This is a genomic window from Pseudorhodoferax sp. Leaf274, assembly GCF_001422445.1.
Taxonomy (GTDB): domain Bacteria; phylum Pseudomonadota; class Gammaproteobacteria; order Burkholderiales; family Burkholderiaceae_C; genus Pseudorhodoferax.
Window position 1 is genome coordinate 51,290 of record NZ_LMNA01000029.1, and the last position, 56,819, is coordinate 108,108.

44 protein-coding genes (2 of these 44 running past the window's edge) are annotated in these 56,819 nt (G+C 71.9%); 18 read left to right on the top strand and 26 right to left on the bottom strand.

Going from position 1 to position 56,819, the window contains the following annotated elements; genetic code table 11:
* The 5 genes in view from ASF44_RS25695 to ASF44_RS25715 are tightly spaced (at most 28 nt apart) and all read right to left on the bottom strand, a layout consistent with a single transcriptional unit that may run on beyond the window.
* Positions 1-859: the 5' portion of a tannase/feruloyl esterase family alpha/beta hydrolase gene (locus ASF44_RS25695; protein ID WP_056902120.1), read on the bottom strand. The gene continues 848 nt to the left of window position 1, outside the view; 859 of the gene's 1,707 nt are visible here — the first part of the coding sequence; it begins with the start codon at positions 857-859; its stop codon lies beyond the left edge, outside the window.
* Positions 860-887: 28 nt separating this feature from the next.
* A complete protein-coding gene (locus tag ASF44_RS25700; RefSeq protein WP_056902121.1) occupies positions 888-1,877 on the bottom strand; it encodes a tripartite tricarboxylate transporter substrate-binding protein in 990 nt (329 codons plus the stop codon).
* Positions 1,878-1,899: 22 nt separating this feature from the next.
* Positions 1,900-2,664 carry an SDR family NAD(P)-dependent oxidoreductase gene (locus ASF44_RS25705; RefSeq protein WP_056902122.1) on the bottom strand — a complete coding sequence of 255 codons (765 nt, stop codon included), beginning with the start codon at positions 2,662-2,664 and terminating at the stop codon, positions 1,900-1,902.
* Between the two features lie 10 nt (positions 2,665-2,674).
* Entirely contained in the window at positions 2,675-4,564 is a 1,890-nt protein-coding gene (locus tag ASF44_RS25710; RefSeq protein WP_056902123.1) for a feruloyl-CoA synthase, read from the bottom strand.
* Positions 4,565-4,590: 26 nt separating this feature from the next.
* Positions 4,591-5,364: a crotonase/enoyl-CoA hydratase family protein gene (locus ASF44_RS25715; RefSeq protein WP_056902124.1), complete on the bottom strand. Its 774-nt coding sequence runs from the start codon at positions 5,362-5,364 to the stop codon at positions 4,591-4,593.
* Positions 5,365-5,468: 104 nt separating this feature from the next.
* Here ASF44_RS25715 and ASF44_RS25720 point away from each other — a divergent pair, with 104 nt between their 5' ends.
* The 6 genes from ASF44_RS25720 (at position 5,469) to ASF44_RS25745 (ending at position 11,787) form a co-directional block, all read left to right on the top strand.
* Positions 5,469-6,332 carry an amidohydrolase family protein gene (locus tag ASF44_RS25720; protein WP_056902125.1) on the top strand — a complete coding sequence of 288 codons (864 nt, stop codon included), beginning with the start codon at positions 5,469-5,471 and terminating at the stop codon, positions 6,330-6,332.
* A 60-nt stretch (positions 6,333-6,392) separates the two neighbouring features.
* On the top strand, positions 6,393-7,166 hold the full coding sequence (yaaA, locus tag ASF44_RS25725; protein WP_056902126.1) for a peroxide stress protein YaaA: 774 nt from the start codon (positions 6,393-6,395) through the stop codon (positions 7,164-7,166).
* A 25-nt stretch (positions 7,167-7,191) separates the two neighbouring features.
* On the top strand, positions 7,192-8,055 hold the full coding sequence (locus ASF44_RS25730) for a 2OG-Fe(II) oxygenase (protein ID WP_056902127.1): 864 nt from the start codon (positions 7,192-7,194) through the stop codon (positions 8,053-8,055).
* Positions 8,042-8,896 carry an NADPH-dependent 7-cyano-7-deazaguanine reductase QueF gene (queF, locus tag ASF44_RS25735; RefSeq protein WP_056902128.1) on the top strand — a complete coding sequence of 285 codons (855 nt, stop codon included), beginning with the start codon at positions 8,042-8,044 and terminating at the stop codon, positions 8,894-8,896. Before ASF44_RS25730 ends, queF begins: the two co-directional genes overlap by 14 nt.
* A gap of 184 nt (positions 8,897-9,080) precedes the next feature.
* Positions 9,081-9,668 carry a biliverdin-producing heme oxygenase gene (locus ASF44_RS25740; protein WP_156374705.1) on the top strand — a complete coding sequence of 196 codons (588 nt, stop codon included), beginning with the start codon at positions 9,081-9,083 and terminating at the stop codon, positions 9,666-9,668.
* Positions 9,658-11,787, top strand: a complete 2,130-nt coding sequence (locus tag ASF44_RS25745) for a GAF domain-containing protein (protein ID WP_056902130.1) — start codon at positions 9,658-9,660, stop codon at positions 11,785-11,787. Before ASF44_RS25740 ends, ASF44_RS25745 begins: the two co-directional genes overlap by 11 nt.
* Before the next feature lie 22 nt (positions 11,788-11,809).
* Here the strand turns inward: ASF44_RS25745 and ASF44_RS25750 are convergent, their stop codons facing one another.
* Positions 11,810-13,693 (bottom strand): bifunctional UDP-sugar hydrolase/5'-nucleotidase, encoded by a 1,884-nt coding sequence (locus ASF44_RS25750; protein WP_056902131.1) that lies wholly within the window; start codon positions 13,691-13,693, stop codon positions 11,810-11,812.
* 91 nt (positions 13,694-13,784) lie between these two features.
* Between ASF44_RS25750 and ASF44_RS25755 the strand changes: the two genes are divergently transcribed.
* Complete coding sequence (locus tag ASF44_RS25755) at positions 13,785-14,636, top strand: alpha/beta fold hydrolase (protein WP_056902132.1); 852 nt, start codon at positions 13,785-13,787, stop codon at positions 14,634-14,636.
* Positions 14,637-14,666: 30 nt separating this feature from the next.
* On the opposite strand, the gene ASF44_RS25760 is transcribed toward ASF44_RS25755, so the two are convergent.
* Together ASF44_RS25760 and ASF44_RS25765 are read right to left on the bottom strand one after the other, a co-directional pair.
* Positions 14,667-14,960 carry a type II toxin-antitoxin system RelE/ParE family toxin gene (locus ASF44_RS25760; protein WP_056902133.1) on the bottom strand — a complete coding sequence of 98 codons (294 nt, stop codon included), beginning with the start codon at positions 14,958-14,960 and terminating at the stop codon, positions 14,667-14,669.
* Positions 14,957-15,181, bottom strand: a complete 225-nt coding sequence (locus ASF44_RS25765; protein ID WP_056902134.1) for an addiction module protein — start codon at positions 15,179-15,181, stop codon at positions 14,957-14,959. The genes ASF44_RS25760 and ASF44_RS25765 overlap by 4 nt, the downstream gene beginning before the upstream one ends.
* A gap of 122 nt (positions 15,182-15,303) precedes the next feature.
* Between ASF44_RS25765 and ASF44_RS25770 the strand changes: the two genes are divergently transcribed.
* The gene (locus ASF44_RS25770; protein WP_056902135.1) at positions 15,304-15,624 is read left to right on the top strand and encodes a DUF2845 domain-containing protein; all 321 of its coding nucleotides are present in this window, start codon (positions 15,304-15,306) and stop codon (positions 15,622-15,624) included.
* A 4-nt stretch (positions 15,625-15,628) separates the two neighbouring features.
* Here the strand turns inward: ASF44_RS25770 and ASF44_RS25775 are convergent, their stop codons facing one another.
* Genes ASF44_RS25775 through ASF44_RS25820 form a run of 10 tightly spaced genes read right to left on the bottom strand, consistent with a single transcriptional unit; the run spans position 15,629 to position 28,757 of the window.
* Complete coding sequence (locus ASF44_RS25775) at positions 15,629-16,168, bottom strand: hypothetical protein (protein WP_056902136.1); 540 nt, start codon at positions 16,166-16,168, stop codon at positions 15,629-15,631.
* A 2-nt stretch (positions 16,169-16,170) separates the two neighbouring features.
* Positions 16,171-16,818 carry an isochorismatase family protein gene (locus ASF44_RS25780; protein WP_056902137.1) on the bottom strand — a complete coding sequence of 216 codons (648 nt, stop codon included), beginning with the start codon at positions 16,816-16,818 and terminating at the stop codon, positions 16,171-16,173.
* A complete protein-coding gene (locus ASF44_RS25785; protein ID WP_082525045.1) occupies positions 16,815-18,017 on the bottom strand; it encodes an isochorismate synthase MenF in 1,203 nt (400 codons plus the stop codon). The genes ASF44_RS25780 and ASF44_RS25785 overlap by 4 nt, the downstream gene beginning before the upstream one ends.
* On the bottom strand, positions 18,017-21,967 hold the full coding sequence (locus tag ASF44_RS25790; RefSeq protein WP_056902139.1) for a non-ribosomal peptide synthetase: 3,951 nt from the start codon (positions 21,965-21,967) through the stop codon (positions 18,017-18,019). The genes ASF44_RS25785 and ASF44_RS25790 overlap by 1 nt, the downstream gene beginning before the upstream one ends.
* Positions 21,964-22,197 (bottom strand): phosphopantetheine-binding protein, encoded by a 234-nt coding sequence (locus ASF44_RS25795; RefSeq protein ID WP_056902140.1) that lies wholly within the window; start codon positions 22,195-22,197, stop codon positions 21,964-21,966. The genes ASF44_RS25790 and ASF44_RS25795 overlap by 4 nt, the downstream gene beginning before the upstream one ends.
* Positions 22,198-22,209: 12 nt before the next feature.
* Positions 22,210-23,556 carry a metallopeptidase TldD-related protein gene (locus ASF44_RS25800; RefSeq protein ID WP_056902141.1) on the bottom strand — a complete coding sequence of 449 codons (1,347 nt, stop codon included), beginning with the start codon at positions 23,554-23,556 and terminating at the stop codon, positions 22,210-22,212.
* Entirely contained in the window at positions 23,553-24,965 is a 1,413-nt protein-coding gene (locus ASF44_RS25805; protein ID WP_056902326.1) for a TldD/PmbA family protein, read from the bottom strand. The genes ASF44_RS25800 and ASF44_RS25805 overlap by 4 nt, the downstream gene beginning before the upstream one ends.
* A 26-nt stretch (positions 24,966-24,991) precedes the next feature.
* Positions 24,992-26,635: a (2,3-dihydroxybenzoyl)adenylate synthase gene (locus tag ASF44_RS25810; protein ID WP_056902142.1), complete on the bottom strand. Its 1,644-nt coding sequence runs from the start codon at positions 26,633-26,635 to the stop codon at positions 24,992-24,994.
* A complete protein-coding gene (locus tag ASF44_RS25815; protein ID WP_056902143.1) occupies positions 26,632-27,852 on the bottom strand; it encodes an MFS transporter in 1,221 nt (406 codons plus the stop codon). The genes ASF44_RS25810 and ASF44_RS25815 overlap by 4 nt, the downstream gene beginning before the upstream one ends.
* Before the next feature lie 2 nt (positions 27,853-27,854).
* Complete coding sequence (locus ASF44_RS25820; protein ID WP_162243872.1) at positions 27,855-28,757, bottom strand: alpha/beta hydrolase; 903 nt, start codon at positions 28,755-28,757, stop codon at positions 27,855-27,857.
* A gap of 250 nt (positions 28,758-29,007) precedes the next feature.
* Here ASF44_RS25820 and ASF44_RS25825 point away from each other — a divergent pair, with 250 nt between their 5' ends.
* The 4 genes from ASF44_RS25825 to ASF44_RS25840 all read left to right on the top strand — a co-directional run bounded on the left by ASF44_RS25825 (position 29,008) and on the right by ASF44_RS25840 (position 32,968).
* Positions 29,008-30,120 (top strand): ABC transporter substrate-binding protein, encoded by a 1,113-nt coding sequence (locus ASF44_RS25825; protein ID WP_200930658.1) that lies wholly within the window; start codon positions 29,008-29,010, stop codon positions 30,118-30,120.
* Positions 30,117-31,178 carry an iron ABC transporter permease gene (locus ASF44_RS25830; protein WP_056902146.1) on the top strand — a complete coding sequence of 354 codons (1,062 nt, stop codon included), beginning with the start codon at positions 30,117-30,119 and terminating at the stop codon, positions 31,176-31,178. Before ASF44_RS25825 ends, ASF44_RS25830 begins: the two co-directional genes overlap by 4 nt.
* Complete coding sequence (locus ASF44_RS25835) at positions 31,175-31,969, top strand: ABC transporter ATP-binding protein (RefSeq protein ID WP_056902147.1); 795 nt, start codon at positions 31,175-31,177, stop codon at positions 31,967-31,969. The genes ASF44_RS25830 and ASF44_RS25835 overlap by 4 nt, the downstream gene beginning before the upstream one ends.
* A gap of 150 nt (positions 31,970-32,119) precedes the next feature.
* Positions 32,120-32,968 carry an alpha/beta hydrolase gene (locus tag ASF44_RS25840; protein WP_056902148.1) on the top strand — a complete coding sequence of 283 codons (849 nt, stop codon included), beginning with the start codon at positions 32,120-32,122 and terminating at the stop codon, positions 32,966-32,968.
* A 51-nt stretch (positions 32,969-33,019) separates the two neighbouring features.
* On the opposite strand, the gene ASF44_RS25845 is transcribed toward ASF44_RS25840, so the two are convergent.
* Positions 33,020-34,471 (bottom strand): YncE family protein, encoded by a 1,452-nt coding sequence (locus ASF44_RS25845; protein ID WP_056902149.1) that lies wholly within the window; start codon positions 34,469-34,471, stop codon positions 33,020-33,022.
* Between the two features lie 236 nt (positions 34,472-34,707).
* Positions 34,708-35,907: a DNA polymerase IV gene (locus ASF44_RS25850; protein ID WP_056902150.1), complete on the bottom strand. Its 1,200-nt coding sequence runs from the start codon at positions 35,905-35,907 to the stop codon at positions 34,708-34,710.
* Between the two features lie 132 nt (positions 35,908-36,039).
* Here ASF44_RS25850 and ASF44_RS25855 point away from each other — a divergent pair, with 132 nt between their 5' ends.
* The 3 genes from ASF44_RS25855 to ASF44_RS25865 all read left to right on the top strand — a co-directional run bounded on the left by ASF44_RS25855 (position 36,040) and on the right by ASF44_RS25865 (position 41,007).
* On the top strand, positions 36,040-37,710 hold the full coding sequence (locus ASF44_RS25855) for an acyl-CoA dehydrogenase family protein (protein ID WP_056902151.1): 1,671 nt from the start codon (positions 36,040-36,042) through the stop codon (positions 37,708-37,710).
* Between the two features lie 50 nt (positions 37,711-37,760).
* The gene (locus tag ASF44_RS25860; RefSeq protein ID WP_056902152.1) at positions 37,761-39,998 is read left to right on the top strand and encodes an NADP-dependent isocitrate dehydrogenase; all 2,238 of its coding nucleotides are present in this window, start codon (positions 37,761-37,763) and stop codon (positions 39,996-39,998) included.
* Positions 39,999-40,068: 70 nt separating this feature from the next.
* Positions 40,069-41,007, top strand: a complete 939-nt coding sequence (locus ASF44_RS25865) for an MYG1 family protein (RefSeq protein ID WP_056902153.1) — start codon at positions 40,069-40,071, stop codon at positions 41,005-41,007.
* 18 nt (positions 41,008-41,025) lie between these two features.
* On the opposite strand, the gene ASF44_RS25870 is transcribed toward ASF44_RS25865, so the two are convergent.
* A complete protein-coding gene (locus ASF44_RS25870) occupies positions 41,026-41,958 on the bottom strand; it encodes a hypothetical protein (protein WP_056902154.1) in 933 nt (310 codons plus the stop codon).
* Between the two features lie 131 nt (positions 41,959-42,089).
* A complete protein-coding gene (locus tag ASF44_RS25875) occupies positions 42,090-42,557 on the bottom strand; it encodes a MarR family winged helix-turn-helix transcriptional regulator (protein WP_056902155.1) in 468 nt (155 codons plus the stop codon).
* 88 nt (positions 42,558-42,645) lie between these two features.
* Between ASF44_RS25875 and ASF44_RS25880 the strand changes: the two genes are divergently transcribed.
* Positions 42,646-44,565: an FAD-binding monooxygenase gene (locus tag ASF44_RS25880; RefSeq protein ID WP_056902156.1), complete on the top strand. Its 1,920-nt coding sequence runs from the start codon at positions 42,646-42,648 to the stop codon at positions 44,563-44,565.
* Here ASF44_RS25880 and ASF44_RS25885 read toward each other — a convergent pair.
* Both ASF44_RS25885 and pbpC read right to left on the bottom strand, forming a co-directional pair.
* Entirely contained in the window at positions 44,562-46,196 is a 1,635-nt protein-coding gene (locus ASF44_RS25885) for an ATP-binding protein (protein ID WP_056902157.1), read from the bottom strand. The two genes, ASF44_RS25880 and ASF44_RS25885, sit on opposite strands and share 4 nt — an antisense overlap.
* Before the next feature lie 190 nt (positions 46,197-46,386).
* Entirely contained in the window at positions 46,387-48,555 is a 2,169-nt protein-coding gene (gene pbpC / locus ASF44_RS25890) for a penicillin-binding protein 1C (RefSeq protein ID WP_056902158.1), read from the bottom strand.
* A 39-nt stretch (positions 48,556-48,594) separates the two neighbouring features.
* On the opposite strand from pbpC, the gene ASF44_RS25895 reads away from it, so the two are divergent.
* Positions 48,595-48,846 (top strand): antitoxin, encoded by a 252-nt coding sequence (locus ASF44_RS25895; RefSeq protein WP_056902159.1) that lies wholly within the window; start codon positions 48,595-48,597, stop codon positions 48,844-48,846.
* The gene (locus ASF44_RS25900) at positions 48,843-49,259 is read left to right on the top strand and encodes a type II toxin-antitoxin system VapC family toxin (RefSeq protein ID WP_056902160.1); all 417 of its coding nucleotides are present in this window, start codon (positions 48,843-48,845) and stop codon (positions 49,257-49,259) included. Before ASF44_RS25895 ends, ASF44_RS25900 begins: the two co-directional genes overlap by 4 nt.
* A 696-nt stretch (positions 49,260-49,955) precedes the next feature.
* Here the strand turns inward: ASF44_RS25900 and ASF44_RS25905 are convergent.
* The gene (locus ASF44_RS25905) at positions 49,956-55,805 is read right to left on the bottom strand and encodes an alpha-2-macroglobulin (protein WP_156374706.1); all 5,850 of its coding nucleotides are present in this window, start codon (positions 55,803-55,805) and stop codon (positions 49,956-49,958) included.
* A gap of 34 nt (positions 55,806-55,839) precedes the next feature.
* Positions 55,840-56,819, bottom strand: partial view of a DnaJ C-terminal domain-containing protein gene (locus ASF44_RS25910; RefSeq protein WP_056902161.1) — the 3' portion only. It continues 73 nt past the right edge of the window; the window shows 980 of its 1,053 coding nt (coding positions 74-1,053); its start codon lies beyond the right edge, outside the window; the stop codon is at positions 55,840-55,842.

Genomic DNA, 56,819 nt, shown 5'->3' on the forward strand with positions numbered 1-56,819 from the left:
CGAGCGCATCGCACTTGGCCAGCACGGCCTGGCTCACCAGTGCGCGCTCGGCCTGCGTGAAGCCGGTGCCCAGGTTGCCTGCGGTCGTCGCCAGGGCCGCATAGGTCTTGGCGCCCGCGATGTTGGCGATGGCCGCGCGTGGCAGCCGCGTGCCGGGGTTGCCCGCGATGATGCCGTCGTACTGGTCGGCATAGCGCGAGGCGGCCACCATGGCATGGCGGCCGCCATTGGAGCAGCCGCCCAGGTAGGAGCGGTCGGGCGCCTTGCCGTAGGCGGTCTGGATGGCGCTGCGGGCCATGGGCGTGAGCTTGCCCACGGCCTGGTAGCCGTAGTCGAGCCGGGCCTGCGGGTCCAGGCCGAAGAAGGGGCCCAGCGAGCCGGCATGGCCCGCATCCGAACTGAGCACGGCGAAGCCCTTGTTGAGCGCCGTGTCCAGCGGGCCGCCGCCGCCGATGCCGCCGCTGGCCGTGCCCACGCTGCCGTCCAGGCCGCCGTTGGCCTGGTAGAAGAAGCGGCCGTTCCAGCTCCTGGGCATGCGCATCTCGAAGCCGATGGCGTAGCTCTGGCCGTCCACGGCGCTCACGCGGTCGTACATGCGCCCGGTCACGCGGCAGTGCTCGGGAACGTCCTTGCCGGCGATCTTGAGCGTGCCGGCCGCGATGGTTTCCGACGCCGTGATGGTGGTGTTGGCAAAGGCGATCTTGCCCGCCAGGTCGGCACAGGACAGCAGCTGGGCCGACGTCGCCGCGGCCAGTTGCGGCAGGTCGTCGTCGCCCGAGCCGCAGGCGCCCAGCAGCAGGGCCGGGGCCAGCGCGGCGCCCATGGCGCGCCATGGCCATGCAATCGTGCTTTTCTTCATGTGTCTCCTCCAGTGGTGGTGGGTGGGGTCAGGACTCGGCCGTGAAGCCGATCTGCTTGACGAGCGGACCCCAGCGCTCGAACTCTGCCTTCTGGTCGGCCGCCATCTCCTGCGGCGTGCTGCCGTGCGCCACCAGGCCCACGATGGCCAGCGCGTCGATGACGGTCTTGTCGTGCAGCGCCGTGTTGATGGCGGCATTGGCGGCGGCGATGGTGGCGGCCGGTGTCCTGGCGGGCGCGTAGAAGCCGAACCATTCCTCGGACGTCACGTCGGGGTAGCCCAGCTCGGTGAAGGTCGGCACGTCGGGCAGGTAGGGCGAGCGCTTCTTGCCCGAGGTGGCCAGCACACGCACGCGGCCGGTCTTCATGTACTGCAGGTAGTCGCCGCTGGGGTTCATGGCCGCGGCGATCTGGCCGCCGACCAGGTCGGTGATGCTGGGCACGGTGCCGCGGTAGGGCACGTGCTTGAGGTCCACGCCCGCGCGGATGCCCAGCAGCGCGCCCAGCAGGTGCGGCATGGAGCCTGCGCCCGGCGAGCCGTAGCTGGCCTTGTCGGGATTGGCCTTGGCCCATGCCAGGAAGTCCTTCAGCGTCTTCACCTCGGCCGGCACGGCCGGTCCCACGGCCAGGCCGTGGAACATGATGGCGCCGATGGAGACCTGCGTGACCTCCTCGGGCTTGTAGCTGAGCTTGGGGTAGATGTGCGGGTACACGGCCAGCGCCGAGACTGGCGCCAGCGTCAGCACCGAGCCGTCGGCCACGGCCGCCTTCAGCGATTCCACGGCAATGCGGCCGCCGGCGCCGGGCTTGTTCTCCACGTAGCCCGGGTTCTTGCTGTAGGGCGTGCCGCCCAGCTTCTCGGCCACGCGGCGGGCCACGCTGTCGCCCGCGCTGCCGGGAGGAAAGCCATACATGATCTTGACCTGGTCCAGCGCCTGGGCCAGCGCGGACAGCGGCGAGAGCGCGCCGATGGCGGCGATGCCGGACAGGGTGTGCAGGAAGTGGCGGCGGTGTTGCATGCGGTTGTCTCCTCGGGGTGGATCAGCGGGGGGCCATGCGCAGCGCGCCATCCAGACGGATGACTTCGCCGTTCAAGTGGCCGTTGGTGACGATGTGGCAGGCCAGCTCGGCGAACTCCGAGGGCTTGCCCAGGCGCGGGGGGAACGGGATGGCGGCGGCCAGCGACTGCTGCACCGGCTCGGGCAGCTCCAGCAGCAGCGGCGTGGCGAAGATGCCGGGCGCCACGGTGCACACGCGGATGCCGTGCTGCGCGAGGTCGCGCGCCATCGGCAGCGTCATGCCGACCAGCCCGCCCTTGGACGCGCTGTAGGCCTGCTGGCCGACCTGGCCGTCGAAGGCCGCGACCGAGGCCGTGAACACCATCACGCCGCGTTCGCCGCCGTCCAGCGGAGCCAGGCTGGCGCAGCGCGCCGCGAACAAGCGGCTGATGTTGTAGGTGCCGATCAGGTTGACGCCGATCACCTTGGCGAAATCGGCCAACGGCGCGGCCTTGCCGTCCTTGCCCACGATGCGCTTGGCCGAACCGATGCCGGCCACGTTCATGAGGATGCGGGCCGGGCCATGCGCGGCGGCGGCGGCATCGAGCGCGGCCTCCACGCTTTCGGTGTCGGCGATGTCGCAGGCGTGCGCGGTGCCGCCGATCTCGGCCGCGACCTGCTGCGCGCGTTCGAGGTTGCGGTCCAGCACCGCCACCCTGGCGCCCAGGCGGGCCAGTTCGCGGGCCGTGGCCTCGCCCAGGCCCGATGCGCCGCCCGTGACGAGTGCGGCCTCAGCTTCGATCTTCATGCGGTTCTCCTCAACGCGGGGTGATGGTGTGGGGCAGGGTGCCACCGTGCAGCGCCTGCACGGCGGCGTCGCGGTGCTTGAGCACGGCGCGCTGGTTGATCGAGCCCTTGTCGGTGACCTCGCCCTTGTCGATGGACGGCGGCTCGGCCACGAGCACGGCACGCGCGATGCGGTTGGCGCTGCCGGTGGCGTCGGCGGCGAGCTTGTCCAGCACATGCTGGAAATGCGCCTGCACGGCGTGGTGCGCGACCACCTCGGCCATGGGCGCGTCGGCCGGCAGCCGGGCCAGCTCGCGCACGGCCTGCGTCGGGAAGACCAGCGCGCCGACCTCCTTGAGGTTGATGCCGGTCAGCACCGCGTCCTGCACATAGGGCGCGCCGTAGGCCGTGATCTTCGCGCGCAGCGGGCCCACGCTCACGAAGGTGCCGGTGGCCAGCTTGAAGTCCTCGGCGATGCGGCCGTCGAAACGCAGGCCCAGGTGCGGGTTCTGCGGGTCGATCCACTCCACGGCGTCGCCGGTGCTGAAGAAGCCCTCCTCGTCGAAGGACTCGTGCGTGGCGTCCGGCATGCGCCAGTAGCCCGGCGTCACGTTGGGGCCGCGGTAGCGGATCTCGGTCTTGCCGTCGGTCGGCACGAGCTTGAGCTCCATGCCGGCGGCCGGCAGGCCCAGGTCGCCCGTGGCCACTTCGGGCCGCGTGATGTACAGCGCGAACGGGCCGGATTCGGTCATCCCGAGGCCGGTGCCCATCACCAGGCGTTCGCCGATCTCGGCCTCCTGGATGCGGTGCAGCTTGTCCCACACGGCCTGCGGCAGCGCCGCGCCGGCATAGAAGAACATGCGGGCGCGCGACAGCAGGCTGCGGCGCAATGCGGCATCCGTCTCCATCGCGTCGGCGATCGCCTCGAAGCCCGTGGGCACGTTGAAGTAGACCGTGGGCGCGATCTCGCGCAGGTTGCGCAGCGTCTCGGCGATGCCGCCGGGCGTGGGCTTGCCCTCGTCCACGTACAGCGTGCCGCCGTTGTCCAGCGCGATGCCCACGTTGTGGTTGCCGCCGAAGGTGTGGTTCCAGGGCAGCCAGTCCACCAGCACGGGCGGCTCGTCGCCCAGGGCGGGGATGGACTGGCGCATCTGCTGCTGGTTGGCACACCACATGCGGTGCGTGTTGATGACGGCCTTGGGGTTCTTGGTCGAGCCCGAGGTGAACAGGAACTTGGTGATGGTGCCGGGGTGGATGTGGGCCATGGCCTCGTCGACGGCGGGCGTGGGCACGGTGGCCAGCAGCGCGGCCAGCGGCGTCGTGGCGCGGTCTTCCAACTGGCCTTCGCCCAGCACCACTTCCACGTCGGCCGGCACGGTGGCGGCGATGGCGGCGCCGTAGCGCGCGTCGCTGGCGAACACCAGGCCCGGCGTCAGCGTGCCCATCACGTGGCGCAGCTTCTCGAAGTCCTTGCTGACCAGCGCATAGGGCGGCGACACGGGGCAATGCGGCACGCCCACCAGCAGGCAGCCGAAGGCCACGAGCGCGTGGTCGATGCCGTTCTCCGCCAGGATGGCCACGGGCCGTTCGGCCGAGACGCCGCGCGCCAGCAGCGCCTGGCCGATGGCGCGGGCCTTGGCCAGCATCTCGCGGTAGGAGACATGCACCCAGTCGCCGCGCCGGCCATCCGGCAGCCGGGCACGCTGGGCGATGAAGGTCCGCTCGGGCGTGGCTTCGGCCCAGTGCAGCAGCCGGTCCGTCATGCGGTGCGCATAGGGCTGCAGGGGCGCTTCGGCCTGCACGTAGCGCACGCCTTCGGCGGTCACGCGCACGCTGGCGCGGGTCACGCCGAAGGCCAGGGCGCGGTATTTGGGCAAGGCTGCGCCCTGGCTGCCGGCGGCAGCCTCGTTCGTTCTCGTCATGTCTTCCTCCGAAAAAGTGAGGGGAGTCAGTCCTTGGAGACCTTGGCGGCGCGGCCTTCCAGGAAGGCGCGCACGCGTTCCTTGGCAGCGGGTGCGTCCTGGGCGATGCCGGCCATCAGCGCTTCGGTGAACAGGCCGTGGTCGGCAGGCTGCTCGGCGATGCGGGGCAGGGCGTGCATCAACGCGTAGTTGGTCAGCGGGGCGTTGGTGGCGATGCGCCTGGCCAGCTCGATGGCCTTGGTCAGCGCCTGGCCCTGCGGCACCAGGTACTGGGCGAAGCCGGCGCGTTCGCCTTCCTCGGCCTTGTAGACGCGGCCGGTCATCATCATGTCGGTCATGCGCGCCACGCCGATCAGCTTGGGGATGCGCACCGAGCCGCCACCGCCGACAAAGATGCCGCGCGTGCCTTCGGGCAGCGCATAGAAGGTGCTCTCGTCGGCCACGCGGATGTGGCAGGCGCTGGCCAGCTCCAGCCCGCCGCCGACCACCGCGCCGTGCAGCGCCGCGATCACCGGCACGGGGCCGGACTGCACGCAGTCCAGCGCCTGGTGCCACATGCGCGAATGCAGCACGCCCTGGCCGGCATTGCGCTCCTTGAGTTCGGACAGGTCCAGCCCGGCGCAGAAGTGCTCGCCGGCACCATCGATGACCACCGCGCCCACGCCCTCGGGCAGGTTCTGGAAGGTGTCGCGCAGCGCGAGGATCAGCCCGTCGTTGAGCGCGTTGCGCTTGGCGGCGCGGTTCAGCCGCACGATGGCGATGTCGTCCTGGCGTTCGAAGGAGAGGTCGGGGTGGGTCATGATTGCGTCCTGGGAGTGGATCGATTATGGTTATGAAAAATAACCAAATCAAGGCAAAATCGACCGCCGGATTGCTGGTACTTACCCTTAGAACGGAGACCTTCGTGGACTGCACCAACCTCATCGCCATCGACACCCACACGCACGCCGAGATCAGCTGCTGGAACCCTTTCGACAACTACGGCGAGGAGTACGACCGCGCCGCCGACAAGTACTTCCGTTCCAGCCGCCGGCCGACCATCCAGGAGAGCATCGACTTCTACCGCGAGCGCAAGATCGGCTTCGTGATGTTCGGCGTCGATGCCGAGTCGCAGCTGGGCCGCCGGCGCATCCCGAACGAGGAGATCGCCGAGGCCGCGCAGAAGAACAGCGACATCATGATCGCGTTCGCCAGCATCGACCCGCACAAGGGCAAGATGGGCGCGCGCGAGGCGCGCCGGCTCGTGGAGGAGCATGGCGTGAAGGGCTTCAAGTTCCACCCCACCGTGCAGGGCTTCCACCCCTACGACAAGATGGCCTGGCCGATCTACGAGGTCATCGCCGAGCACAAGCTGCCGGCGATCTTCCACACCGGCCACAGCGGCATCGGCTCGGGCATGCGCTGCGGCGGCGGCCTGCGGCTCGAATACAGCAACCCGATGCACCTGGACGACGTGGCGATCGACTTCCCCGACATGCAGATCGTCATGGCACACCCGAGCTTCCCGTGGCAGGACGAGGCGCTGTCGGTGGCCACGCACAAGCCCAACGTCTGGATCGACCTGTCGGGCTGGAGCCCCAAGTATTTCCCGAAGCAGCTGATCCAGTACGCCAACACCATGCTCAAGGACCGCGTGCTGTTCGCCAGCGACTGGCCGCTGATCTCGCCGGACCGCTGGCTCAAGGACTCGGAGGAGGCGGGGTTCAAGCCCGAGGTGATGCCGGGGATCCTGAAGGGCAATGCGATGCGGCTGCTGGGGTTGAAGTAGCGCCTGGTGGGGGCTTCGGTGCGTGCCGGATAATTTCGGGTTGCACCTCCAACGCCACGCATGCTGTTCCTGCTGTCTCCTGCCAAGTCGCTCGACTACGAAAGCCCGGCCACGCCGGTCTCGCACACCCAGCCGTTGTTCGCCGAGCAGACGGCCGAGCTCATCGCCGTGCTGCGCGAGAAGTCGCCGCGGCAGATCGCCGACCTGATGGACCTGTCCGACCAGCTGGCTGCGCTCAACGTGGCGCGCTACCAGGCGCACAGCCCGCGCTCCACGGTCCGCAATTCGCGCCAGGCCGTGCTGGCCTTCGACGGCGATGTCTACGGCGGCCTGGACGCGCGCAACATGCCCGCGGAAGACCTGCGCTGGGCGCAGAAGCATGTGCGCATCCTGTCCGGCCTGTACGGCGTGCTGCGCCCGCTGGACCGCATGCAGCCCTACCGGCTGGAGATGGGCACGGCGCTGGCCACCGAACGCGGCAGCAACCTCTACCAGTTCTGGGGCCCGCGCCTGGCCGAGTTCCTGGACGGCGAGCTGGCCGGCAGCAAGCACCCCGTGGTCGTGAACCTGGCCTCGCAGGAGTACTTCAAGGCGGTGGACCGCAAGACCCTGCAGGCCCGGGTGGTGGAGTGCGTGTTCGAGGAATACAAGGCCGGCCACTACAAGGTCGTCAGCTTCTTCGCCAAGCGCGCGCGCGGCCTCATGGCGCGCTACGCCATCACCCACCGTATCGCCACGCCGGCCAAGCTGCGCCAGTTCGACCTGGAAGGCTATGCCTACGACGCCGATGTGTCGGAGCCGAACCGCCTGGTGTTCCGGCGCCGCGCCGGCTGAACCCTGCAAGCGAAAAAGGAGTCGCATGTCCGCCAACGCACCGACCCAGGCCATCACGCCGCAGCTGCGCCAGTGGATCGTCGAGCAGGCCCAGTCCGGCCACGCACCCGAGGCGGTGCTCAAGGCCATGCGCGATGCCGGCTGGGACGAGGGCGTGGCCGCAGAGGCCATGGAGAGCACGCTGCGCGACCACCTGGAACAGAGCGCCCAGGCGGCGGGCCTGCCGCCTGCCGCCACCGTGCCCGAGCCCGCGCTGGACGACACCCCGCTGTACCTGCAGGCCGGCGACCGCCGTGTGCATGTGCTGAGCGCCCAGCTGCAGCCGCGCATCGTGGTGTTCGGCAACCTGTTGTCCGACGAGGAATGCGAGGCGCTGATCGACCTGGCGCGCCCGCGCATGGCGCGCTCGCGTACCGTGGCCACCAAGACCGGTGGCGAGGAGATCAACGTCGACCGCACCAGCGACGGCATGTTCTTCCAGCGCGGCGAGACCGATCTCATCACGCGCATCGAGGAACGCATCGCCGTGCTGCTGCGCTGGCCGCTCGAGAACGGCGAAGGCCTGCAGATCCTGCGCTACGGCCCGGGCGCGGAGTACAAGCCGCACTACGACTACTTCGACCCCGCCGAGCCCGGCACGCCCAGCATCCTGCAGCGCGGCGGCCAGCGCGTGGGCACGCTCGTGATGTACCTGGGCGAGCCCGAGCGCGGCGGCGGCACCGTGTTCCCCGACGTGCACCTGGAGGTCGCGCCCAAGCGCGGCAACGCCGTCTTCTTCAGTTACGACCGTCCGCACCCGAGCACCCGCACCCTGCATGGCGGCTCGCCGGTGCTGGCCGGTGAAAAATGGATCGCCACCAAGTGGCTCAGAGAACGTGAATTCGCCTGACCAATCCCCGCTCGGCAAGGCCTCGCCCTATGCCGACCAGTACGACGCATCGCTGCTGTTCCCGATCGCGCGTGCCGAGAAGCGCGCCGAGATCGGTGTCGACGGCACCGGTGCAAGACCGCCCTTCTTCGGCGCCGACCTGTGGACGGCCTACGAGCTGAGCTGGCTCAACCCGCGCGGCAAGCCGCAGGTGGCGCTGGTGCAGTTCACCATCCCCTGCGAGACGCCCCACATCGTCGAGAGCAAGTCCTTCAAGCTCTACCTCGGCAGCTTCACCAACACCCGGTTCGACAGCGTGGACGCCGTGCGCGCACGCCTGCGCACCGACATCTCCGAGGCCGTCTGGCGCGGCAGCGCCACGCCTTCCACGGTGGGCGTGCGCGTGCTGCTGCCCGAGCAGTTCGACCAGCAGGCCATCCACGAGCTCGACGGCCTGAGCCTGGACCGGCTCGACCTGGAGTGCACGCAGTACCAACCCGACCCCACGCTGCTGACGGCCGCCTTCGACGAGGTGCCCGTCACCGAGGTGCTGACCTCCGGACTGCTCAAGAGCAACTGCCTGGTCACGGGCCAGCCCGACTGGGGCAGCGTGCAGATCAGCTACTCGGGGCCGCAGATCGACCAGGCGGGCCTGCTGCAGTACATCGTGAGCTTTCGCAACCACAACGAGTTCCACGAGCAGTGCGTCGAGCGCTTCTTCATGGACATCTGGCGCCGCTGCCGGCCCGTGAAGCTGACCGTGTATGCGCGCTACACCCGGCGTGGCGGGCTCGACATCAACCCCTGGCGCACCAGCCACCCGGGCGCGGCGCCGGCCAACGTGCGCACCGCGCGCCAATAGCCAGCAGGCGGTAGGCAGCAGGCAGCAGGCAGTAGCCAATGGGCCGAGCGCCGGCCCCGTCCCGGGTACGCAGCATGGCTGTGGCGCGGCAGGGGGCGCCCATCAAATGATGTAGGCCCGTGCAGGAGGCCGCATTAACATCGCCCCCGTTACGATTTCCCATCGCCTGGAGGCGATTTCTTCCTTGCCAAACGACGCCATTGGAGCGATTGCATCGGGCGATCCGGTGCTGGCGCTCCGCAGCGCCACACAGGCGCTGCATGCCCAACTCGACAGCCAGCTGCCGCTGGCCCAGCCGGCCGATGCCACCCAGTCCCTGCACCACTACCACGCACACCTGAGCGTGCTGCACGGCTGGCTGTCGGACCTGATGCCGGCGCTGCAGCGTGCCGGTTGGGGCCAGGACCTGCTGGAGCCCCTGCGCGCCGACCTGGCCGACGCCGGCCTGGCCGGCGAGCCCGCGGGCCAGGCCCGGCCGCCGGTGCAGACCGAGGCCGCCGCATGGGGCCTGGCGTACGTGGTCGAAGGCTCGCAGTTGGGCGGGCGCGTGCTGCACCAGCGCCTGCGCAGCGCCGGCGTGCGGGTGCCGCTGCGCTACCTCGAGGGCCGCGGCGCCGGCACGGCGGCGCACTGGAAGGGCTTCCTGCAGTCGCTGCGCGCCGCGCTCGTGGAGCCGGCCGACGTGGCCGCCGCCAGCGCCGCGGCGTGCTGGGCCTTCGAAGACCTGTTGGCGCGCTTTCGGCGCAGTGGGTGGATCCAGGATGCGCGTTGACGGCGCCCCGCTGGGCCTTTCCAACTGCGACCGGGAGCCCATCCACATCCCGGGCCGCATCCAGTCGCACGGCGTGCTGCTGGCGTTCGGTGCCGATGGCCACCTGTCGCACCGCAGTGCCAATGCCGCGCAGATGCTGGGCGCCGCGGCGCCCGCGCTGGGCCAGCCGCTGGCGCAGACCTGTTTCGCTGCCGACGCCGCCATGCACGGCCTGGTGCAGGAATGCCTGGCGGCCGAGCCCGCGGAATCGCAGCCGGTGGCGATCGAGGTGGAACTGGCCGGCCGGCCGTTCGAGCTGATCGGCCACCGCCTGGGCGGGCTATTGCTGCTGGAGCTGGAGCTGCTGGCCGACGAGGCCGCGCTGTTGCTGGCCGACGATGCCTTCAAGGGCCACCGCGCGCTGGTGCGCCTGAAGCGCCAGCGCACGGTGGACGACTTGCTCGCGGTGGCCGCCGAAGAGGTGCGCGCGCTGACCGGCTTCGACCGCGTGATGGCCTACCGCTTCCGCCACGACGACAGCGGCGACGTCGTCACCGAGGCACGCGACCCGGCGCTCGAACCCTTCGCAGGCCGCCGCTACCCGGCCAGCGACATCCCGGCGCAGGCACGCCGCCTGTACCTGCTCAACACGCTGCGCACCATCGTCGACGTGGGCAGCACGGCCGTGCCCATCGAAGCGCTGGACGCGGACGCGGCGCCGCTGGATCTTTCGCACAGCGTGCTGCGCAGCGTCTCGCCCGTGCACATCGAGTACCTGTCGAACATGGGCGTGGCCGCGTCCATGAGCATCTCCATCGTCGTGCAGGGCAGGCTCTGGGGCATGCTGGCCTGCCACCACATGCAGCCGCGCCACGTGCCCTACCGCGTGCGCAGCGCCTGCGACGTGCTGGCCCATGTGCTGGCGGCCGACGTGCAGACCGCGCTGGCGCGCGCCAGTGCCGCCCGTCTGGCCGCTGCCGCGGGTGCCCGCGCGCGCGCCATCGAGACGCTGCTGCACGCCGAGGACGGCGTGCAGGCCCTGGTACGCGAAGCCGACGCGCTGACCGGCATGTTCGAGGCCCACGGCCTGGTGCTGGCCGAGCGCGGCCGCGTGCTGGCGGCTACCGGTGTCTCCGTGGAGGCGGCGCGCGAGCTGTTGCCTTTCCTGGCCGCGCAGTTGCCGCTGCAGGGCGGGATGTGGCTGTGCGACAGCCTGGACGGCATGCCGCCCGCGCTGCGCGAGGCCCTGGGCAGCTGGTGCGGCCTCCTGGCGCTGCGCTTTTCCGATGCCGCCGACGGCTGGCTCGTGCTGCTGCGCAAGGAGCAGGTCGAGACCATCGCCTGGGGCGGCCGGCCCGACAAGGAATACAGCCATGGCCCGCTGGGGCCGCGGCTCACGCCGCGGGGCAGCTTCGACGTCTGGAAGGAAACCGTGCGCGGCCGCTGCGTGCCCTGGAGCGAGACCGATCTGGAGATCGCGCGGCCGCTGCTGAGCGAACTGGCGCGCGCCAGCGCGGCGCGTGGCGCCGACCTGGACCGCGCGCGCAGCCACCTGCTGGCGCTGCTGAGCGCGGGCGTCGATGGCGACGTGCCCCAGCCCGTGGACCCCGACCCGGCCGGCGGCCGCATGCAGCGCCTGGTGGCCCAGGTGCTCGATGCAGCGCGCGTGCGCGGCGGCACCGGCCTGGATCTGCCGCTGGCGCCCGTGGACCTCGCGCAGCTGCTGCATGCCGTGGTCGACGAGACGCAGGCCGCGCAGCCGGCGCAGCGCTTCATCCGCGAGGTGCCGCGCAGCCTGCTGCTGAACGGACATGCCGCGCGCCTGCGCCAGCTGCTGGCCTGCCTGGTCGGCAATGCCGCGCGCCATGGCACGCCGGACGAAGCGGTGGTGGTGCAGTTGCGCCACGAGGGCGGCGCCGTCGTGCTGGACGTCAGCAACGTGGGGCCCGAGATCGCGGCCCCCGTGCTGGCCGCGCTGTTCGACCCCTTCCATCCGGGCGCTGCCGGCCTGGGGTCCAGCGCGGACGGCCTGCGGCTGGGCCTGTACATCGCGCGCCAGATCGCGCGTGCGCACGGCGGCGAACTCGAACACGCCTACGCCGAGCCCTACGTGGTCTTCACGCTCAGGCTGCCGGCATAGGCTGGCGGCGGTCGGCGCGGGCTCAGTTCGGGCCGGTGAACGACTTGGTGCTGTACAGGCCGTGCGGCAGGCGAGCCAGCACCGGCAGGCCGGTCGCCGTGTCCTTGGGCAGGCCTTCGATGTAGCTGAAGAACACATCGGCGTCGAGCACGCCGATGTCCAGGCGGCGCGCGGCCGGCACGGCGGCCAACGTCTTGTAGCCGTCGCCGCCTGTCGCGTTGAAGCTCAGCACGAACAGCCGGTAGCTCTTGCCCACGTCCAGCGCCACCCAGTTGCCGGTGGCCTGGTCGCGCACCTCGATGCCGGTCACGCGGTTGCCGAATGCCGCGGTGGCGTTCACGTCGAAGCGCATGCCGCCCGTGTAGGGGTAGGGGCCGGTCGATCCACCCGTGCCGTAGACCGCCTCCAGGCCGTCTTCGAGCATGCCCTTGACCTCCTGGCCCGTCACGTCGAGGCGGAACAGCATGTTGCCGAACGGCAGCACCTGGATCGCCTGCGCCGCCGTCACCGTGTCCAGCAGCGGGACGCGCACGCCGCCGCCGCTTTGCAGCGTGATGTCGGCGCCGCCATAGTTCCTGTTCGCGACCTCCAGGTAGGCCTGGGCCACCAGCTGTTGGATGTCGCCGCCGCGCACGCCCACGCTGCCCTCGGCGGTGCAGGCCGCGCTGGAGCGGCTGTAGTCGGGCGAGCCCGGGCCGCCCGGCACGCGGCGCGAGCACAGTTCCTGCGGCGCCACCGCCACCCGGGTCTGGTTGAACACTGCCACCTTGTCCTTGAACGGCTGCAGCACGGCCGTGGCCGCGGCCTGGGGCGCCGTCACGCGCAGGAAGCCGGTGGCCGCCACGCTGGCGGCGATCGCCGTGCGCTGGGCCGCGGTGGCATCGGCGCTGCCCAGCTTGTAGTTGTCGCCGATCAGCACGTGCGGTGTGCCGTTGCAGGCGGTGACCTCGCCCTTGGCGTCGAAGCTGACCTTGAGCTCGCCGACCACCTGCGCGTACTCCCAGGCCTGGACCAGGCAGACGTTCTTGCCGTCCTTGTCGGCCAGCCGCGTGGGGTAGGCGCCGCCCGGCGTGCCCACGCCGGTGGTGCCCAGCGGGTCCGGGCCCAGCAGCGTGTGCGAATCGCCGCCCACCACCACGTCCACGCCCGACAGCTTGGCGATGACCTGCTGGTCGTACTGGTAGCCGATGTGGCTCATCACGATGATCTTGTCGATGCCTTGCGCGCGCAGCCTGTCGATCTCGCGCTGCGCGGCCACGGCCTCGTCCTCGAAAGTCGTGTCCGCGTCGGGGCTGGACGATGCCTTGGTCTTGCCGGCGATCGTCAGGCCGACGATGCCGATCTTCTGGCCGCCGCGCTCGACCACCGTGGACGCGTTGACCAGGCCCGGCGCGCGGCTCGCGTTCAGTGCCGAGTTGGCGCCGAACCGCACGTTGGCGCTCAGCACCGGCGTCTTGCAACTGCCCGCGTGCAGGCGGTCGATGAAGCCCTTGAGCCCGCTGTCGCCTTTGTCGAACTCGTGGTTGCCCAGCGTGAAGGCATCGAAGCACACCGTGTTCATCATGGCGGCGTCGGCCTCGCCGTCGGCGCCTGCGCGGTTGAAGTAGAGCGTGCCCGTCAGGGCATCGCCGGCGTGCAGCTTGAGCACGTTGGGCGACTGCGCCGCCAGTTCCGCGATGGCGGCCGTCACGCGCGGAAAGCCACCGGCGTCCACGGTCACGGCCTGCGGTGCGGCACCGCCGGCCGAGAGCTGCAGCGTCTTGCTCTTGCTCTCCAGCGTGGAATGGTGGTCGTTGATGTGCAGGATGGTCAGGTCCATCGGCTTGCCGTCGTCATCGGACCCGCCGCAGCCTGCCAACACGCCCGCCACTGCCGAGGCCACCATCGCTTTTCGCCACATCGTCATCGCCACTCCAGATCGTTCGGAAAGAGGAAAGCCGTCATGTTCGTGAGCGCCGGTGACATGGGCGTGAAAGGCCCGGCGGTATAAACCGGCGATGTCCGTTCTTCCCGATCCGATCCCGCGGCTTCAGGCCGCCGCCCAAGCCCTGCAGACGCCGTGCGGCGATGGCCACATCCAGTGGCACCGCTGGGGCCCTGCCGATGCCGGTGCCGCCGGTCCCGTGGTGCTGCTGCACGGAGGCAGCGGCAGCTGGATGCACTGGGTGCGCAACATCGACGCGCTGGTCGCCTCGGGCCGCCAGGTGCTGGTGCCCGACCTGCCGGGCTTCGGCGACTCCGCGCGCCCGCCGGGCGGCGGCGATGCCGACGACGTGGCACCTGCTCTGGAGCAGGGCCTGGCCGAACTGTTGGGCGCCCAGCGCTGCGACCTGGTCGGCTTCTCGTTCGGCGGCCTCACGGCCGGCCTGCTCGCGGCGGCGCATCCGGCGCGCGCGGCGCGGCTGGTGCTGGTCGGCGCGCCCGCCATGGGCGTGTCCGATGCCGGCGCCATCGTGCTGCGCGGCTGGCGCCACCTGGACGATGACGCCGCACGCGCGGCCGTGCACCGCCACAACCTCGCGGTGCTGATGCTGTACCGGCCCGAGGCCATCGACGCGCTCGCGCTGGCCCTGCACACCGCCAACGTGGTGCGCGACCGCATGCAGCGGCGCCGGCTGGCGCGCACCGAGGCGCTCAAGGACGCGCTGCAACAGGTGCGCTGCCCGGTCTGGGCGATCTACGGTCGCGAGGACGTGCTCTACAGCGGCCGCATGGACCGGCTGGCCGAGGCGTTTGCGCGGGGCCCGCGGTTCCAGGGGCTGACGCTGGTCGACGATGCGGGGCACTGGGTGCAGTACGAGCGGCCCGCGGCGTTCGATGCCGCGTTGGCGCAGGTGCTGCGGGCTTGAGGCGGCGCGTGGCGCACCGCTGGCCTTCGCTCAGCGGCGTGTGCTGCCGTAGGCCGGATCGCGGTGCTGGTGTCTGATGACCAGAATCCGCACGCCCGCGTCGGCCTCGCGGTAGATCAGGGAATAGGGAAACCCATGCATCGGAAACCAGCGTCGTTCTTCGCTGGTGGGCGTTCCCAGGCCCGGCTCGCGGGCCAGAAGCAGGGCCACCCTGTCGAATTCGGCCAGGAAGCGCAGTGCAACGCCGCGTCCAGCCTCATGCCGGTAGAAGCGGGCGGCCTCGGCCAAGTCCTGCCCCGCTGCGCGATGCAGCGTGAAGCTCACTTCAATTCTTCGCGCAGCTGCGCCGTGAACGCGAGCCCATCGACTTCGGCGGCTGTTCCGTCGGAGATCTCGGCGTCGCGGCTGGCGGCAATGGCATCCCAGGCGCGATCGCGGTCGGCGTCCGCATCCAGGCTGGCAACCACCCGGTCGAGCAGGCGTGCGCGTTCGGCGGTCGGCAAACGCAGGAGTTCTGTCTCCAGGGATTCGAGCGGAATGGACATGGCGTGATGAGGCGCGGTGGCGGGTGGGTCAAGCTTGCCACAGATGGCATGTGCACGGTGCAGGGCAGGGCAAGCGCAAGGGCGGCTTACCATCGGTTGCAAGAGAAGGAAGGAACGCTGCCATGCTGAAACCCTTGATCCTGGCATGTGTGCTGTTGTCCTGGGGAGCCCAGGCCAGCGCCCAATCCCTGCGCTGCGGCCGCGACTTCGCCCAGATCGGCGAGACCAAGTTCGTGATCGAGTCCAAGTGCGGCGCCCCGGCCGCCAAGGACAGCTTCTGCAAGCCGATCGGCATCGCGCCCAGCACCATCGGCCGGCCACCGCACGTGGCCTGCGACATGGTCGAGGAGTGGACCTACAAGCCCGGCATCGGCCAGTTCATCACCATCCTGCAGTTCCGCGAAGGGGAACTGCGCGAGATGAAGTACGGGCCGCGGCAGTAGGCCATCAGCCCGGCGCCGCGCTCCGGATGTACTCGATGTAGCCGGCGCGGTAGGGCGCGCAGGCGGCCTGCAGCTTGCCGTCCACCTCGGCGCCGACGCGCTCGCCGGTCCACAGGTGCGGCGCGACGGAGCCGTCGCTGGCGATCTGCAGCATGCCGATGTTGGTGTGCGTCATCTGGCCATCCTCGGCCACCACACCCTGCTGCAGGCACACGCCGATGGGCACGCCGGGCTTGCTGCTGGGCGGCACGATGGCCACGGCCGACAGCTGGCCGGCGATGGGCCGCTCGGGCACCACGACGGTGCGGATGCCTTCGCGCGGCTGGGCCAGGGTCTTTTGCAGCGCGGCGACCAGCGCCTTGGCGCGTTCCTGCGCCGCGGTGCCGCCGGCGATGCGCTGCATCTCCTTGGCCAGTTCCTGCGGGTAGCGCTGCGCGGCAGGCGGCGACAGCAGCGGATGGGGGCTCTGGGCTTGCGCCAGCGGTGCGTGCAGCGCGAAGACCGCTGCGCAAGCCAGCAGGGCCGTGCGGTGGCGTGCGTGCATGGTCAGTCCGCCGCCAGCAGTTGCGCGGTGGTCAGCACCTGCCCGCAGGTGGCCGCCACCCACTGCAGCGCCATGTCGTGCTTCTCGCGCGAGAAATCGGCCAGCGCGTCTGCCACGAAGAACGGCTCGATGTCGCGCTGGAAGGCTTCGCCGGCCGTGCACAGGCAGCCGATGTGGGCGTAGACGCCCGTGATGACGAGCTGGTCGCGGCCGCGCACGCGCATCAGCGTCTCCAGGTTGCTGCGCTGGAAGGCGCTGTAGCGGTGCTTGGTCAGCACGTGGTCGCCGGCCTGCGGCGCCAGCGCTGCCACGATCCGTTCGTGCTCCGGCAGGGCGCGCATGCCGGGGCCCCACAGCTCGGCCTGCAGTCCGCGGTCACGCCGGTCCTGGTTGCCGTGCTGGGCCGTGTAGAACACCGGCACGCCGGCCTGGCGGGCCCAGGCCAGCAGCTGCGCAAGATGGGCCACGGCAGTCTGCAGCGGCTCGGCCGCGGGCGGGAAGGCGGCGAGGAAGTAGTCCTGCATGTCGTGCACGAGCAGCGCGGCGCGCGAGGCGTCCAGGCGCCAGGGCGCGCGCGACGGCGGCAGTTCATCGGCGCGCGGCAGCGCGTAGGCAGGGATGCTGGGCAGGCGGCGTGGGGTGTCGGTCATAGGTCCGGTGACAGGAGCGCGGGGTCGATGCCGAGCGCGTTGAGCATGGCATTGAATTTTGCGCGCGTCTCGGCGGCCTCCAGCGCGGGTGCGGAGTCGGCGACGATGCCGGCGCCGGCGAACAGGCGGGCCTCGTGGCCCTGCACGTGCGCGCAGCGCAGCGCCACATGCCACGCGCCGTCGCCGGCCGCATCGCACCAGCCGACGGCGCCGGCGTAGAAGCCGCGCGGCACGGGTTCCAGCTGGGCGATGAGCGCGGCGGCCGCGGCGCGCGGCGTGCCGCAGACGGCCGGCGTGGGGTGCAGCAGCGCAGCCAGTGCGGCGCTGGAAGACTGCGGCAGGCCGCCGGGCGAGGCGTCCTTGAGCTCGCCCTCGATGCGCGTGCCCAGGTGCCACATGCTGGCCGTGGCGTGCAGCGCGGGCGTGGCCGGCACGCGCAGCTGGCGGCACAGCGGCGCGAGCAGGTCGGCGATGGCCTGCACCACGTAGCGGTGCTCGCCCAGGTCCTTGGCCGAGCGGCGCAAGGCCTCGGCGCGGGCTTCGCTGGCGGCCAGGTCCGGGCCGCGCGCAGCGGAGCCGGCCAGCGGCTCGCTCGCGATGGCCGCGCCGCGGCGCGACAGCAGCAGCTCGGGCGTGGCGCCGACCAGCCAGGCCGGCGCGGCATCGGCGGTCTGCAGGGGCAGCACGTAGCGCAGCACGCCCGGGTCGCCGGCCAGGCGCCGCGCCAGCCACCAGGGGTCGATGGGCGTAGCGCTGCGCGCGCGCAGCGTGCGGGCCAGCACCACCTTGTGCAGGCCCGTGCCGCCAGGGGCCGCGCCCTGCAGGCGTTGCACGGCCCTGGCCACGGCGTCCGCGTAGCCGGCGCGCCCGGGCTCGGCCTGCAGCGACCAGCCTTGCGGCGCCTGGGCCTGGCCGGCCATGCAGTGCAGCCAGGCGGCGGCGGTGCCGGCGTCGCGCACGCGGCGCGGCGCCAGCAGGTGCGCGGGCGCGCTGCGGTCGAATGGCAGGGCGCCGACCAGCCTGGCATCGGCTGCGGCGCCCGCGAAGTGCTGTGCGACCGCGCTGCCCAGCTGCGCCGCCGGCACGGCCAGCTGCGCCTGCAGGCCTTCGCTGAGCAGGCCGCCTTCGCGCGACAGCAGCAGCATGCGCGTGCCGCCATCGGCGGCCTGCTGCGCAGGCCGGGCAAGGTCCTCGCGCATCATGCCTGCATGTCCGCCTGCGCCATCCTGGCGGCCAGCAGCGGTGCGATCGATGCGGTGGCCTCGGCGCCCGTCATCTGCGCGTGCAGCAGCGGCACTTCCAGGGTGTCCACGCGCCCGGCGTAAGCGCTCCAGCGCGCGGCCTGCAGCTGGGGCTTGCCGGCATGGTCGCGCGCGGCGCGCACATGGGTCAGCGTGCCGGCCATGCGCTGGTGGCGGTGCTGGCGGATCAGGCGGTTGGTATCGGTCACCACGCGCACCACGCCTTCGAGCGCGGCCGCGGGCAGGTTGCCCAGCGCGGTGTCGCCCGCGCGCAGGAAGTCCACCACCTTGTCGCGCGTGTCCAGGTCGGGGTGGCCTTCGGGGTCGTGGCCGGCGATGGCCAGCAGCGCCCGCAGGGCCTGCAGCGGCGTGGGCTCGGGCTCGTCGCGCCAGCAGTCGGCCGGGTAGGCGTCCAGCAGTGCGACCAGGCCGACCTGGCGCCCCATCTGCTGCAGGGCCACGGCCATGGCCTGCGCGATGATGCCGCCCACCGACCAGCCGGCCAGGTGGATGGGTCCCAGCGGCTGCAGCGCGGCCACGCGCGCGGCGTAGTCCTGGGCCAGCGCTTCGATGCCGCCCGGCAGCGGATGCTCGGGCGCCAAGGCCGGCGATTGCAGGCCCCAGACGCTGCGCGAGGGGGCCATCCGGCTCACCGCGCGCGCCAGCAGCCGGTAGCCCCAGGCGATGCCGCCGGCCGGGTGCACGACGAACAGCGGGGCCTGTCCCGCATCGCCGGCGGCCAACCGGATCAGCGGTTTGAGCCCGTTGTCGAAGCGCACCGCCTCGCCGTCGATGGCGGCGGCCAGCGCGGCCACGGTGGGTGTCTCGAACAGCGAGCCCAGGCCCGGGTTGCGGTGCCAGCGCTCCTCGATCTGCAGCAGCAGCTGCACGGCCGAGAGCGAGTCGCCGCCCAGGCTGAAGAAATCGGCGTCGGCGCCCACCGCGGTGCCGGCCGGCAGGCGCAGCAACTCGGCGAACAGTGCGGCGACGGCCACCTCGGTGGCGGTCTGCGGCGCCCGGCCGGCCGCGGCGCCGTCGGCGAAGCGCGGCGCCGGCAGGGCCTGGCGGTCCAGCTTGCCGTTGGATGTGACGGGCCAGTCGGACAGCGGCACGATGGCCGCGGGCAGCATGTAGTCGGGCACGCGCGCGGCCAGGCGCTCGCGCAGTTCCCCGGCCGAAGCCGCGGCACCGTCGCTGCTCAGCTGAACGTAGGCCACCAGGCGCCGTTCTCCATCCTGGCCACCCGTGTCCTCGCGCAGCATGACCTCGGCGCGCGCCACCAGGCCGGTGCCGTGCAGCGCCGCCTCGATCTCGCCGAGCTCGATGCGCAGGCCGCGCAGCTTGACCTGGTGGTCGCTGCGCCCGAGGAAGACGACGGCGCCGTCCTCGGCGCGCCAGCGCGCGAGATCGCCCGTCCGGTAGAGGCGTTCGCCCGCGCGGTGCGGATCGGGCAGGAAGCGCTCGGACGTGAGGTCGTCGCGCCCCAGGTAGCCGCGCGCGAGCTGCACGCCGCCCAGGTACAGGTCGCCGGCCACGCCCGGGGGCAGCGGGCGCATGCGGGCGTCCAGCACGTAGAGCCGCGTGTTCCAGACCGGCAGGCCGATCGGCACGGGCCGGCTGCGGTCGTCGGCCAAGGCCGGCCACCAGCTCACATCGACGGCGGCCTCGGTCGGGCCGTACAGGTTGTGCAACTCGGCCGTGAGCGTGGCGTGCAGCCGGTCGCGCAGCGGGGCGGGCAATTCTTCGCCGCTGCAGAAGATGCGCTGCACCACGAGGCCGCGCGCGGCCGGGTGCGCGAGGAAGGCGGCCAGCATGGACGGCACGAAGTGGCAGGTGGTGATGCGCTGCCCACGGATGATCTGTGCGAGCGCGGCCGGGTCGCGGTGCGCCCCGGGCGGCGCGATGACCAGCGTGCAGCCCGTCACGAGCGGCAGGAAGAACTCCCAGACCGAGACGTCGAAGGTGGCAGGCGTCTTCTGCAGGATGCGGTCGTCGGGCGTGAAGCCGTAGTGCTGGCGCATCCATTCGAGCCGGTTGACGATGGCCTGGTGCGCGATCAGCACGCCCTTGGGCTCGCCGGTGGAGCCCGAGGTGTAGATCACGTAGGCGGCGTCCACGGGGGCGGGCGGCGCGTCCAGCATGGCATCCGTCTGCTGCGGCCAGTCGGCCGTGCGCAGGCGTGTGAGCGTGGGTGGCAGGCGCGCCGCGTCCTCGGCACGCACGAGCGCGCAGACGGGCCTGGACAGGCCGACCACGCGCGCGAGACGCTCGGGCGGGTGCGACAGGTCCAGCGGCAGGTAGGCGCCGCCCGCGCGCAGCACGGCCACGAGCGCGACCACCAGCTCCAGCGAGCGCGGCAACGCCACGGCCACCAGCCGGTCCGGCCCCACGCCACGCGCGCGCAGCGTGCAGGCCAGTGCACGCGAGCGCTGCTCCAGCTCGGCATAGGTCAGCGCCTGGCCTTCGAACTCCAGCGCGGTGGCTTCGGGCCGCTCCGCCATCTGTTTCGCCATCTGCGCCTCGATCAGCGCGGCCAGCGTGGTGGCCGGCACGGCATGCTCGGTGGCGTTCAGCGCGAACAGGTGGCGCTGCGCCTCGGCGGGGCTGGCCAGCGGCATGTCGTCCACCGCATGGGCCGTGAGCGCGCTGCGCAGGAACTCGGGCAGCCGCGCCAGGTGGCCGGCCACGCTGGCTTCGCTGTAGAGCGCGGGGTTGGCCTCGATCTCCAGCGCCAGCTGCTGCACGCCGTCGCCGCGCCAGCCGATGGTCAGGTCGTCGATGGGCCCCGTGCCCAGGATCTCCAGCCGCGTCGAGAGGCCGGGCAATGCCAGCGGCTTGTAGAAGGGCTGCACGTTGATGAGCGCGGCATGCAGCCGGCGCTGGCCGCCCAGCAGGTTCAGGTCGCGGCGCAACTGCTCGCTGCGGTAGCGGCCATGGCGGCGCGCGCGGCTCTGCGCACGCACCAGCTGCTCCGTGAAGTCCGCGAGCGGCTGGCCCGGCGTGGCGCGCACTGCCAGCGGCAGCACGTTCATGGTGGTGGCGCTGGCGCGCGATGCCGCGCTGCCGAGCCGGCCCATGAACGGGATGCCCAGCACGGTGGATTCGGCCGTGGCCATGCGCAGGCAGTACAGCGCGGTCCAGGCGGTCAGCAGGTCGGGCCAGCTGGTGTCCAGCGCCTGGGCCTTGGCCAGCAGCGAGGCCCGCAGGTCCGCGGGCAGCGGCGCGCTCTGGCGGTGGCAGGTGTGGGAGGCATGGGCTCTTCCTGTCGCCAGGCCGGCCACCTCGGGCACGGGCGTCAAGGCATCGCGCCAGTGGGCGGCGTCCTGCGCGCGCTTGGGCGAGTTGCGGTAGGCCGCGTCTTCGGCGACCAGTTGCGCGAACGGGGCGAGCGGCTGGCGCGCGGGCGCACAGGCCACGCGCTCGGTGTACAGCTCGGCCAGGCGCTGGCTCCACAGCGCCATGCCGTAGCCGTCGCTGGCCAGGTGGTGGGCGCGCTGGTACCAGCAGTGGCGCGCGGGGCCGAGGCGGTACAGGCGCTGGACCGCGAGCGCGTCGCGCGTGGGCTCCAGAGGCGTCTGCATGTCCGCGCCCATCGCGGCCAGCGCGCGCTCGGCCGCGTCGGTGTGGGCCGAGAGATCGATGGTCTGCAGGGCCGGTCGGCGGGCTGGATCGATCCACTGCTGTGGGCCGTCGGGCGTGTCGCGCAGTGCCAGGCACAGCGACTCGCATTCGGCAGCGGCCTGCTCGGCGGCGGCCGTGAACGCTGCCACGTCGAGCGGCCCGTCGATCCACAGCGCGTGGCCGCAGTTGAAGGCCGGGTTGGCCGGGTCGAGCTGCTGCGCGTACCACAGGCCGTTCTGCGCTTCGGTCAGCGGCCAGTGCGCGGCGTCGCGCGGTTCAGCCGTCATGCCTGCCGCTGCTGGACCAATCTCCACCAGCCATTCAGCGTCGTCTCTGCGCCGATCTCCGACATGTCCAGCTGCAGGCCGCCTTCGTTCCAGGCCAGCACCAGGTTGAGCAGCCGCATGGAGTCCAGGCCCCAGTCCATGAGGTTGTCGTCCAGGCCGATGTCGGCGGGGTCTTCGCGCAGCATGCGGGCCACGTCGGCGTGCATGCGTTCCAGGGTCAGGGTGCTCATGTTCGGTTCATCTCAAAGCGTGTAGCGAAAGCCCTCGACCAGCGCGCCGGGGGCGCGCATGCCGCCCAGGGCGCGCTGCGAATAGGTGGAGGTGGCCGGCGCGATCTCGGTCTCGCGCGACAGTGCCAGCAGCTGCTGCGGACCCAGCGCCTCGTACAGGCTCTGGTCCCAGCGCAGGTCGGCCGCCAGGGGGCCGGCGATCTCGCCGTCCTGCACCCAGAAGCAGGCATAGCGCGTCATGCCGGTCACGCGGGCCGAGGCCGGGTCGCTCCAGTTCAGGTAGTGCAGGTTGGCCACGTACAGGCCGGTGCCGAGCGCCTGCAGCACGGCGTCCTGCGCCAGGCTGCCGGGTGCGATATCCGGCGCGCGCAGGAACTCGCCGGCGTCTGCGCCGTTGGCGACCAGGCCGTGCTCGCGCGCCGTGCGCGCGCTGACCAGCAGGTTCTGCAGCCGGCCGCCGGCCAGCAGCGGCAGGCGTTCGGGGCTGGTCTCGCCGCGGCTGTTGAAGCGCGGCGCCAGGCCCATGCCGAAGTTCTCGTCCAGCTGCAGCAGCGGCGAGAGCTGCAGCTCGCCTTCGATCAGGCGCTTCATCGGGCTGCGTCCCTGCTTCCACGCGTCGGCCGACAGGCCGCGCCAGCCCAGCATGCCGACGAGTTCGGCAAAGGCCTGCGGCGCCAGCCAGGTGCGCCAGGCGCCCGGGGCCACGTGCTGCGCTGGCCGGCGCAGCAGGGCCAGCTGCGCCGCGGTGTGGGCCAGGTGCGTGGACCAGGCCTCGGGCTCCCAGGCCGTGCCGGCGTAGACGCCCTTGGCCGCGCGCTGGCCTTCGTAGAGCGAATAGTCCAGGAAGAAGCTCTGCGTGCCGAACCAGTGCGCGCTGCCGCACGAGCTGCGGTGGCCGCGCACCACGCTGCCGCCGGCGTACAGGCCGGCCAGGTCCAGCGTGCCGGCGTGCGCGGCCATGGCGTGCAGCACTTGCGCGGCGCTCGGCAGGTTGCCTGTGAACTGCGCGTGGCTGCGGCCTTCGTCGCGCAGCGCGACCAGGTGGGGATCGGGCGGCAGCTGCGCGGCCTGCGCACGCGCCTGCGCCAGCAGCGCCAGCACCGCGGGCAGATCGCGCGCGGGCCGGCCCGACAGCACGCCGCTGCACTCCACGCTGCGGCCGTCGCGCTGCAGCAGCAGCGCGAGCCGGGCCTGCTGCACCTCGGTGTTCTGGCGCAGCCGGCCGGCGTTCAGGCGCAGGAACAGGCTGTCTTCGGCGTCGAGGTTGAGCGCGAGCGCCTCGCCCGGCGCCAGCACGTCGAACAGCGCATCGGCCAGCCGCGCGAACCGTGCCTCCTGCAGTACCTCGACATCGCTCATGCGCCTCCCCCGAACACCTCGACCCCGCGGAACAGACAGGGCGGCGCGGCGTGGCCGACGCGGATGATCTGGTTCGGCTCGCCCTTGCCGCAGTACGGCGTGCCGTAGGCCGCGTCGTCGCGGCCGACGCCGGCCAGGCGGTTCCAGAAGTCGACGGTGACGCCGCGGTAGTTGGGATTGCGCACGACGCCGGTGAGCCGTCCGCGTTCGATGCGCTGGCCCCATTCGCAGCCGAACTGGAACTTGTTGCGGTAGTCGTCGATGGACCAGGAGCGGTTGGTCGCCATCAGGATGCCGTCGTCGACCTGCGCGATCAGTTCGTCCAGCGTTGCATCGCCGGGTTCGAGGTCGATGTTGGCCATGCGGTCGATCGGTGCGCGGTTCCAGGAACTGGCGCGGAAGTTCGCCACGCCGGGCAGCCCCGAGCGGGCCTGCGATTCCAGCGAGCCCAGCCCGCGGCGCAGGATGCCGTGCTCGATCAGCCGTTCGCGCCGGGCGGGGTTGCCGGCGTCGTCCCAGCCGTAGCTGGCCAGCGCATGGTCGCGGCCGGGGTCGAAGCAGACGTTCATCAGCGGCGAGCCGTAGCGCAGCACGCCGAAATCGCCGGGCTGCACGAAGCTCCAGCCGGCGTAGTTGCGCTCGTCGCCGAGGATGCGGTCCAGCTCCAGCGGATGGCCGATGGATTCGTGGATCTGCAACATCATCTGGTCCGGCATCAGCAGCAGGTCCATGCGGCCGGTCGGGCAGTCGGGCGCCTGCAGCAGCACCAGCGCCTCGTGCGCGATGCGGCGGCCCTCGGACCCGGCCTGCGCCAGGTCCAGGGCCTCGGCGCCCCACTGGCCGGTGCGCGACCAGCTGCGCGTCTGCGACTGCATGCCTTCGGCGGCGGTGGCCTGCAGGCCGATGTCGACGAACTGCCAGCGCTGGTCGAGGTCGGCCCCGTTCGTGGACAGGTAGCGCTGCTGCGTCTGCACCAGCGAGGCGTGGGCGTTGCGCGTGACGAGGCGCGCATCGTCGCTGCGCATCGCAGCGCTGGCGGCCAGCAGGTAGGCCAGCACGCGGGCGGTGTCGGCGCCGGCGAGCGGCTCGCGGTGGGCGCTGGCGAAGCGGCCCTGCACGGGCGGGCGCTGGGCCTGGTCGAAGGCATGCAGCCGCTGGGCGGCGGCGGCGCGCGTGGTGGCTGCGGCGCGGGCCAGTGCGGCGCGCAGGCCTTCGGTGCTGGTGTCGGCCGTGCCCGCATAGCCGATCTGGCCGTCGACCATGACCTCGCACATGGCGCCTTCGTCGTGCGCGCTGCCGTTGCCCAGTGGCTGGTCGTTGCGCACGCCGTGGTAGGCGGCCTGCTCGCGCACATGGCGCACGGCGGCCCAGCTGCAGCCAGGGGGCAGCGTGTCGAGCGCGGCCACCATGGCGTGGGTGGGGTCGGCGGCGGCGTTCATTGCTTGGACAGGAAGTCGGCGCGCAGCCGCGCGCGCAGCTCCTTGCGGCTGGTCTTGCCGACCGCCGTCTGGTCGAAGGCGGCCACGAAGACGATCTGGTCGGGGATCTTGAAGGCGGCCACGCCGCGTCCGCGCATCCAGGCCTTGATCTCGGGCGGGCGCGGCTTGCTGCTGCTGTCGTCGCCGCGCGGGATCACGAAGGCGCAGATGCGTTCGCCCAGGTACTCGTCGGGGATGGAGACCACGGCCACGTCGAACACCTGCGGGTGCGCGAGCAGGTGGTCTTCCACCTCCTCGGCCGAGATCTTCTCGCCGGCGCGGTTGATGTGGTCGTGCGCGCGGCCCTGCACCACGAGGTAGCCCCCGGGCCGGCGCAGCACCATGTCGCCGGTGCGGTAGAAGCCATCGGCCGTGAAACTGCGCGCGTTGGCGGCGTCGTCGTTGTGGTAGCCGCGGATGGTGTAGGGGCCGCGCGTGAGCAGGTAGCCCACCTCGCCCTCGGGCACGGGGTTGCCGGCGTCGTCCACCACCAGCACTTCGTCGTCGGGGCTGATCGGGCGGCCCTGCGTGCCGAGGATGGTGTCCTCGTCGTCGTCCAGCCGCGTGTAGTTGACCAGGCCCTCTGCCATGCCGAAGACCTGCTGCAGGCGGGCCGGCAGGCCGGCCACCACGCGGCGCGCGGCCTCGGGCGTGAGCTTGGCGCCGCCGACCTGCAGCACGCGCAGGCTGGACAGGTCGTGCGGCGTGCTGGCCGCGGCCTGCGCCCACAGCAGCGCCAGCGGCGGCACCAGGCCGACGTCGGTCACACGCTCGCGCGCGACCAGCGCGAACGCCGCTTCGGGCGCGGGCGAGGGCGACAGCACCACGGTGCCGCCGGCATGGAACACGCCGAACGCGCCGGGCGAGCTCATCGGGAAGTTGTGCGCGGCCGGCAGCGCGACGAGGTAGACCGAATCTTCGCGGATGCCGCAGATGGCGTTGGATGCGCGAAAGCTGTAGATGTAGTCGTCGTGCGTGCGCGGGATCAGCTTGGAGAGACCCGTGGAGCCGCCCGAGATCTGCAGGAAGGCGACGGACTGCGGGTCCGGGTCTTCCCTGGGCAGCAGCGCAGGGTCGCCGGCCAGGCTGTCGAGCGCGGTGAACTCCGCCGCGTCGCCGACCACCACGACCTCGCGCAGGCCGATGCCGAGCGCCAGGATCTCACGGGCCAGGCTGCGGTGGTCGAAGCCGTCGTACCTGTCGGCCACGACATAGGCCGCGGCCTGGGCCTTGCGCACGAAGTGGGCGATCTCGGTGCTGCGGTGCGCGGGCAGCGCGTAGACCGGCACCAGGCCGGCGCGGAACAGGCCGAACACCACGGCGTAAAAAGCCGCGATGTTGCCCAGCTGCACCACCACGCGCTCGCCGGGCTGCAGGCCGCGCGCCAGCAGGCCGGCGGCGATGGTCTCGGCGCGGCGGTGCAGCTCGGCATAGGTCCAGCGGTCGTCGCCGCCGACGATGGCGGTGCGTTCGGCAAAGCGCTCGGCGCGTTCACGCAACAGGGCAGGGAAGGTCTCGCCGCGCCAGTGGCCCGCGGCGCGGTAGCGCGCGACGAGCTCGGCGGGCCAGGTCTGGCGCAGGGGGATCGGTTTGTCAGTCATGCAGTGGCCGTGCGCCGCAGGCGCACGAAGGAAAAGAAGGCCAGCGACCACAGGCCCAGGCCCACCAGCAGGTAGGGCAGGGCGGGCGAGACGCGGTACAGCAGCGTGCCGACGATGGGGCCCAGCACCATGCCCAGGCCTTGCGCGGCCGACAGCGTGCCGGCGGCCGCGCCCTGTTCGTGCGGCTGCACGGCGTTGGCGGCCATCGCCTGGAAGTTCGGGAAGATCAGGCCCATGCCGAAGGCCGCCACGCCGTAGCTGGCCCACAGCATGGCCGGCGACCGCGCGGCCGCCACACTGGCAAAGCCGATGCCGGCCACCAGCGCGCCCAGCACGATCCAGCGCGCCAGCGGCACGGTCTTGCAGCGCACCACGCACTGCTGCGAGACGACCAGCGCGCAGCCCACGCAGGTCAGCGCCAGGCCGGCCACGCGCGCGCCCTGGTCCACGGGCAGGCCGAGCCGGTCGATGGCGAAGAAGCCGACCAGCACCTGCGCGATGGAGACAGAGCCCATGGCCGTGAAGCCGGTCAGCGTGGCCACGCGCAGCCGGGCGTCGAACAGGCCCATGGGCCGGGCACCGGGCGGGCGCCGGGCGGCTGCGGGCCTGCCGCCTGGCAGCAGCAGCCAGACCACGGCCAGCGCGACGACGGGCAGCATGGCCGCGGCGTACAGGGCGAGCGAGAGGTCGTGCCGGGCAAGCCAGCCCGCCGCAGCCGGGCCCAGCACCAGGCCCAGCGCGTTGGCCGAACCCAGCTTGGCCATGGCGGCCGGGCGCTCGCGGGGCTGCGTGTGGTCGGCCACCACGGCGGCGGCGGTCGGCGGCACGGCGGCGTAGAAGGCGCCGATCATGGCGCGCGCGCCGACGAGCAGGGCCAGCGCGGCCAGGCCGCCGATCTTCTGGTGCAGGGCGAGGTCGATGCCCACCGCGAGCGCCCAGTAGGCGATGGCGAAGGCCGCGAAGCCGACCAGCAGCACGGGCTTGCGGCCGCGCCGGTCGCCCACGCCGCCCCACCAGCGGGCCAGCAGCATCCAGAGCAGGCCGCCGGCCGTGACCGACAGGCCGGCAACCCATTCGGGCAGCGCCAGGCGGCGCACGATGGGGCCGACCACGGCGACGAAGGCCATCATGGCCATGGTGCCCGTGAGCGCGGCGAAGACCAGCGGGCCCACGGGCGGGCGCGTGGCGGGGGTGGCGTTCGGGGAGGTGGCTTGCATGCTCACGCGGCGGCGAAGGCCAGCGTCGGCGGGATCGAGGCCGGCCGCATAGCGCCGTGGCCGACGCCCGGGAAGGTCTGGAACGTGAGGTCCAAGCCTGCGCGCAGGGCCAGGCGCTCGGCCAGCCGGGGCGTGGCGTCGCTCAGCATGGCGCGGCGGTTGAACGCGGTGTCGTCCATGCCCGGCCGCTGCGAACGGGTGGCGGTGCCGGCGCCGCCCGCCATCAGCAGCAGCTGGGTGCGGCGGTCGGCTGGCAACGGGCGCGCCCGGTCCTGCACCGACAGCATGAAGCCGTCGTGCCACCACAGAGATGGATCGGCCGCGGCATAGCGCGCGAACAGCGCCGGCCGTGTGAACAGCGCGTACAGCGCGAGCAGGCCGCCATAGGAGTGTCCCCACAGCGTGCTGCGGGCCGGATCGCAGCGCACGCGGCGGTGCACCTCGGGCAGCACCTGCTGCGCGACGAGGTCCAGGAACAGGTCCGCACCGCCGCCGGTGCGCTGGCGGCTCGCGTCGTCCCAGGTCGGGTTCTCGCCCGGCACGGGCGGCGTGTAGTCGAAGGCGCGCGCTGCCACGTCCAGGCCCTGCGGGCTTTCATGGCCCAGCGTGGCGATGGCCAGCGGGCGGCCGCTGGCGGCCTGGCGCGCCAGCACCTCGTCGGTGAGGGCGGCGAACGCGGCGTTGCCGTCCAGCATCACGAGCAGCGGGTGGCCGCCAGCCGGCGGCGCGGCGTGGGGCAGCACCAGCTGCACGCGGTAGCGGCGCTGCCCGTCGGCGGACACCAGTTCGAAGCGCTCGCTCCGGTGGGGCGCCGGTGCCGGCCGGGCGGCGGTGCAGGCTTGCAGGCCTGCGCCGGCCAGCGCCAGCAGCAGGCTGCGGCGCGGCCACGCGGGAAGGGAGGACAAAGGACTGGGGATCGCCACGGAATCGAAGAGCAGCAAGGGCGGCACGCCGGCCACCGGTTTCGACCATCGGGCCGGCACTGCTTCTAGATGAGAATTATTTGTACTGACCAATTTTAGGCGCCGCGGATGGCCATCCGGCCCATCAGGCCTTTGCTTCGCAATACTTTGCATTGGCGTAGGGCCGGCGGTGGCGGCGGCCGCGGGGCCCTGTGGCAACATCCGCGGTTTGCCCTGCAATTAGGAATCGTTCGTGAATAAAAGCCTGCACCGCCTCGTCGTCGCGTGCGGCCTGGTGCTGTCGCTGCTTGCGGCCCTGCTGGCACCACCGGCCGTGGCCGCCGAGCTCACCGACCTGCGTGGCCGCAAGGTCACCGTGCCGGACGCCGTGCGCAAGATCACCATCGACGACGGGCGCTTCCTGGTCGCGCTGTCGCTGATCCAGCCCGACCCCGTGAAGTGGCTGGCCGCCTGGCCGCGCGACGTGCACCGCATCGGCGACGCCACCTACGCGCAGTTCCTGACCAAGTTCCCGGCGCTGCGCGGCGTGCCGCAGGTGGCGTCCTCGGCCGGCAGCTTCAACCTGGAGGCCGTGCTGGCTGCCGCGCCCGACGTGGCCGTGGTCTCGGTCGGCTCCGGGCCCACCGATGCGCAGATCGCGCAGCTGCAGGCCGCCGGCATCCCGGTGGTGTTCATCGACTTCTTCGACAACCCGTTCAGGAACCAGGAGCCCAGCCTGCGCATCCTGGGCCAGCTGACGGGCGGCCAGGCCAAGGCCGAAGCCTTCGTCGCGTTCCGCCGCGAACACGTGGACAGGATCGCCCAGCGCGTGGCCAGGCTCGCGCCCACGGCCCGGCCCACGGTGTTCCTCGAAGCCCATGCCGGCATGACGGGCGACTGCTGCAATTCGCCCGGCAAGGGCAACATGGGCGAATACATCGACTTCGTCGGTGGCCACAACATCGGCGCCGACGTGCTCAAGAGTCCCACGGGCAAGCTCAACATCGAATACGTGATGTCGCGCGACCCCAAGGTCTACATCGCCACGGGCGGCGCGCACCTGGAGAAGGCCGGTGGCCTGGTGCTGGGCGCGGGCTACGACGCGGCGCGCGCGCGCGCCTCGCTGGCGGCCGTGACGCAGCGCCAGGGCATCGCGCAGCTGTCGGCGGTCAAGACCGGGCAGGCCTTCGGGCTGGCGCACCAGCTGATCAACTCGCCGATCGACATCGTGGCGATCGAGGCCTTCGCGACCTGGATCCACCCAGAACTGTTCAAGGACGTCGACCCGGCGAAGACGCTGGCCGAGATCAACCGCAATTTCCTCGCGGTGCCGTACCAGGGCGCGGGCTGGACCTCCCTCAAATGAGCGCCACGCTGCCCGTGAACGCGAGCGACGTGCTGGCGGCCTACCGCCGCCTGGTCGTGCGCCGCATGCTGATCGTGGCCGGCCTGGCCGTGCTGTGCGTGGCGGCGTTTGCGCTCGACCTCGTCACCGGCCCTTCGGCGCTGACGGCGGGGCAGGTGCTGGGCGGCATCCTGTCGCCCGAGACGCTGAGCCTGCCGCAGCAGGCCATCGTGTGGCAGGTGCGCCTGCCGTACGCGCTGATGGCGGTGCTGGTGGGCGCCGCCCTGTCGCTGGCCGGCGCGGAGATGCAGACCATCCTGAACAATCCGCTGGCCAGCCCTTTCACGCTGGGCGTGTCGTCGGCCGCCTCGTTCGGCGCGGCGCTGGCCATCGTGCTGGGCATCAGCCTGCCGTTCGTGCCGCTGCAATGGATGGTGCCGCTCAATGCCTTCCTTTTTGCGTTCGGCTCGGTGCTGCTGCTGCAACTGATGGCCCGGCGCCGCAGTGCGGGCGTGGAGACCGTGGTGCTGCTGGGCATCGCGCTGGTGTTCGCGTTCAACGCGCTGGTGGCGCTGGTGCAGTTCCTGTCGTCGCAGGAGGCGCTGCAGCAACTGGTGTTCTGGAGCATGGGTTCGCTGTCGCGCGCGACCTGGAGCCATGTCGGCGTGCTGGCCGCGGTGCTCGCGCTGGTCGTGCCGTTCTCGCTGCAGGCCGCGGGCCGGCTGACCTCGCTGCGCCTGGGCGAAGACCGCGCGCGCAGCTTCGGCGTGGACGTGGGCCGGCTGCGCTTCCTCGCGCTGCTGCGCGTGAGCCTGCTGGCCGCGACCTCGGTGGCTTTCGCGGGCACCATCGGCTTCATCGGCCTGGTCGGCCCGCACATGGCGCGGCTGCTGCTGGGCGAGGACCACCGCTTCCTGCTGCCGGCCAGCGTGCTGTGCGGCGCGCTGGTCATGTCGCTGGCCTCGGTGGCCAGCAAGACGCTGGTGCCGGGCGCGATCATGCCGGTGGGCATCGTGACGGCCATCGTCGGCGTGCCGGTGTTCCTGTTCCTGATCTTCCGCGGCCGGGATCGCGCATGAAGCAGGACGGCACATTGCAGGTGCGCGGCCTGTCCACCGGCTACCGCGACCGCCAGATCATCCAGGGCCTGGACCTGCCGGAGCTGCGCGCTGGCGAAGTGCATTCCCTGGTCGGCCCCAACGCCGCCGGCAAGAGCACGCTGATGCGCGCCCTGGCCGGCCTGCAGGCTGCCAGCGGTTCCGTCCGTCTGGGCGGCCAGGAACTGGTGGGCCTGCCGCTGGCCGAACATGCGCGCCGCGTGACCTACATGCCGCAGACGCTGCCGCAGGGCGTGGCGCTGTCGGTGCTCGAAAGCGTGCTGGGCGCGCTGCGCGCCTCGTCCACGGGCGATCCCGCGAACGACGGCATGCAGGCCAGCCAGCGCCGTGCGGTGGCCATCCTCGAACGCATCGGCATCCTGCGCCTGGCGATGGAGGGGCTGGACCACCTGTCCGGCGGCCAGCGCCAGCTGGTGTCGCTGGCCCAGGCTCTGGTGCGCGAGCCGCGCGTGCTGCTGCTGGACGAGCCCATCAGCGCGCTCGACCTGCAGCACCAGCTGCGCGTGATGCGGCTGGTGCAGGAGCTCGCGCGCGAGCGCGGCATGATCGCCATCATGGTGTTGCACGACCTGCAGATCGCCGCGCGCTGGTCCGATGGCATCGTGATGCTGTCGCAGGGCGCGGTGGTGGCCACCGGCACGCCGGCCGAGGCCATCACGCCGGCCTCGCTGGCCAAGGTCTACGGCGTGCAGGCGCGCGTGGAGCATTGCTCGCGCGGCGGCTTGCAGATCATGGTGGACGACGTGCTGTGAGCGCCGCGCCGGGCCGCCCCAAGCAAGCTCGCTCCCCCGCGGGGGGACAGGCCGCAGGCCGAAGGGGGCATCGATGAGCGCCGCGCCGGGCCGCCCCCAGCAAGCTCGCTCCCCCGCGGGGGGACAGGCCGCAGGCCGAAGGGGGCCTCGATGAGCACGTGCTGGTCGCCTGCCGAACTGGCCGGCGCGCAGACGCGGCGCTGGCAGGCCCAGGCCAATGGCCGGGCCTACCGCGTCAGCGTCTGGGTGCCGCCCGGTACGCCGCCGGCGGGCGGCTTCCCGCTGGTCTGCGTGCTGGACGCCAACGCGCTGTTCGGCACCTTCGTCGAGCTGGTGCAGCGCTCCAGCCGGCGGCCCGATGCCACCGGCATCGTGCCGACCGCCGTGGTCGGCATCGCGCACGACGCGGACGCGCTCTTCGCCGAGGCGCAGCGCCGTCTCGACTTCACGGCCGGCCCGCCGGCCGATGGGTCCGTGGCTGGCGGCGTGGGCGGCGCGCCGGCCTTCCTGTCCTTCATCGCCGACGAGCTGCTGCCGGCGCTGCGTGCCGACCGGCCGTTGGACGCCGCGCGCCAGACGCTGTTCGGCCACTCGCTCGCGGGCCATTTCGTGTTGCAGGCGCTGGCCGCGCGGCCGCAGGCCTTTCGCACCTGGGCTGCCATCAGCCCGTCGGTCTGGTGGGACGAGGCTGGCCTGCGTGCGGCTCTTGCGGCCAATCTTGCCGCGGCGTTGCCTGGCCGACCGGGCCCGCGCGTGTTCATGGCGGCCGGCGCCTGGGAGGACGAGGTGCCACCCTGGCAGCGCCAGCACCCCGGCTACGACCAACTGGTCGCGCGCCGCGCGCAGCGCCGCATGGTCGGCAGCGCCCAGGCGCTCGCCGCGGAGCTGCAGGCCTGGCTGGGCGCGGAGCGGATCGCGTTCCGCGTGTTTCCCGACGAGGACCACGCCTCGGTGGTCATGGTCGCGGCGCAGCGCGTGCTGCGTTTCTGTTCCGCCTGAAAACAGGAACGCCCCGGTTCCCCGGGGCGTTTTCCAGGGGCGCTGTGCCGCTCAGCGCACCGTGATGCGGCCGATGCGGTCGCCTTCGCCGTCTTCCGAGCCGCGGGCCTTGTTGACCGTGAAGGCCGTGCCCTTGCCGTCCAGCGCGACGTGGTTGGGGAAGCTGCCCACGTCCAGGTTGCCGAGGATCTTGCCTTCCGCGTCCAGGATGGTCACCGTGTCGCTGGCGCGGTTGGCCGCGTAGACGAGACGGCGGACGGGGTCGAAGCTCACGTTCAGCGTGCCGGCGCCCACCTTCACGTCCCGCAGCGTCTTGCCGGTCTTGGCGTCGACGATGACCACGTTGTCCGAACCCTGCGCGGCCACGAAGATGCGGTCGGTCTGCGCGTCGTAGGCGATGCCGGAGGCCGACACGGCGGCCTCGACCGGGAAGACCTTCTCGACCGTGTCGGTCCGGGTGTTGACGATGGCGACCTCGCCGCCCGAGCTGACGACGAACAAGCGGCTGCTGGCCTGGTCCAGTGCCAGGCTCATGGGCGAGAAGTCCTTGGCCTGCGGACCGCGCAGGCTGGTCTGGATCGGGATGTTCTTCAGCAGCGCCGGGCTCTTGGTGTTGAACACGGCGATGCGCGGCTCGCCGACGGGCGAGGCGTAGGCCTTGCCCTGCACGCCGTCCACGAGGATGTCGCGCGCGTGCGGCACCACGCCGGGCTCGAACTGCTTGACGATGGCCAGGTCGGACTGGCGGTACACGGCCACGGTGTCCTGGCGCGTGTTGGTGACCCAGACGTTGCCGTTGGCATCGTCCACGCCCACCCCATACACCGCGTACAGGCCGGGCAGGGCCGGTGCGTTGGCCGCGGGCGCAGGCGCGCCGGGGCGAGCCGGCGGCGTGGGGGCCACGGGTGCCGTCACGCGCTGTTCGATGGCCAGCGTCTGGGCGTTGACCTTCACGAGTTCGCTGCGCGTGACGGGCGGGCGGCCCACGGCCGAGGTCACGAACACGCGGTCGGTCTTGGCCGAGTAGCCCGCCTGGTACAGGCCCGGCACCAGCGCCTGCGACTGCACGTTGAAGCGTTCCTGGCCCGACAGTGGCACGTCCGGGGAGATCTTCAGCGGCACCAGCAGCGAGGCGGCCGGCTCGGCGGCGCTGGCCACGAGCGAATAGCGTCCCACATCGGCATCGGCCGGCAACACGAACTGGGTGCGGAAATTGCCGTCCTTGTCGGCCGTGGCGGTCTGGCCCAGCACGACGCCGCCATAGCTCACGGTGACCTTCTGGCCCGGCTTGAAGTCACGGCCGGCAAGCTGGACGGGCTTGCCGGCCAGCACCACGGGCGTGTCCGTCACGCTGATGCGGCCCTTGAAGGCGGCATCCTGCGCGTTGAACTGCGGGCCCGAGGCACAGGCCGCCAGGCCCAGGGCCATGGCCACGGCCAGCGCGGTCTGCACAGGGCGGGCCCACACGGCGGACGTGTTGGCGGCAGGACGGCGGTTGTTCATGCAATCTTCCTTGTGGTTGAAAAAAAGAGGGGCGGCCGCCGGAGGCGGCGCTGCAGCTTGCGCAGGACCGGGCCAGCCGATTGCGCAATCAGGGATGAGAATGATTTGTATTGGCCAAGAATTCTAAATGTGACGTGGCCGGTCACAGGGCCGAATGCCCCTACTTCGCAATTCTTTGCAATGCGCCAGGATTCGTGGGTGCCTGCGGCGCGGGCCCCCTCACGTCGACGACACCTTCAGAACAGCTGGCCTGTCGTGTCCACCGGCTCCGCGCGCTCGGCGATCTCGCCGGGCCGTGCCAGCGCGCCCACGCGCACGCCCAGCAGCCGCAGCCGCCGCTCCAGCGGCACGCGCTTGAGGCACTGGCCCGCCGTCTGCCGGATCTGGCGCGCATCGGCCGTGTGCACCGCGATGGTCTGGTCGCGCGTGACGATCTTGAAATCGTCGAAGCGCAGCTTGATCCCGATGGTCTTGCCCACGTAGCCCTTGCGCTGCAGGTCTTGCGCGAGCTTCTCGCACAGCTGCGTGAAGATCGCAGACAGCGCGGCGCGGTCGCGCACGGCGTGCAGGTCGCGGTCGAAGGTGGTTTCGCGGCTCATGGAGACAGGCTCGCTCTCGGTCACCACGGGCCGGCTGTCGCGGCCCCAGGCGGCCTCGTGCATCCAGGCACCGTAGGCGCGGCCGAAGTGCTCGACCAGCCAGGCGCGCTCCTTGGCGGCGAGTTCGCCGATGGTGGTGATGCCCAGCGCCTGCAGCCTGGCATCGGCCTTGGGGCCGATGCCGTTGATCTTGCGCGCCGGCAGCGGCCAGATGCGGCTTTCCAGATCGGCCTCGTGCACGATGGAGATGCCGCCCGGTTTGTCGAACTCGCTGGCCATCTTGGCGATGAGCTTGTTCGGCGCCACGCCGATGGAGCAGGTCAGGCCCGTGCGCTCGAAGATGGATTTCTGGATCAGCCGGGCGAGCACGCGGCCGCCCTCGCGCTGGCCGCCGGGCACCTCGGTGAAGTCGATGTAGACCTCGTCCACGCCGCGGTCTTCCATGAGCGGCGCGATCTCCAGGATGGTGGCCTTGAAGGCGCGCGAGAAGCGCCGGTACTCGTCGAAGTCCACCGGCAGCAGGATGGCCTGTGGGCACAGCTTGGCGGCCTTCATCATGCCCATCGCCGAACCCACGCCGAACGCGCGGGCGGGGTAGGTGGCCGTGGTGATGACGCCGCGGCCCACGTAGTCGCCCAGCCGCGGAAACTCCGCGACCGGCAAGTCCTCGCGCTGCGCCAGCACGCTGTCGGCGCGGCGCCGGCCGCCGCCGATCACGAGCGGCAGGCCCTTGAGCTGCGGATAGCGCAGCAGCTCGACGGAGGCGTAGAACGCGTCCATGTCGAGGTGGGCGATGCGGCGGGTCAAGGGCGGCGTCGGATGCAAGGCCGCGAGCATACGTGCTGCCTGCAAGACGCCCCTGGCCGGGCCCAACGGTATACAGGCGGCGCAGTTGGGCCGATTGGCGCAGGGGCCGTCGGCCCTGTCGCTATCATCGCCCCCGACCCCACCCCCTCGGAGCCCATTTCCATGACGTCCGAACCGGACCTCGTTGACGCTGCCCGCCGCCTGCTCGGCGGCCTGCAGGCCTTGTTCGACACCGCTGTGTCGGCAGTGGCGCAGCGCTGCAGCAGCGGCCCCGGACGGCTCGACCCGGCCGCGCTGGACGCGGCCCAGGGTGTCTCCTACGAGCTGGCCTGGGCCAGTGCCGAACTGCTGGCCGCGCAGACCGTGTTGCAGGCACCGGCCGATGCGGGCCTGGACCGCGCACTGGCACTGCTGTTCGCGGCCGAGGCCATGCGTTCGGTGCAGGCGCGGCTGGAGTCCGTGGCCATCGACGCGGACCTGGACGGCGCGCCGCTGCGCGCCTGGAACGCCGATCCGCAGTGGCCTGCCTTGCGCCGCGCCGTGGCCGGCCCCGCCGCGCTGACGGCGGCGGCGCATGCGCTCGCCGCGGCCGAGTCCGAGATCGGTCCGGTCGCGGTCAGCGAGGAAGTGGCCATGGCGCGCGATGCGTTCCGCCGCTTCGGCTTCGAGGTGGTGGCACCGCTGGCCGCCGAGATCCACGCGCACGACCTGACCATCCCAGAGACGATCCTCGGCCCGCTGCGCGAGATGGGCGTGTTCGGCCTGTCGATCCCGCAGGAATATGGCGGCAGCGCGCCCGGCCAGCACGACGACACGGCCATGATGATCGCCGTGACCGAGGCGCTGTCCGAAGCCTCGCTGGGCGCGGCCGGCAGCCTGATCACGCGGCCCGAGATCCTGTCGCGCGCGCTGCTCGCGGGCGGCACCGAGGAACAGAAGCAGCAGTTCCTGCCGAAGATCGCCGCTGGCGAGCCGCTCTGCGCGATCGCCATGACCGAGCCCGACCATGGCTCGGACGTGGCCAGCCTGGCGCTCAAGGCCACGCGCGTGGCCGGCGGCTGGCGGCTGGACGGCGCCAAGACCTGGTGCACCTTCGCCGGCAAGGCGGGCCTGCTCATGGTCGTGGCGCGCACCAATCCCGACAAGGCGGCCGGCTACAAGGGCCTGTCCATCCTGCTGGTCGAGAAGCCCTCGACCGAAGAGCACACCTTCGACTTCCGGCCCCAGCTGTCGACGGGCGGCGGCGGCCGCCTGCGCGGCCGGGCCATCCCCACCATCGGCTACCGCGGTATGCACTCCTACGAACTCGCGTTCGAGGATTTCTTCGTGCCCGACAGCCATGTGCTGGGCGGCGAGGCCGGACTGGGCAAGGGCTTTTACTTCAACATGGCCGGCATGGTCGGCGGGCGCATGCAGACCTCGGCGCGCGCCACCGGCGTGATGCGCGCCGCGCTGCGCGAGGCGCTGCGCTACACGCAGGACCGCAAGGTCTTCGGCCAGCCGCTGATCGACTTTCCGCTCACGCAGTCCAAGCTGGCGCACATGGCCGCGCGCCTGGCGGCCTGCCGCCAGACCGCGTATGCCGTCGGCAACCGGCTGGAGGCCGCGGGCGGCCGCATCGAGGCCGCGCAGATCAAGCTGCTGGCCTGCCGCTCCGCAGAACTGCTCACGCGCGAAGCCCTGCAGCTGCATGGCGGCATGGGCTATGCCGAAGAGACGCCCGTGAGCCGCTACTTCGTGGACGCGCGCGTGCTGTCCATCTTCGAGGGCGCCGAGGAAACCCTGGCGCTCAAGGTCATCGCGCGCGGCCTGTTCGAGAAGGCCCTGGCCTGACCGCATTCACCTTTTTGTTCAACGTTTCACCACTGCTCTAGGAATCCGTCATGGCAGAGACCAAGCCCAAGATCATCTACACCCTCACCGACGAGGCGCCGCTGCTGGCGACGCATTCCTTCCTGCCCATCGTGCGTGCCTTCGCCGAGTCGGCCGGCATCGACGTGGAAACCAGCGACATCTCGGTGGCAGGCCGCATCCTGGGCCAGTTCCCCGAGCTGCTGACCGAAGAACAGCGTGTGCCCGACAACCTGACCGAGCTGGGCAAGCTCACGCTCAAGCCCTCGGCCAACATCATCAAGCTGCCCAACATCAGCGCCTCGGTGGCCCAGCTGAAGGCCGCCATCAAGGAACTGCAGGACAAGGGCTACAAGATCCCGGACTACCCCGAGAACGCCAAGACCGACGAAGAGAAGGACATTCGCGCGCGCTACAACAAGTGCACGGGCTCGGCCGTGAACCCGGTGCTGCGCGAGGGCAACTCCGACCGCCGCGCACCCAAGGCCGTCAAGGAATACGCGCGCAAGAACCCGCACAGCATGGCCGAGTGGAGCCAGGCGTCTCGCTCGCATGTGTCGCACATGCACGGCGGCGACTTCTACCACGGCGAGAAGTCCATGACGCTGGACCGCCCGCGCGAGGTGAAGATGGAGCTCATCACCAAGAGCGGCAAGGCCATCGTGCTCAAGCCCAAGGTCTCGCTGCTGGACCGCGAGATCATCGACTCGATGTTCATGAGCAAGAAGGCGCTCGTGGCCTTCTATGAGAAGGAGATCGAGGACGCGCACAAGACCGGCGTGATGTTCTCACTGCACGTCAAGGCCACGATGATGAAGGTGTCGCACCCCATCGTGTTCGGCCACTGCGTGAAGATCTTCTACAAGGAAGCCTTCGAGAAGCACGCCAAGCTGTTCGAGGAGCTGGGCGTCAACGTCAACAACGGCATGGTCGACCTGTACAACAAGATCGCCACGCTGCCGCAGAGCAAGCAGGACGAAATCAAGCGCGACCTGCACGCCTGCCACGAAGGCCGGCCCGAGCTGGCCATGGTCGACTCGGCCAAGGGCATCACCAACTTCCACTCGCCCAACGACATCATCGTGGACGCATCGATGCCCGCGGCCATCCGCAACGGCGGCAAGATGTGGGGCGCCGACGGCCGCCTGAAGGACGTCAAGGCCGTGATGCCCGAGTCCACCTTCGCCCGCATCTACCAGGAGATCATCAACTTCTGCAAGTGGCACGGCGCGTTCGACCCCAAGACCATGGGCACCGTGCCCAACGTGGGCCTGATGGCGCAGCAGGCCGAGGAATACGGCTCGCACGACAAGACCTTCGAGATCGCCGAAGACGGCGTGGCCAACATCACCGACCTCAACACGGGCGAGGTGCTGCTGAGCCAGAACGTCGAGGCCGGCGACATCTGGCGCATGTGCCAGGTCAAGGACGCCGCCATCCGCGACTGGGTCAAGCTGGCCGTCACGCGGGCGCGCAACTCGGGCATGCCGGTGGTGTTCTGGCTCGACCAGTACCGCCCGCACGAGGCGCAGATGATCACCAAGGTCAAGATGTACCTGCACGAGCACAACACGCAGGGCCTGGACATCCAGATCATGAGCCAGGTGCGCGCCATGCGCTACACGCTGGAGCGCGTGATCCGCGGCCTGGACACCATCAGCGCCACGGGCAACATCCTGCGCGACTACCTGACCGACCTGTTCCCCATCATGGAGCTGGGCACCTCGGCCAAGATGCTGTCCATCGTGCCGCTGATGGCCGGCGGCGGCATGTACGAGACGGGTGCCGGCGGCTCCGCGCCCAAGCACGTGCAGCAGCTGGTGGAGGAGAACCACCTGCGCTGGGATTCGCTGGGCGAGTTCCTGGCGCTGGCGGTGAGCCTGGAAGAGCTGGGCATCAAGAACAACAACGCCAAGGCGAAGCTCGTGGCCAAGGCGCTGGACGCGGCCACCGGCAAGCTGCTGGACAACAACAAGGGTCCGAGCCCCAAGACGGGCCAGATCGACAACCGCGGCAGCCACTTCTACATCGCGCTGTACTGGGCGCAGGAACTGGCCGCGCAGACGGAAGACAAGGAGCTGGCCGCCAGGTTCGCGCCGCTGGCCAAGACGCTCACCGAGCAGGAGGCCACCATCGCCCAGGAACTGGTCGAGGTGCAGGGCAAGCCGGTGGACATCGGCGGCTACTACAAGCTCGACGAGGCCAAGGCCGCAGCCGTGATGCGCCCCAGCAAGACGCTGAACGACGCGCTAGCGGCACTGACGGCCTGAGCGCCAGGGCTTGTCATGGAGGGCTGGGAGCGAAAGCTCCCGGCCCTTTTTTCATAGGCACGAGAACACGATGAACATCCCCACCACCATCGCCACCCACAACGGCTCCTTCCACGCGGACGACGTGTTCGGCGTGGCCGTGCTGCGGCTGCTGCATCCTGAAGCGAGGCTGCTGCGCACGCGCGATGCGACGCTGATCGCCGCCGCCGATTTCGCCGTGGACGTGGGCGGCGAATGGGACGCCGCGCGCGGCCGCTTCGACCACCACCAGCGCGGCTTCGATGGCGCGCGTACCAGCGGCGTGGTCTATGCCAGTGCAGGCCTGGTCTGGGCCGCGCACGGCCCGGCCCTGGTCGCGCAGCAGTGTGGCCTGGCGGAGCCGACGCTGGCCCAGGCCATCGCCGACAGCCTGGACCGCGAGCTGGTGCAGCACCTGGACCGTGCCGACACCGGAGCGGCCAATGCCGCGCCCGGCCTGTTCGGCCTGTCGGCGCTGCTGGCCCAGTTCAACCTGCCCTGGGACCGGCGCGGCAGCGCCGAGCAGGACGATGCCGCCGCGCTGGCACGCTTCGAGCAGGCGATGGCGGTCGTGACGCAGCTGCTGCTGGCCGCGCTGGACCAGCAGCGTGCACGCCACCAGGGCGCGCAACAGGTGCGCGAGGCGCAGGTGCTGCTGGACGGCCGTGTGCTGCTGTTGCCGCGCGGCGGCCTGCCCTGGCGCGACGTGGCCAGTGCCGAGATGCCGGACCTGTGGTTCGTGGTCTACCCGGACGCCAGCGACCGGCAGCACCAGCTGCATGTGGTGACGGTGGAGCCGCAGTCCTTCACCGCCCGCAAGGATCTGCCGCGCGCCTGGGCCGGGCTGCGCGAGGCCGAACTGGCCGCGGCCACCGGCGTGGCCGATGCGGTGTTCTGCCACAACGGCCGCTTCATCGCGGGTGCCGGCTCGCTGCAAGGCGCGCTGCGCCTGGCCGAACTGGCGGTGGCAGCCCCCTTCGACCCGAAGTGAGGCCGCGGCGCGGCGGCTTCAGCCGGCCGCGTTGATCTTGCCCACCACCTCGCGCAGCTTGGCGTCGGCCTGCGCGTTGTCCACCTGGCAGGTGCCGGCGGCCTGGTGGCCGCCACCGCCGTACTGCAGCATCAGTTCGCCGATGTTGCACTGGCTGCTGCGGTCCAGGATGGACTTGCCGGTGGCCAGCACCGTGTTCTGCTTCTGCACGCCCCACATCACGTGGATCGACACCTTGGCCTGCGGGAACAGCGCGTAGACCATGAAGCGGTTGACGGCCCAGATGGTGCCCTCGTGGCGCAGGTCCAGCACCAGCACGTGGCCGTCCATCCTGCCGCAGCGCAGGATCTGCTCGCGCGCCTTGCCGGCATGCTCGTGGTACAGGTCGACGCGCTCCTTGACGTCGGGCAGCGCGAGGATCTGCTCGATGCTGTGGTCGCGGCAGTACTTGATGAGGTCCATCATCAGCGTGTAGTTGCTGATGCGGAACTCGCGGAAGCGGCCCAGGCCGGTGCGCGCATCCATCAGGTAGTTCAGCAGCACCCAGCCCGTGGGCGCGAGGATCTCGTCCTCCACGTACTGGGCCGAGTCGGCCTTGTCCACGGCCTCCATCATGTCGTCGGGGATCCTGGGGAAGCGCTGCTTGCCGCCGTAGTGGTCGTACACCACGCGCGCGGCCGAGGGGGCCTTGGCGTCGATCACGTGGTTGCTGCCGGCGCCCGGGTTGCGGATGGTCTCCGACAGGTGGTGGTCGAACGCCAGGTGGGCGCCGGCCACGTAGGGCAGGTTGGTCGTGATGTCGCGGTCGGTGATGGCGATCTTGCCGTCCTGCATGTCCTTGGGGTGGACGAACGTGATGTCGTCGATCATGTCCAGCTCGTTCAGCAGCACGGCGCAGACGAGGCCGTCGAAATCGCTGCGGGTGACGAGGCGGTACTTGGGCGTGGGCATGCGCGTTCTCTTTCCAGATGAAGAAGCGCGGCATTGTGGTGGTGCCGTGCCGCGGCCGCACCGCCGCCCGGGGCTTGCGCTGACGGAAGGCGCGGCCGTTCTGCCAGGCGGCGCGCGCAGGTCGCGGCTTGTCAGGCCTCGGCCGTGCTGCTGCCGTCCACGCCGGCGTGGTGCGCCACCACGCGCTGCAGCATCTCCATGAAGGCCTGTCGCTCGGCGGCAGACAGCGGCTCCAGCATGCGCTGCTGCGCGCTCAGCATGGTGGGCAGCAACTGCAGGCGCAGCGCTTCGCCCTCGGCCGTCAGGTGCAGCAGGCGCACGCGCCGGTCCTGTGGCGACAGGCTGCGGGCGAGCAGGGCGCGCGCCTCCAGCCGGTCCACCACGCCGCCGATGGTCGAGGTGTCCAGGCTCACCGCGCGGGCCAGCGTGCGCTGGTCGATGCCCGGCTGGTCTGCCAGCGTCTGCAGCACGGCGTACTGCACCGGCGTCGTGCCTGTGCTGGCGGCCTCCTGCATGAACACGGCGAACGCGATCTGCTGCAGCCGCCGGATGCCGTGGCCGGGTTGCGACTGCAGGTCGATGTCGGGGGTCTTCGTCATGGTCGCGCCATTCTCTCATTGTGCAAATGATATGTATGCTGATAATATTAATGCGTACGTTAACGGACTTCATCAGGAGACAGGTGCCATGCAATTCCATCTGGACGGATTCCAGCCCGGCGATCCCCGCATCGCCCCTGCGTCGCCGGCTGCGCTGCAGCCCACGGACACGCCGCCCGCGCAGGTCGATGTGCTGGTCGTGGGCTGCGGCCCGGCCGGCCTGACGCTGGCGGCGCAGCTGGCCGCGTTCCCCGACATCCGCACCTGCATCGTCGAGGCCAAGGACGGCCCCCTGCAACTGGGCCAGGCCGACGGCATCGCCTGCCGCACCATGGAGATGTTCGAGGCCTTCGGCTTCAGCGAGCGCGTGCTGCAGGAGGCCTGCTGGATCAACGAGGTGACCTTCTGGAAGCCCGGCACGCAGGACGGTGGCGGCATCGTGCGCCACGGCCGCGTGCAGGACACGCCGGACGGGCTCTCCGAGTTCCCGCACGTGGTGCTGAACCAGGCCCGCGTGCACGACTTCTACCTGGAGCGCATGCGCGAGGCGCCTGGCCGCATGGCGCCGTACTACGGCCGCAGCGTGGTCGACGTGTCCGTGGACCCGCAGGCGCACGACCATCCCGTGGCCGTGCGCCTGGCCCGCGCCGGCACGGACCGGCAGGAAACCGTGCGCGCCCGCTACGTGGTCGGCTGCGACGGTGCGCGCAGCGCGGTGCGCAAGGCCATCGGCCGCCAGCTGGTGGGCGACTCGGCCAACCAGGCCTGGGGCGTGATGGACCTGCTCGCGGTGACCGACTTCCCCGACATCCGCAGCAAGGCCGCCGTGCAGTCCGAGCACGGCAACCTGCTGGTGATCCCGCGCGAAGGCGGCTACCTGGTGCGCCTGTACGTGGAGATGGACAAGCTGGGCGAGGACGAGCGCGCCGCCCAGCGCGGCATCACGGTGGACGACCTGGTGGCCACCGCCCGGCGCATCCTGCACCCCTACACGCTGGAGGTGAAGGACGTGCCCTGGTGGTCGGTCTACGAGATCGGCCAGCGCATCTGCGACCGCTACGACGATGTGCCGGCCGCGTTGGCCGGCACGCAGCTGCCGCGCGTCTTCATCGCCGGCGATGCCTGCCACACCCACAGCCCCAAGGCCGGGCAGGGCATGAACGTCTCCATGCAGGACAGCTTCAACCTGGGCTGGAAACTGGCGGCCGTGCTGCGCGGGCAGTGCGCGCCCACGCTGCTGCACAGCTACAGCGCCGAGCGCCAGGCGGTGGCCCAGCAGCTCATCGACTTCGACCGCGAGTGGGCACGCATGTTCAGCGACCGGCCCCGCGAGGGCGGCGCCGTCGCCGGCACCGGCGGCGGCGTGGACCCGAAGGCGTTCCAGCGCCACTTCGAGCAGCACGGCCGCTTCACGGCCGGCGTGGGCACGCACTACCGGCCCTCCGGCATCTGCGGCGACGGCACCCACCAGGCGCTGGCCAGCGGCTTCGTGGTCGGCACGCGCTTCCATTCCGCGCCGGTGGTGCGCGTGGCCGACGCCAGGCCCCTGCAGCTGGGCCACGTGGCGCGGGCCGACGGCCGCTGGCGGCTCTATGCCTTCGCCGCGGCGAACGACCACCTGGACGGGGCCACCGGCGTGCGCGCGCTGTGCCGCTTCCTGGCCGAGTCGTCGGACTCGCCCGTGCGGCGCCACACCCGGGCCGGGCAGGACCTCGACGCCGTGTTCGACCTGCGCGCCATCTTCCAGCAGCGGCACGACGGCCTGGCCATCGAGACCATGCCGGCCCTGCTGCTGCCGCGCAAGGGCCGGCACGGGCTCGTCGATTACGAGAAGGTCTTCGCGGCCGGCGGCAGGCCGGGGCAGGACATCTTCGAGCTGCGCGGCATCGACCGGGCGCGCGGCGCGCTGTTGGTGGTGCGGCCCGACCAGTACGTGGCGCAGGTGCTGCCGCTGGATGCGCACCAGGCGCTGGCCGGCTTCTTCGCCGGCTTCATGCTGCCAGGCTAGAGCCGCGCCGGCAGCGTCTCCAGCAGCTCGGCCGCGCGGTCCAGGTCGAACTGGGCCAGCGCATGCTCCACCTGGGCGGCATGCTGCACCAGGCCCTGGCCGCGCAGGCGCTGCAGCACGGCGGGCAGATCCGCATCACCGTGGTCGCCGTTGCGCAGGGCCTGCACGGTGGCGCGCAGCGAGTCGCGCCAGGGCTGCTCGTCCCGGCTGGGGGCTTCGTCGAACAGCGCCTGCAGTCCAGCCGGCAGCGCCGTCTCGGGGTGGGGCGCGGCTGGGGCGGGTGGCGCGCTGTCGGTGGCATGTGCGGGCGTCGCCGCGGCGGCATCGGCCAGCGGCAGCAGAACGCGGAACACGCTGCCCTGGTCCGGGCTGCTGTGCAGCGTCAGCGTGCCGCCCATGCGCTCGACCAACTGCCGCGCCAGCGTGATGCCCAGGCCCGCGCCGCCGAAGCGCCGGCTGGCCGAGCCGTCGGCCTGGGAAAAGGCCTCGAAGATGCGGGCCTGGTCCTGCGCCGCAATGCCGATGCCGGTGTCGTGCACGGCCAGCAGCACCTGGCCCTGCTGGCGCGCGAGCTGCAACCGCACGGTGCCGCGCTCGGTGAACTTCACGGCGTTGTCCAGCAGCTTGTCCAGCACCTGGCGCAGCCGCGCGTCGTCGCCCTGGAACGCATCGCCGAGGCCGGGCTCTGCATCCAGCCGCAGCGCCAGGCCCTTGCGCTCGGCGGCGTTGCGCTGGGCGGCCAACGCCTCCTGCGCCAGGCCGCGCAGCGAGAAATCGGCCGCCGTGCACTGCAGCTGGCTGCGCTCGAGCTTGGCCATGTCCAGGATGTCGTTCATGAGCCGCAGCAGCGCGGTGGCGGCCTGGCGCACCTTGAAGACGTACTGGCGCTGCAGCGTGTCGAGCTCGTCGCGCAGCACGATCTCGGAGAAACCGATGATGGCGTTCAGCGGCGTGCGCACCTCGTGGCCCATGTTGGCCAGGAAGTGGGTCTTGGCGGCCACGGCCTGCTCGGCGCGGTCCTTGGCATCGCGCAGCGCCTGTTCCATGGCCTTGCGCTCGCTGATGTCGACCACCACCCCGTCCAGCCACAGCACGCGGCCCGCGGCGTCGCGCACGGCCTGGCCGCGCTCCCGGGCCCAGAAGCTGCGTCCATCGCGGTGCATGGCGCGGTATTCGAGCGTGTAGCTGCGGTCGGCATCGATGGCGGCCTGCACCTCGGCGCTCACGCGCGCGTGGTCGTCCGGGTGCACCAGTTCGCGCAGCAGTGCGGGCGATGCCTCGTAGTCGGCCGCCGACCAGCCCGACAGCTTCTGCACGGCATCGCTGATGAACAGCACGGTCCAGTTGTCGTCGGCGGTGCAGCGGTAGGCCGCGCCGTGCACGCTGTCGATCAGCGCGGCATACAGGGCCTCGCGCTGCTGGGCCTGCAGTGCGGCCGCCCGGTGGCGGGCCACGTCGGGCGCGGCGGCGGCTTGGGCGGCCTGCTGGCGGCGCAGTGTGGCCGCCTCTTCGCGCAGCTGCAGCGATTCGCCGCGCGCCGCGCGCAGCGCACGCCACTGGCGCCAGCCGACGACAGCCGCCATCGTCAGCAGGAGCGCCAGCCCGAGGCACACGATTTCCAGGGTGGCCATGCCGGGTGGCGGGCTGAGCGGCGAAGAGAGCGGAGAGGTCGGCATCCCCAAGGCCTGGGCTGGATGGAGGGGGCTGCGTTGGTGCAGCGGCCGCGCAACTATAGAGAGCTATCCGCTCCTATTTCACGCTTTTGCGTGCGCCCATCCGTCCGAAGTGATGACTTTCGCACAGTCGGCCGGTTTATTGCCATCACGGCGCAGCCGGCCTGGCAGGCGCGGCTGCGGCGCTGCCCGCAGGCTTGACGGAGGCGCCGCGCACCTCGATACGCACCGCGTCGAGCACGGCGCCCGTGGCGTCCACCAGCTGCAGCTGATGGCGGCCCGGCCAGGGCAGCCAGGCGAGTTCGCGGCCGCGGCCCAGCGGCTTGCCATCCATGCGCCAGCGCGCGTCCGCGCCCTGGGCGCGCAGCCACAGGCGCTGGTGCGCGGGCGGGATGTCCGGGTCCAGCGCGACGATGCTGCCGTCCACCGGCGCCAGGATGCGCGGCGTGGCGGCGCGGTCGTCGGCGCTGCCCGCCAGCGCGAACAGGGGTTGCGCCGTGCCGGGCAGGAACCATTCGCGGCGCGGTGCTTCCAGCGCGTCGCCGAAGCGCACGGCGGCCTGCTCGACGCCGGCCGGCGCGCGCGGTGCGCGGCTGGGTGCCTGCCGGTGCAGCTGCTGCATGAGCGCGGCCCAGAGGGGCGCGGCGCCGCTGGTGCCGCTGACATTCCACATGGCCGCGCCGCCGGCATTGCCGACCCACACGCCCACGGTGTAGCGCTCCGACCAGCCGATGGCCCAGTTGTCGCGCATGTCCTTGCTGGTGCCGGTCTTGACGGCCGCCCAGCCGCGCGTGGCCAGCACGCTGTCGGTGCCGAAGGTCATGGCGCGCGCCAGCGGGTCGGCCAGGATGTCGCCGACGATGAAGGCCGCGCCCGCGTCGAGCACGGCCGGGCCCGGCGCAGGCCGCGGGCCGGGCACCAGCCGCACGGGCCCGGCACGCCCGCCGTTGGCCAGCGCGCGGTAGGCGTTGGTCAGCGCCAGCAGCGAGACCTCGGCGCTGCCCAGCGCCAGGCTGGTGCCGTAGTAGTCGCCGCCGTGCGCCAGCGCCAGGCCCAGCGCCTGCAGCTGCCGCGCGAAGGCATCGGGCGAGACCATCACCAGCGTGCGCACGGCCGGCACGTTGAGCGAGGAGGCCAGCGCCGTGCGCACCGAGACCCAGCCCTTGAAGCGCCGGTCGTAGTTCTGCGGGATGTACAGGCCCGCCGGCGTGGCGATGTGCGTGGGCGCGTCCTCCAGCAGCGAGGCCGCCGTGAGCCGGCCCTCCGCGATGGCCTGGGCGTACAGGAAGGGCTTGAGCGTGGAGCCGGGCTGGCGCGGCGCCAGCACGCCGTCGACCTCGGCCGCGCGCGACAGCACGCCCGACGAGCCGACCCAGGCCAGCACCTCGCCGCTGGCGTTGTCCAGCACCACAAGGGCGCCGTCCTCCACGTTGCGCCCGCGCAGCTCGCGCAGGTGCTGGTCCAGCTGCTGCCGGGCAAAGCGCTGCAGGCCGGCGTCCAGGCTGCTGCGCAGGCTGGGCGCGTCGGTGCCGGCTTCGTGCAGCAGCCGGCGCGCCAGGTGCGGCGCGATGCCCTCGCTGGCGGCCCAGCCGCGGCGCTGCAGGGCGCCCAGCGTCAGCAGCTCCAGGCCGGCGCAATCGGCCGCGCCCGTGCTGTCCTTGAACACCGCGCAGGCGCGGCGCACGACCACGTTCGGCGCAGCGTTCGGCCCGCGCACCAGCGCCGCGGCGATGGCGGCCTCGCGCGCGTCCAGTCCATGCGGCGCCTTGCCGAACAGGCTGCGCGCCAGCGCATCGATGCCGACGGTCTCGCCGCGCAACGGCACCAGGTTCAGGTAGGCCTCCAGGATCTGGTCCTTGCGCCAGCTGCGCTCCAGCCGCTGCGCCGCCACGGCCTGGCCCAGCTTCTGGCCCACGCTGCGGCCACCGGACCCGGCGCGCCAGTCCTCGTCCAGCAGGCCGGCCAGCTGCATGGTCAGCGTGGAAGCGCCGCGCGTGCGCGTGTTCCACAGGTTGGCCCAGGCCGCGGCCGAGACGGCGCGCCAGTCCACGCCGCTGTGCTGCCAGAACAGCCGGTCCTCGCTGAGCACCAGCGCCGTGCGCAGCGCGGGGGAGACGTCGGCCAGCGCGACCCAGGGGCCGCGCCGCACGCTGGCATCGGTGCGCACGCGCTGCAGCAGCTGGCCGTCGCGCGCGAGCACCAGGGTTTCGGACGGGCGGTGCGCGCTGCGCACTTCGTCGTAGGAGGGCAGGGCGTGGGCGTTGCACGCCAGTGCCGCCGCCAGCGCCATGGCGACACGCTTGAACCTCGTGTGCATGGTAGATATCATGGAAGATATCTTTTGAAGGAGTCCCGCATGCAGACCGCCAAGGTATTCGTCACAGGCCGCAGCCAGGCGGTGCGCCTGCCGCGCGAGTTCCGCTTTGCCGAGACGGAAGTGTTCATCCGCCGCGACCCTGTGACCGGCGATGTGGTGCTGTCGCGCAAGCCGGCCGATTGGCAGGGCTTTCTGGACGTCGTGGCGCAAACGCCGGACGCGGACGACTTCATGGCCGAGCGCCAGCAGACGCACACACGGCGCGACCCGTTCGGGGACTGGAGCGAATGAGCGCCGTACCGGCGGGCGGGCGGTACCTGCTGGACACCAACGTCGTCAGCCACGTCATCCGGGCGAAGGACGCCGGCTTGCTGGCGCGCGTCGCGCAGACGCCCATGGGGCGCATCGCCATCTCCAGCGTGAGCCTGGCGGAACTGGAATACGGGTGGCAGCGCGCAGGTCGCCCGCCGGGCTTGCGCCTGCGCATCGACGCCTTCGTGCAGCGTGTCGACGTGCTGGTCTGGAACGACGATGTCGCCAGGTGCTACGGCGACGTTCGTGCCGCCTGGGAGACCAGTGGGGTGAGCCTCGCCGACCTGGACATGATGATCGCCGCGCATGCCGTGGCCACGGGTTGCATCCTGGTGAGCCGCGACCGTGCCTTCGGCCATGTGCCAGACCGCTTGGCGCTGGAGGTCTGGTAGGGCAGCGCTCACGGTGCCGCCTCCTCGCGGTCGCGCGGGCCCACACGTCGGCTTGGGTCGGCGGCTGGCGCGGTTCGCGCTGGCGTCGATCCCCGCTGCGCGTGGCCCCTCNCTCGCCGCGTGCGCTCACGGCGCCGCCTCCTCGCGGTCGCGCGGGCCCACACGTCGGCTTGGGTCGGCGGCTGGCGCGGTTCGCGCTGGCGTCGATCCCCGCTGCGCGTGGCCCCTCGCCGCGTGCGCTCACGGCGCCGCCTCCTCGCGGTCGCGCGGGCCCACACGTCGGCTTGGGTCGGCGGCTGGCGCGGTTCGCGCTGGCGTCGATCCCCGCTGCGCGTGGCCCCTCGCCGCGTGCGCTTACGGCGCCGCCTCCTCGCGGTCGCGCGGGCCCACACGTCGGCTTGGGTCGGCGGCTGGCGCGGTTCGCGCTGGCGTCGATCCCCGCTGCGCGTGGCCCCTCGCCGCGTGCGCTCACGGCGCCGCCTCCTCGCGGTCGCGCGGGCCCACACGTCGGCTTGGGTCGGCGGCTGGCGCGGTTCGCGCTGGCGTCGATCCCCGCTGCGCGTGGCCCCTCGCCGTGTGCGCTCACGGCGCCGCCTCCTCGCGGTCGTGCGGGCCCACACGTCGGCTTGGGTCGGCGGCTGGCGCCGTTCGCGCTGGCGTCGATCCCCGCTGCGCGTGGCCCCTCGCCGCGTGCGCTCACGGCGCCGCCTCCACCTTCACCCGCGCGTTCGGCAGCTCGCCGAACATCTCGGGCGCGTACATGGCCTCCACGCGCGTGGGCGGCAGCGCGAACTCGCCCACGTTGTTGAGCCGCACCGTGTAGCTGGTCTTGACCTCGCCCTTGGGCAGGAAGCCGTAGTAGCTGCGGAAGGCCTCGAAGCCGCGTTCCTCGTAGGCGGGCCAGGTGTTGCCGCCGCTGCGCTCGCCCTGGGTGGCGATGGCCCCGATCGTTGTGTCGCGGCCCAGGCCGCTGCCCAGGATGGTGGCGCCGCCCGGCACCGGGTCGGACAGCACGACCCAGCTCATGTCCTGCGCGGCCGTCACGGTGATGGTGATGCGCAGGATGTCGCCGCGCGTGGTGCGGCCGGGCCGCGCCTGCTCGATGGGCACCACCTCGCGCGCGATGCGGTAGCCGCCATCGAACGGCGCCTTCAGTTCCACCGCGGCCAGCGACTGCAGCGTGAGCCAGGGCTTGCCGCTGCCCTCGTGCGTGGCCTGCAGCGTGGCGGCGCCGGTGCCGGGCCAGGGCAGGAACTGGGCGGCAGGCGCACCCTTGCCCGGCCAGTCGGCGCGCACGCTCTCGCTGCCCAGTTGCGCGCGCGTGCTGCCGCTCACGGGGTCGGCCTCGTACCTGGCCGAGAACTTGCGCAGCGCCAGGCTGCCCCAGAGGTTGGCCGTGGTGGTCTGCCAGGCGCCGCGCTGCTGGCGCGCGATGAGCCCGCTGGCCAGCCGGCCCATATCGGCCTGCCAGCCGGCTTCGTTCTGCACGGCCAGCAGCAGGCGGGCGGCATTGGCGTCGGTGTTGGCCATCAGCCACCACCAGGCATCGCCCTGCTCGGTGGAGAAGCCCACGCGCGTGCCCGAGAACGCGAGCCGCGTGCGCAGCAGCTGCTGGGCCTGCTCCAGCCGCTGGGCGCGCTGCGGCACGTCGGGCACGCGCTGCAGGATCTGCAGCCAGTCCAGCAGCGCATGCGTGGGCCACTGCTCGGGCACGAGCGTGAGGCTGGACACCATCCGGCCTTGTGCGCGGCCCGTGCGCGACAGCGCCTCCAGCGCCGCGAGCTTGCGCACGTCCAGGTCGGCGCGCGGGCTCCAGAAGCTGCGCTGCAGGCGGCCCTCGACGAAGGCCAGCAAGCCGTCCTCCATCTGGCGGCGCTGGGCCTCGGGCAGCGCGAAGCGCGGATCGAGCGCGGCCGCCTCGTGGGTCACGGCCAGCAGGTAGGCCGTCAGCGTGTCGCTGCCGCGCGCGGCCTCGCCGTCGCGCGGCGGGAAGTAGTTGGCCAGGCCGTCGCTGTCCAGGTAGGTGGGCAGCTGGGCCACCACGCCCTTCCACAGGGCTTCGTCCTCCAGGCCCAGCGCGCGGCTGGCGCTTTGCTCCAGGCAGCTGTAGGGGTAGCGTTGGAACCAGTCGCGCACGCCGGGCAGGCCATCGGCCAGGCGGGGCTGCAGCGCGAGCGACAGGCCGCCGCGCGGCTTGCCGTTGGTGACCAGAGCCTGCGCCGGCGGCTTCACCTGCTGCGTGAACGGCCCGTCCAGCTGCACCAGCGTGGCCTGCTGCACGGCGATCGGCACGGCCGGCACGATGCGCTGGCTGGCCTTGAGCGCATCGCGCGCATTGCCCGACAGGTCGCGCGCCTCGACCTCCCAGAGGATGGCCTCGGTGCGCGTGTGCGCCAGCTGGGTCGGGGCCACCACCTCCCAGGTCGCCTCGCGCGCTTCGTTCGGTGGTATCTCGATGGTCTGCGGCGCCAACTCCAGCAGCGTGGCCCGCGGCTTGAACTCCACGCGCATGGCCTTGGCCGTGGTGTTGCGCAGCGTGAACTGGGCGCGGAAGCGGTCGTCCTCGCGCACCAGCGGCGGCAGGCCGCTGATGATCTGCAGGTCCTGCGTGGTGCGCACCGTGGCCTGGCCGGTGCCGAACAAGGCCTGGCCGCTGTCGGCCACGGCGACGATGCGGAAACTGGTCAGCGCGTCGTTGAGCGGCACCTCCACCGTGGCCTGGCCCTGCGCGTCCAGCACCACGCGCGGGTTCCACAGCAGCAGCGTGTCCAGCAGCTCGCGCGTGGGGTTGCGGCCGCCGCCGCCGCCGGCTGGCACGGCCTTGCGGCCGTAGTGGCGCCTGCCGATGATTTCCATCTGCGCGGTGGCTGTGTGCACGCCCCAGGCGCGGCGCTGCAGCATCGCGTCCAGCAGGTCCCAGCTGTCGTTGGGTGCCAGTTCCAGCAGCGCCTGGTCGACGGCGGCCAGCGCCACCTCGGCGCCCGCGGCCGGCTTGCCATCGGGCAGCCTGGCACTGATGCGCACCTGCACACGCTCGCGCACCTGGTAGCTCGTGCGGTCGGGCTGCACCTGCACGTCGATGCGGTGCGCGCGCGTGCCCACCTTGAGCTCGGCCACGCCCAGGCGGAAGGCCGGCTTGGAGAGGTCGACCATGGCGCTCGGCGCCACCACCTCGCCGCGCGCATTCCAGAACGCCGACCACCAGCTGCGCGGCGCCTTGTAGCCCCAGGTGAAGAACGAGTACCACGGCACCTCGCGCAGCCGGCCGCGCAGCACCAGCGCGCTGACGTAGACGTTGGGCCCCCAGCCTTCCTGCACCTTCAGGCGCAGCGTCGGGTCCTGCCCGCTCAGTTCCACCACCTCGTGCCAGAGCACGCCCTCGCGCTCCACCGTGACCAGGGCCGTGGCCTGGCGGAACGGCATGCGCACCTGCAGCAGGGCGGTGTCGCCGGGCTGCACTTCGCGCTGCTCGGGCAGCAGGTCGATGCGGTCGTGGTTCTCGCCGCCGAACCACAGTTCGCCCTGGCGCGTGACCCAGACGGAGCTCGACGCCTGCACGCTGCGGCCCGCCTCGTCCTTGGCCGTGACGACCAGCTCGACCTCGCCGCCCTGGCCCAGCTGGGCCTCGCACAGCAGCAGGCCGCGCGCGTCGCTCTTGCCGCTGCACACGCTGCCCAGGTCCTTGGTCTCGCGCTTGGTGTCGTAGGTGTAGAAGCCGCCCACCATGCGCTTGCGGCTGGTCGTGGCCACATGGGCCTGGGCGCGCACGTCCAGTGCCACGCCGGCCTTGGGCTTGCCGTTGAGGTCGAGCGCCAGCGCCTGCAGCTGCACCTTGCCGCGCGCCGAGACCCAGCCCTCGGTCTTGAGGCCGGCCACCACGCCGGCTGGCCAGACCGTGTGCGTGCCGCGCAGGGTCTGGATCTCGCCGTTCGGGTCGGCGTAGCGGGCTTCCAGCAGCAGCTCCTGCGCGCGCGGGGCGGCCGGGATGTCGGGCAGCGCCACGCGGCCCGCGCCCTGGGCGTCCAGCGTCACGGGCAGCTTGTTGGCGATCACGCGCGGGCCGTTGGCGGCCTCGGATTCCTCCTCGCCTTCGTCGGAGTTGCCCTGGCGCCGGTCGCGCGGCGGCGCGAAGCTGAACGCGTCATAGCCGTCGAAATGCAGCCAGCGCTCGCGCAGCAATGCCGAGACCTCGACCGGCAGCCTGGCCGCGCCGCCGCCGGCCACGTAGTTCACCTGCACGTTGGCGGCCAGGCTGCCGGGCTGCACCAGCGGCCCGCCGGTGGCCGGCGCGATGCGGCCCTCCATCACGGGCAGGCGGAACTCCTCCACGCGGAAACGGCCCGACACGAGGCTGCGCTCGGCCTCCTGGTCGATGCCCACGAGTTCGACCTGGTACTCGCCGAGCTTGGCCGCGGGCGGCAGCTTGAAGCTGCTCTGCGCGCTGCGCCCGCCGGTGGCCGTGTCGCGCCAGGCCAGCGGCTGCTCGAACTGCTGGCCGCTGCCCACGTGGGTGATGCGCAAGGTGGCCGGGCGCCAGGCGGCCGGCGCCAGGCCGGCGCTGGTCTCGGTGCGCAGCAGGTGCTTCATGCCCACGGTCTCGCCCGCGCGCAGCAGCGTGCGGTCCAGGATCGTGTGGGCGCGCAGGTCCGGCGCTACCTCCTGGCTGGTCGGCAGGTCGAAGCGCCAGGGCTCGATGCCGCGGTTCCAGTCGCTGAAGGTGAAGGCCAGGTCGTCCACGCCATCGCTGCCGCGCGCGCGCGCCGTGACGAACCAGGCGGCAGCGCCTTCGTCCTGCGCACACGACGGCGGTTCGGGCGACAAACCCTTGAGCTGCACGACGCCCTGGCCGTCGGTCTGGCCGCTGGCCACCTCGCGGCCGCGGCAGTCGCTGACCGCCACGCGCGCGCCGGCCACGGGCTTGCCGCTGTCCAGCGCGGTGACCCAGGCCATCGCGTTCTCGCGGCCGAGCTTGAAATGCACGCCCAGGTTGGTGACCAGCGCGGCCGTGCGCACGACCATGGTGCGCTCCGGGCCGTAGCGTTCGTCGAGCAAGGCCTCGCCCAGCTGGCGCGAGGAGATCTCGACCACGTGAAAGCCTGGCGTCATCGGGATGCCCACGACCTCGAACGGCCGCGCCTCGTTGCCATCCGGTGCCGGCAGCTTGAGCTGCTGCACGCCGTTCTGCCCGGCCAGCAGCGACAGCATGCGCGACTGCACCCAGTTCTTCTGGTCGGGGTCGACCACGCGCGGCAGCGGCCGCCTGAGGTCGGCGGCGGCCTGCTTGCGCTCGACCTGGAAGCGGTCGTAGCGCTGCACCTTGCGCCACCAGGCCAGGATCTCGGCATCGCTCTGCGGCCGCAGCGTGGCCACCTGGCCGTCGGCGATGCGCAGCGCACCCACGCCGGGCGCGGCCTCGATGCGGCGCACGGTCACGGGCAGCAGGGGCGGGCCGTCGGGCTCGGCCAGGCGCTCGACGATGCCGAAGGGCGCGGAGGCGAACTTGGCCAGCGGCGGCATGGCGCCCGTGCGCACGGCCAGCGGGAAGCTGTCGGCGTTGTCCAGCGGCCGGTCGGAGGCGTCGCGCAGCTTGGCGGGCAGCGTCAGCTGGTAGTCCGTGCTTTCGGTGAACGGCGGGTCGAAGCGCAGGCCGTCGACGAGTGCGTCCGTGTTGTCGTCGATCTGCGGCGCGATGCTGCGCCCGCCGCCCTGCAGCCGGATGGCGGCCGCCTGCTCGCGCGGCAGCGGGGCGCTGAACTGCAGGCGCAGCGGCCGGATCGGCAGGCAGTCGGCCTGGGCGTTCTCGCGCTCGCAGCTGAAGTTGGCCGTGAAGGGCGCGCGCACGGTGAAGTCGAAGCGCCGCTCCACCCGGTTGGCGACGCCGCTGGGCGTGGCCACGCCGGGCCCGTAGACGATCTGCAGGTCGGCCGAGGGCGGCAGGCGCCGGTTGCAGGCCAGCGTCTGCACGGCCAGCGGCGCCTTGGCGGCCTCCTGTTCGAGCCGGCGCGCCTGGAGCAGCGCGGCGCGTTCGGCGCCCTCGACGAGGCGCACGGGCACGCGCTCGCCGATGCCCTCGACGGCGCACCAGACGTTGGCGCGCACGCTCTCCAGCGTGGCCGGGCCGTTGAGACGCAGCACGAAGAACTGCTGCTCGTCGACCTGGCCGCCGTAGGGCCAGGTGCTGCGCACCACCGGGCCGCCTGTCTGGAAATTGAAGCGCGTGCGACCCGTAAGTTCCAGACTGGTGTTGGCCGTCAGTTCGCAGCGCTGGCCGGGCGGCAGGTCGTTCTCGAACTGCCAGACCCATTCGCGCGCGTTGTTCCAGCGGCCGGTGCCGCGGCCGGCGGCCTCGTCGGCGCAGCGCACCGTGGCCGGTGCGGCCGCGCGCGCATCGCCGAAGTGGGTGGCGTCCTGGTCGAAACGCACGACGACCTGGCGCGCCTCGCGCACCTCGCCCTGGGGCGTGACGGAAGTGATCTGCAGGGCCTGGGCGGCGGGGGCGGCCAGGGCGGCAAGGAGGAGGGTGGGAAGCAGGGAGTTGAGCGTCACGCTGGCGGTCCTTCGGTCAGCCGCCGAGGTTAGCTCACCCGTGGTGTCGCTTGCGTTCGCGCGCCCGCAGCGTGCGCTGCCACTCGGCCAGCCGCGGATCGGCGCCGACGCTGCTGGCGATCAGCTGGTCGAGCAGGATCTCCTGGTCGGTGCTGAAGCGTTCCGGAAACACGGGCTCGATCTGCACCACCTGCGTGCCGCGCGGCCCGCGGTGCCGCACTGGAAAGCCCAGGCCGGGCAACTCGTACTGCTGGCGGCCGCGCTGCAGCGCCAGCGGCTGCACGCCGTCCAGCGTGGGGATGGACACGGGCCGGCCGGCCGCCCAGGCGAAGCCATCGACGGGCACCTTGCAGTGCACGCTGCCGTCCGCGTGCAGCGTGAACAGCGGGTGCGGCGCCACGCCCACCTGCACCTCCAGGTCGGCAGGAGCTCTGCGTGCTGCCACGTGCAGCAGGTCGCCGTCGCGCACGCCGGGCGGGATGCGCGCCTGCACCTCGTAGGCCTGCGCGGCGAGCTTGCCCGTGCCTTCGCAGTGGCTGCAGTCTTCGCGCGCCGTGCCGGTGCCCGCGCAGTCCACGCATTCCTCGGGTTGGCCGGGCCAGCCGAACCAGGCCGATGGCCGCACGAAGGTTCCGCTGCCGCGGCAGCGCCTGCAGGCCTGGCCGAGCACGCGGTGGCCCAGGCCGGCGCAGTGGCCGCAGTCCGCGGTGAACTTGCCGCGCAGCGTCTTGATGCAGCCGGCCGCGGCCTCTTCCAGCGAGAGCTTGAGCTTGCGGTGGATGGGCGCATGGGGAGGCCGCGCCTGCTGTTCGGAGGTGGAGGCCCTGGCGGCGGGAGCGGGCGCAGGCGAAGGCGCAGGGGCGGGAGAAGGGGAGGCGGAGGACGCAGGCGTACCGGCGCTGCCCTCGCGTGCGCGCTGGATGGCCTCGAACGCCTGGTTGATGCGCTGCATCCGGGCCACGGCCTGCGCGCTGGCGTTGCGGTCGGGGTGCCAGCGCGAGGCCAGGCGGCGCC

What these genes read in the sequence shown, in the direction of transcription:
- ASF44_RS25895 (WP_056902159.1), top strand. Translation starts at nt 48,595, where the DNA reads ATGCAGACCGCCAAGGTATTCGTCACAGGCCGCAGCCAGGCGGTGCGC.
- ASF44_RS25790 (WP_056902139.1), bottom strand. Translation starts at nt 21,967, where the DNA reads ATGACGGCTGAACCGCGCGACGCCGCGCACTGGCCGCTGACCGAAGCG.
- yaaA (WP_056902126.1), top strand. Translation starts at nt 6,393, where the DNA reads ATGCTGTTCCTGCTGTCTCCTGCCAAGTCGCTCGACTACGAAAGCCCG.
- ASF44_RS25870 (WP_056902154.1), bottom strand. Translation starts at nt 41,958, where the DNA reads ATGCCCACGCCCAAGTACCGCCTCGTCACCCGCAGCGATTTCGACGGC.
- ASF44_RS25700 (WP_056902121.1), bottom strand. Translation starts at nt 1,877, where the DNA reads ATGCAACACCGCCGCCACTTCCTGCACACCCTGTCCGGCATCGCCGCC.
- ASF44_RS25755 (WP_056902132.1), top strand. Translation starts at nt 13,785, where the DNA reads ATGTCCGTTCTTCCCGATCCGATCCCGCGGCTTCAGGCCGCCGCCCAA.
- ASF44_RS25715 (WP_056902124.1), bottom strand. Translation starts at nt 5,364, where the DNA reads ATGACCCACCCCGACCTCTCCTTCGAACGCCAGGACGACATCGCCATC.
- ASF44_RS25775 (WP_056902136.1), bottom strand. Translation starts at nt 16,168, where the DNA reads ATGCACGCACGCCACCGCACGGCCCTGCTGGCTTGCGCAGCGGTCTTC.
- ASF44_RS25800 (WP_056902141.1), bottom strand. Translation starts at nt 23,556, where the DNA reads ATGAGCGATGTCGAGGTACTGCAGGAGGCACGGTTCGCGCGGCTGGCC.
- ASF44_RS25705 (WP_056902122.1), bottom strand. Translation starts at nt 2,664, where the DNA reads ATGAAGATCGAAGCTGAGGCCGCACTCGTCACGGGCGGCGCATCGGGC.
- ASF44_RS25730 (WP_056902127.1), top strand. Translation starts at nt 7,192, where the DNA reads ATGTCCGCCAACGCACCGACCCAGGCCATCACGCCGCAGCTGCGCCAG.
- pbpC (WP_056902158.1), bottom strand. Translation starts at nt 48,555, where the DNA reads ATGCACACGAGGTTCAAGCGTGTCGCCATGGCGCTGGCGGCGGCACTG.
- ASF44_RS25880 (WP_056902156.1), top strand. Translation starts at nt 42,646, where the DNA reads ATGCAATTCCATCTGGACGGATTCCAGCCCGGCGATCCCCGCATCGCC.
- ASF44_RS25860 (WP_056902152.1), top strand. Translation starts at nt 37,761, where the DNA reads ATGGCAGAGACCAAGCCCAAGATCATCTACACCCTCACCGACGAGGCG.
- ASF44_RS25900 (WP_056902160.1), top strand. Translation starts at nt 48,843, where the DNA reads ATGAGCGCCGTACCGGCGGGCGGGCGGTACCTGCTGGACACCAACGTC.
- ASF44_RS25750 (WP_056902131.1), bottom strand. Translation starts at nt 13,693, where the DNA reads ATGACGATGTGGCGAAAAGCGATGGTGGCCTCGGCAGTGGCGGGCGTG.
- ASF44_RS25805 (WP_056902326.1), bottom strand. Translation starts at nt 24,965, where the DNA reads ATGGTGGCCGCGCTCGACACGCTGCCCCCTGGCTGCAGCTGGGCCGCC.
- ASF44_RS25845 (WP_056902149.1), bottom strand. Translation starts at nt 34,471, where the DNA reads ATGAACAACCGCCGTCCTGCCGCCAACACGTCCGCCGTGTGGGCCCGC.
- ASF44_RS25765 (WP_056902134.1), bottom strand. Translation starts at nt 15,181, where the DNA reads ATGTCCATTCCGCTCGAATCCCTGGAGACAGAACTCCTGCGTTTGCCG.
- ASF44_RS25830 (WP_056902146.1), top strand. Translation starts at nt 30,117, where the DNA reads ATGAGCGCCACGCTGCCCGTGAACGCGAGCGACGTGCTGGCGGCCTAC.
- ASF44_RS25780 (WP_056902137.1), bottom strand. Translation starts at nt 16,818, where the DNA reads ATGACCGACACCCCACGCCGCCTGCCCAGCATCCCTGCCTACGCGCTG.
- ASF44_RS25745 (WP_056902130.1), top strand. Translation starts at nt 9,658, where the DNA reads ATGCGCGTTGACGGCGCCCCGCTGGGCCTTTCCAACTGCGACCGGGAG.
- ASF44_RS25770 (WP_056902135.1), top strand. Translation starts at nt 15,304, where the DNA reads ATGCTGAAACCCTTGATCCTGGCATGTGTGCTGTTGTCCTGGGGAGCC.
- ASF44_RS25835 (WP_056902147.1), top strand. Translation starts at nt 31,175, where the DNA reads ATGAAGCAGGACGGCACATTGCAGGTGCGCGGCCTGTCCACCGGCTAC.
- ASF44_RS25810 (WP_056902142.1), bottom strand. Translation starts at nt 26,635, where the DNA reads ATGACTGACAAACCGATCCCCCTGCGCCAGACCTGGCCCGCCGAGCTC.
- ASF44_RS25885 (WP_056902157.1), bottom strand. Translation starts at nt 46,196, where the DNA reads ATGGCCACCCTGGAAATCGTGTGCCTCGGGCTGGCGCTCCTGCTGACG.
- ASF44_RS25850 (WP_056902150.1), bottom strand. Translation starts at nt 35,907, where the DNA reads ATGCTCGCGGCCTTGCATCCGACGCCGCCCTTGACCCGCCGCATCGCC.
- ASF44_RS25840 (WP_056902148.1), top strand. Translation starts at nt 32,120, where the DNA reads ATGAGCACGTGCTGGTCGCCTGCCGAACTGGCCGGCGCGCAGACGCGG.
- ASF44_RS25785 (WP_082525045.1), bottom strand. Translation starts at nt 18,017, where the DNA reads ATGCGCGAGGACCTTGCCCGGCCTGCGCAGCAGGCCGCCGATGGCGGC.
- ASF44_RS25795 (WP_056902140.1), bottom strand. Translation starts at nt 22,197, where the DNA reads ATGAGCACCCTGACCCTGGAACGCATGCACGCCGACGTGGCCCGCATG.
- ASF44_RS25865 (WP_056902153.1), top strand. Translation starts at nt 40,069, where the DNA reads ATGAACATCCCCACCACCATCGCCACCCACAACGGCTCCTTCCACGCG.
- ASF44_RS25815 (WP_056902143.1), bottom strand. Translation starts at nt 27,852, where the DNA reads ATGCAAGCCACCTCCCCGAACGCCACCCCCGCCACGCGCCCGCCCGTG.
- ASF44_RS25855 (WP_056902151.1), top strand. Translation starts at nt 36,040, where the DNA reads ATGACGTCCGAACCGGACCTCGTTGACGCTGCCCGCCGCCTGCTCGGC.
- ASF44_RS25710 (WP_056902123.1), bottom strand. Translation starts at nt 4,564, where the DNA reads ATGACGAGAACGAACGAGGCTGCCGCCGGCAGCCAGGGCGCAGCCTTG.
- ASF44_RS25875 (WP_056902155.1), bottom strand. Translation starts at nt 42,557, where the DNA reads ATGACGAAGACCCCCGACATCGACCTGCAGTCGCAACCCGGCCACGGC.